At 44.3% G+C, this 57671-nt stretch carries 47 protein-coding genes and 1 tRNA gene (1 of these 48 running past the window's edge); 33 read left to right on the forward strand and 15 right to left on the reverse strand.

Features of this window, described 5'->3' with window-relative positions:
* Positions 1–4: 4 nt before the first annotated feature.
* The 4 genes from QQ041_RS11090 to nspC all read left to right on the forward strand — a co-directional run bounded on the left by QQ041_RS11090 (position 5) and on the right by nspC (position 6537).
* Positions 5–80 (forward strand) — tRNA-Gly (locus QQ041_RS11090).
* Between the two features lie 901 nt (positions 81–981).
* Entirely contained in the window at positions 982–3933 is a 2952-nt protein-coding gene (locus QQ041_RS11095; RefSeq protein ID WP_285953940.1) for a pyridoxal phosphate-dependent class III aminotransferase, read from the forward strand.
* Positions 3934–3941: 8 nt separating this feature from the next.
* Positions 3942–5192 (forward strand): carboxynorspermidine synthase, encoded by a 1251-nt coding sequence (locus tag QQ041_RS11100; protein WP_285953941.1) that lies wholly within the window; start codon positions 3942–3944, stop codon positions 5190–5192.
* A 211-nt stretch (positions 5193–5403) separates the two neighbouring features.
* Positions 5404–6537 (forward strand): carboxynorspermidine decarboxylase, encoded by a 1134-nt coding sequence (gene nspC / locus QQ041_RS11105; RefSeq protein WP_285953942.1) that lies wholly within the window; start codon positions 5404–5406, stop codon positions 6535–6537.
* Between the two features lie 77 nt (positions 6538–6614).
* Here the strand turns inward: nspC and QQ041_RS11110 are convergent, their stop codons facing one another.
* The 4 genes from QQ041_RS11110 to QQ041_RS11125 form a co-directional block, all read right to left on the reverse strand.
* Entirely contained in the window at positions 6615–7154 is a 540-nt protein-coding gene (locus QQ041_RS11110) for a DUF1566 domain-containing protein (protein WP_146489858.1), read from the reverse strand.
* Positions 7154–8794 (reverse strand): DUF1566 domain-containing protein, encoded by a 1641-nt coding sequence (locus tag QQ041_RS11115; RefSeq protein WP_285953943.1) that lies wholly within the window; start codon positions 8792–8794, stop codon positions 7154–7156. Before QQ041_RS11115 ends, QQ041_RS11110 begins: the two co-directional genes overlap by 1 nt.
* 191 nt (positions 8795–8985) lie before the next feature.
* The gene (locus tag QQ041_RS11120; RefSeq protein ID WP_050646057.1) at positions 8986–9498 is read right to left on the reverse strand and encodes an ACT domain-containing protein; all 513 of its coding nucleotides are present in this window, start codon (positions 9496–9498) and stop codon (positions 8986–8988) included.
* Positions 9499–9730: 232 nt separating this feature from the next.
* On the reverse strand, positions 9731–10639 hold the full coding sequence (locus QQ041_RS11125; RefSeq protein ID WP_146489860.1) for a DUF3943 domain-containing protein: 909 nt from the start codon (positions 10637–10639) through the stop codon (positions 9731–9733).
* Positions 10640–10849: 210 nt separating this feature from the next.
* Here QQ041_RS11125 and QQ041_RS11130 point away from each other — a divergent pair, with 210 nt between their 5' ends.
* Entirely contained in the window at positions 10850–12088 is a 1239-nt protein-coding gene (locus QQ041_RS11130) for a CinA family nicotinamide mononucleotide deamidase-related protein (RefSeq protein ID WP_285953944.1), read from the forward strand.
* A 160-nt stretch (positions 12089–12248) separates the two neighbouring features.
* Here the strand turns inward: QQ041_RS11130 and QQ041_RS11135 are convergent, their stop codons facing one another.
* The 3 genes from QQ041_RS11135 to QQ041_RS11145 are packed head-to-tail and all read right to left on the reverse strand — an operon-like array spanning position 12249 to position 16166.
* On the reverse strand, positions 12249–13094 hold the full coding sequence (locus tag QQ041_RS11135; protein ID WP_285953945.1) for a DmsC/YnfH family molybdoenzyme membrane anchor subunit: 846 nt from the start codon (positions 13092–13094) through the stop codon (positions 12249–12251).
* 1 nt (position 13095) lies between these two features.
* Positions 13096–13716: a DMSO/selenate family reductase complex B subunit gene (locus QQ041_RS11140; protein ID WP_285953946.1), complete on the reverse strand. Its 621-nt coding sequence runs from the start codon at positions 13714–13716 to the stop codon at positions 13096–13098.
* 11 nt (positions 13717–13727) lie between these two features.
* A complete protein-coding gene (locus tag QQ041_RS11145) occupies positions 13728–16166 on the reverse strand; it encodes a DmsA/YnfE/YnfF family dimethyl sulfoxide reductase (protein ID WP_285953947.1) in 2439 nt (812 codons plus the stop codon).
* Positions 16167–16364: 198 nt separating this feature from the next.
* Here QQ041_RS11145 and QQ041_RS11150 point away from each other — a divergent pair, with 198 nt between their 5' ends.
* Positions 16365–16931, forward strand: a complete 567-nt coding sequence (locus tag QQ041_RS11150) for a molecular chaperone (RefSeq protein ID WP_285953948.1) — start codon at positions 16365–16367, stop codon at positions 16929–16931.
* Positions 16931–17443 carry a ferredoxin-type protein NapF gene (gene napF, locus QQ041_RS11155; RefSeq protein WP_285953949.1) on the forward strand — a complete coding sequence of 171 codons (513 nt, stop codon included), beginning with the start codon at positions 16931–16933 and terminating at the stop codon, positions 17441–17443. Before QQ041_RS11150 ends, napF begins: the two co-directional genes overlap by 1 nt.
* A 190-nt stretch (positions 17444–17633) precedes the next feature.
* On the opposite strand, the gene yfaE is transcribed toward napF, so the two are convergent.
* The 4 genes from yfaE to ubiG form a co-directional block, all read right to left on the reverse strand.
* Entirely contained in the window at positions 17634–17912 is a 279-nt protein-coding gene (yfaE, locus tag QQ041_RS11160) for a class I ribonucleotide reductase maintenance protein YfaE (protein WP_285953950.1), read from the reverse strand.
* A complete protein-coding gene (gene nrdB / locus QQ041_RS11165) occupies positions 17912–19045 on the reverse strand; it encodes a class Ia ribonucleoside-diphosphate reductase subunit beta (RefSeq protein ID WP_060982424.1) in 1134 nt (377 codons plus the stop codon). Before nrdB ends, yfaE begins: the two co-directional genes overlap by 1 nt.
* A 103-nt stretch (positions 19046–19148) precedes the next feature.
* Positions 19149–21431 carry a class 1a ribonucleoside-diphosphate reductase subunit alpha gene (nrdA, locus tag QQ041_RS11170; RefSeq protein ID WP_146489867.1) on the reverse strand — a complete coding sequence of 761 codons (2283 nt, stop codon included), beginning with the start codon at positions 21429–21431 and terminating at the stop codon, positions 19149–19151.
* Positions 21432–21939: 508 nt separating this feature from the next.
* On the reverse strand, positions 21940–22683 hold the full coding sequence (ubiG, locus tag QQ041_RS11175) for a bifunctional 2-polyprenyl-6-hydroxyphenol methylase/3-demethylubiquinol 3-O-methyltransferase UbiG (RefSeq protein ID WP_186728010.1): 744 nt from the start codon (positions 22681–22683) through the stop codon (positions 21940–21942).
* Positions 22684–22941: 258 nt separating this feature from the next.
* Here ubiG and gyrA point away from each other — a divergent pair, with 258 nt between their 5' ends.
* Positions 22942–25602 (forward strand): DNA topoisomerase (ATP-hydrolyzing) subunit A, encoded by a 2661-nt coding sequence (gene gyrA, locus QQ041_RS11180; protein WP_060982425.1) that lies wholly within the window; start codon positions 22942–22944, stop codon positions 25600–25602.
* A gap of 172 nt (positions 25603–25774) precedes the next feature.
* Positions 25775–26404 (forward strand): tetratricopeptide repeat protein, encoded by a 630-nt coding sequence (locus QQ041_RS11185; protein WP_146489869.1) that lies wholly within the window; start codon positions 25775–25777, stop codon positions 26402–26404.
* Positions 26405–26524: 120 nt separating this feature from the next.
* Here QQ041_RS11185 and QQ041_RS11190 read toward each other — a convergent pair whose 3' ends face one another.
* Entirely contained in the window at positions 26525–26869 is a 345-nt protein-coding gene (locus QQ041_RS11190) for a rhodanese-like domain-containing protein (RefSeq protein WP_285953951.1), read from the reverse strand.
* A gap of 127 nt (positions 26870–26996) precedes the next feature.
* Complete coding sequence (gene nrfA / locus QQ041_RS11195) at positions 26997–28427, reverse strand: ammonia-forming nitrite reductase cytochrome c552 subunit (protein WP_179946910.1); 1431 nt, start codon at positions 28425–28427, stop codon at positions 26997–26999.
* Between the two features lie 481 nt (positions 28428–28908).
* Here nrfA and nrfB point away from each other — a divergent pair, with 481 nt between their 5' ends.
* The 15 genes from nrfB (at position 28909) to QQ041_RS11270 (ending at position 43638) form a co-directional block, all read left to right on the forward strand.
* Entirely contained in the window at positions 28909–29493 is a 585-nt protein-coding gene (gene nrfB, locus QQ041_RS11200; protein WP_146489871.1) for a cytochrome c nitrite reductase pentaheme subunit, read from the forward strand.
* A gap of 3 nt (positions 29494–29496) precedes the next feature.
* Positions 29497–30183: a cytochrome c nitrite reductase Fe-S protein gene (gene nrfC, locus QQ041_RS11205; RefSeq protein ID WP_060982429.1), complete on the forward strand. Its 687-nt coding sequence runs from the start codon at positions 29497–29499 to the stop codon at positions 30181–30183.
* Positions 30184–30185: 2 nt separating this feature from the next.
* The gene (gene nrfD, locus QQ041_RS11210; RefSeq protein ID WP_146489872.1) at positions 30186–31160 is read left to right on the forward strand and encodes a cytochrome c nitrite reductase subunit NrfD; all 975 of its coding nucleotides are present in this window, start codon (positions 30186–30188) and stop codon (positions 31158–31160) included.
* A gap of 128 nt (positions 31161–31288) precedes the next feature.
* On the forward strand, positions 31289–33205 hold the full coding sequence (locus QQ041_RS11215; protein ID WP_285953952.1) for a heme lyase CcmF/NrfE family subunit: 1917 nt from the start codon (positions 31289–31291) through the stop codon (positions 33203–33205).
* Positions 33186–33743, forward strand: coding sequence for a DsbE family thiol:disulfide interchange protein (locus QQ041_RS11220; protein ID WP_285953953.1), 558 nt, complete (start codon positions 33186–33188; stop codon positions 33741–33743). The genes QQ041_RS11215 and QQ041_RS11220 overlap by 20 nt, the downstream gene beginning before the upstream one ends.
* Entirely contained in the window at positions 33737–34177 is a 441-nt protein-coding gene (nrfF, locus tag QQ041_RS11225; protein ID WP_285953954.1) for a heme lyase NrfEFG subunit NrfF, read from the forward strand. Before QQ041_RS11220 ends, nrfF begins: the two co-directional genes overlap by 7 nt.
* A gap of 89 nt (positions 34178–34266) precedes the next feature.
* Positions 34267–34443, forward strand: coding sequence for a hypothetical protein (locus QQ041_RS11230; protein ID WP_285953955.1), 177 nt, complete (start codon positions 34267–34269; stop codon positions 34441–34443).
* A 249-nt stretch (positions 34444–34692) separates the two neighbouring features.
* Positions 34693–35289: a GTP cyclohydrolase II gene (gene ribA, locus QQ041_RS11235; RefSeq protein ID WP_004733379.1), complete on the forward strand. Its 597-nt coding sequence runs from the start codon at positions 34693–34695 to the stop codon at positions 35287–35289.
* A gap of 176 nt (positions 35290–35465) precedes the next feature.
* The gene (locus tag QQ041_RS11240) at positions 35466–36725 is read left to right on the forward strand and encodes an imelysin family protein (RefSeq protein ID WP_285953956.1); all 1260 of its coding nucleotides are present in this window, start codon (positions 35466–35468) and stop codon (positions 36723–36725) included.
* A 110-nt stretch (positions 36726–36835) separates the two neighbouring features.
* Positions 36836–38224, forward strand: coding sequence for a di-heme oxidoredictase family protein (locus QQ041_RS11245; protein ID WP_285953957.1), 1389 nt, complete (start codon positions 36836–36838; stop codon positions 38222–38224).
* Positions 38225–38382: 158 nt separating this feature from the next.
* Positions 38383–39444, forward strand: coding sequence for an imelysin family protein (locus QQ041_RS11250; protein WP_285953958.1), 1062 nt, complete (start codon positions 38383–38385; stop codon positions 39442–39444).
* Positions 39434–40519: a DUF1513 domain-containing protein gene (locus QQ041_RS11255; protein ID WP_285953959.1), complete on the forward strand. Its 1086-nt coding sequence runs from the start codon at positions 39434–39436 to the stop codon at positions 40517–40519. Before QQ041_RS11250 ends, QQ041_RS11255 begins: the two co-directional genes overlap by 11 nt.
* Before the next feature lie 80 nt (positions 40520–40599).
* The gene (locus QQ041_RS11260) at positions 40600–42138 is read left to right on the forward strand and encodes a murein L,D-transpeptidase (RefSeq protein ID WP_146489880.1); all 1539 of its coding nucleotides are present in this window, start codon (positions 40600–40602) and stop codon (positions 42136–42138) included.
* 198 nt (positions 42139–42336) lie between these two features.
* Positions 42337–42885: a YcbK family protein gene (locus QQ041_RS11265; RefSeq protein WP_048659567.1), complete on the forward strand. Its 549-nt coding sequence runs from the start codon at positions 42337–42339 to the stop codon at positions 42883–42885.
* 99 nt (positions 42886–42984) lie between these two features.
* Positions 42985–43638, forward strand: a complete 654-nt coding sequence (locus QQ041_RS11270) for an MBL fold metallo-hydrolase (protein WP_010438163.1) — start codon at positions 42985–42987, stop codon at positions 43636–43638.
* 112 nt (positions 43639–43750) lie between these two features.
* On the opposite strand, the gene QQ041_RS11275 is transcribed toward QQ041_RS11270, so the two are convergent.
* Entirely contained in the window at positions 43751–44551 is an 801-nt protein-coding gene (locus QQ041_RS11275; protein ID WP_048664740.1) for a DUF2982 domain-containing protein, read from the reverse strand.
* 220 nt (positions 44552–44771) lie between these two features.
* Between QQ041_RS11275 and QQ041_RS11280 the strand changes: the two genes are divergently transcribed.
* From QQ041_RS11280 to QQ041_RS11320, 9 genes are all read left to right on the forward strand, one after another.
* On the forward strand, positions 44772–45164 hold the full coding sequence (locus QQ041_RS11280) for a hypothetical protein (protein WP_004733388.1): 393 nt from the start codon (positions 44772–44774) through the stop codon (positions 45162–45164).
* 576 nt (positions 45165–45740) lie between these two features.
* Entirely contained in the window at positions 45741–46835 is a 1095-nt protein-coding gene (locus QQ041_RS11285; protein WP_123295016.1) for a TRAP transporter substrate-binding protein, read from the forward strand.
* Between the two features lie 209 nt (positions 46836–47044).
* Positions 47045–47605 (forward strand): TRAP transporter small permease subunit, encoded by a 561-nt coding sequence (locus QQ041_RS11290; RefSeq protein ID WP_285953960.1) that lies wholly within the window; start codon positions 47045–47047, stop codon positions 47603–47605.
* 9 nt (positions 47606–47614) lie between these two features.
* Positions 47615–48898, forward strand: coding sequence for a TRAP transporter large permease subunit (locus tag QQ041_RS11295; protein WP_123309824.1), 1284 nt, complete (start codon positions 47615–47617; stop codon positions 48896–48898).
* Positions 48899–49002: 104 nt separating this feature from the next.
* Positions 49003–50358: a cache domain-containing protein gene (locus tag QQ041_RS11300; protein WP_060982443.1), complete on the forward strand. Its 1356-nt coding sequence runs from the start codon at positions 49003–49005 to the stop codon at positions 50356–50358.
* A complete protein-coding gene (locus tag QQ041_RS11305) occupies positions 50351–50989 on the forward strand; it encodes a response regulator transcription factor (RefSeq protein ID WP_102480654.1) in 639 nt (212 codons plus the stop codon). Before QQ041_RS11300 ends, QQ041_RS11305 begins: the two co-directional genes overlap by 8 nt.
* Positions 50990–51158: 169 nt before the next feature.
* Positions 51159–52757, forward strand: a complete 1599-nt coding sequence (locus tag QQ041_RS11310) for a BCCT family transporter (protein WP_285953961.1) — start codon at positions 51159–51161, stop codon at positions 52755–52757.
* A gap of 271 nt (positions 52758–53028) precedes the next feature.
* A complete protein-coding gene (locus QQ041_RS11315) occupies positions 53029–54600 on the forward strand; it encodes a BCCT family transporter (RefSeq protein WP_048659559.1) in 1572 nt (523 codons plus the stop codon).
* A 296-nt stretch (positions 54601–54896) separates the two neighbouring features.
* A complete protein-coding gene (locus QQ041_RS11320) occupies positions 54897–56780 on the forward strand; it encodes a methyl-accepting chemotaxis protein (RefSeq protein ID WP_123283373.1) in 1884 nt (627 codons plus the stop codon).
* 132 nt (positions 56781–56912) lie between these two features.
* Here QQ041_RS11320 and QQ041_RS11325 read toward each other — a convergent pair whose 3' ends face one another.
* On the reverse strand, positions 56913–57671 hold the 3' portion of the coding sequence (locus QQ041_RS11325; protein ID WP_146489883.1) for a hypothetical protein. 651 nt of this gene lie beyond the right edge of the window; 759 of the gene's 1410 nt are visible here — the last part of the coding sequence; its start codon lies beyond the right edge, outside the window — the gene reads right to left on this strand; the stop codon is at positions 56913–56915.

The following is a 57671-nucleotide window of genomic DNA, read 5'->3' on the forward strand; positions in this document are numbered from 1 at the left end:
AAATGCGATACTAGCTCAGTTGGTAGAGCGCAACCTTGCCAAGGTTGAGGTCATCGGTTCGAACCCGATGTATCGCTCCAAATTAAAAAGCCCGAACAGAAATGTTCGGGCTTTTTGGTTTCTGTGGTTTAGCTTTTGCGTGTAAGTACTTTGCTTGCTCGAGCCCTCACTTAGAATTCATCTCTATCTCTATCTCTATCTCTATCTCTATCTCTATCTCAAAATTTCGCAATCAAGTTCGTTTAGATAAGTTAGTTTTTAAAAGCGAGATTCCCTATGAACTCGTTCCTCATACTAGGGAATGACGAAAAGATGCCACAGCCTCAAAGCTATCACTAACGCCGCCTGTATGCCTGCCTCGTCAGCCTCGGGCTCGAGGAACGAATGAACAGGGGAGCTCTTTCTTAAACGATAGTGTTGACGATATTTACAGCAATTGCTTAGCCACCACTGCTATTTATCAAGCTATTATTAAAAACTATTGATCGTTCATTTCACTTTATGTTACTTTTCCGCGCAATCTCGGAATGAACAATGTTCAAGAAGAGCAACAATTGCTTCTGGGGGATACGCGTAGTGACCATTCTTGCTGATTGGGACATTACGTAGGGTAGGTATTGGCTAGTCCTTTAGCTGATAGACGGGATACTTATGGCGCAGTTCGCCATGTTAATGGGAAACCCAACATTGAACACACTAATTACAACATTGCTAATCAGCTCTGCATTTCCAAAGGGACCAGCTCCTCATAGCTGCCCGATCCTGCAAAAATGTCCAATTCTTCAAAACAGTAGCATTACTGAACCTTGAGCTCACGCTAACAATTTATCGCTGTCTTAAGACGGCTTAATTTCGTATTTGTCATTTGACTTATGCGAGCGTACAGCTATATCTCATTTCTAGACAATACGCGTACTTAACTATGAACTCTCTCCAAATTTAAAGAGGGTTGGTGGATAGTTGCGTCTGATGGAGGTGAGTATGAATACATTCAAGGGGACTTTTATGACTACCGCCTTTGAAGTCGATATCAATACTATCGCAAATTCATTTTCAACTATGGTTCCTATCTTAGAGGGGACTTACGACCTAACACCTGACGCTATTTTGCTAGAGCAAGAACAGCATGAGTCGGATGTTCGCTCTTACCCAAGACGTCTGCCTATTGCTATTAAACGAGCATGTGGCGCTTTAGTTGAAGATACTCGTGGCCAACTCTTCCTCGATTGCTTAGCCGGTGCAGGTACACTTTCTTTGGGTTATAACCACCCGGAGATTAACCAAGCACTCAAAGACCAACTCGATTCTGGTTTGCCATACCAAACTCTGGATATCACGACTCAAGCAAAAGAGACGTTTATCAAGCGAGTTAAAGCTTTTCTTCCTCAAGACTTTTCAAATAACTCGGTTCTTCAATTCTGTGGCCCATCTGGTGCTGACGCTGTTGAAGCGGCAATCAAACTAGCGAAGCAAACCACTGGTCGTAACACCATGTTTGCTTTCCGTGGTGCTTACCATGGCATGACGAACGGCACCATGGGCATGATGGGTAACCTTGGCACTAAAGAGCGTCGTAGCGGCTTGATGTCTGACGTACATTTCATGCCTTTCCCATACAACCTCCGCTGCCCGTTTGGCATTGGTGGTGAAGCGGGTGCCAACGCGAGCATTCGTTACATCGAGCGTATGTTGAATGACGATGAATCCGGCATCATGAAACCCGCGGCGATGATCGTTGAGCCCGTGCAAGGTGAGGGTGGTGTAATTCCAGCTCCGGCATCTTGGCTACAAGGTTTACGTCGCATTTGTGATGAGCACGGTATACTACTGATTTTTGATGAAATTCAGTGTGGTGTCGGCAAAACAGGACATCGATTCGCGTTTGAAGAGTCAGGCGTTAACCCTGATATTTTATGTTTATCTAAAGCGATCGGTGGCGGACTGCCTATGTCGCTGCTTGTATTCGACAAGAGCATCGATACTTGGAAAGCGGGTGAACATACCGGTACATTCCGTGGTAACCAGTTAGCAATGGTGTCTGGTGCTAAAGCACTGGAAATCATCGAGCGAGATGGTTTGGTGGAGCACGCGAACATTGCAGGCCAATACCTACGTCATGGGTTAGAGAAGATTCAATCTCGCGTTAACTGTATTGCTGAAGTTCGTGGTAAAGGTTTAATGCTTGGCGCCGAGATCAAGCAACCAAACGGTGAACTCAATAAATTTGGTGAGCCGAAATCAGACGGTGACCTGACCCTAGCTATTCAACGCGCGGCATTAGAGCGTGGTTTGATGGTCGAGAAGGGCGGTCGTGATGGATCTGTGATTCGCTTCCTGCCACCAATGATTATCTCTTTCGAACAGATAGACTTTGCCCTGCGAGTGATGGAAGAAGCCATCATCGCTGCCGGCGGAGGTGTTCAAGAAGAGCAAGCTTCAGATAAGCAAGCAAATCAAGAGTGGAACAAGCACTTCATTCACACCGGCCTAGGCGGTAGCGACGAATTCGCTAACGTGATGAACCAAACCACTCAGGCAATGAAAGCGGTTTTCGAGCAGGTTGAAACTCCATACTCAGGTCTAGAACCAAAAGTGCTAGAGGCTTCTATCAAGGCTGTCGATCTAGACAACAACCAACACGCTTTGGTTGACGTTATAGATAGCACCGCTGACCTAGTTGCAGCAAACTCTATCTTTGTGCAGCACCCTGACTGTATCGCACACCTTCATACGCCTCCTCTTATGGCATCAGTAGCAGCGGAATCAATTATCGCGGCTCTGAATCAATCTATGGATTCATGGGACCAAGCATCTGCTGCGACTTATGTTGAGCAGCGCGTGGTTGATTGGATGTGTGACAAGTACCAACTAGGTGAACAAGCGGACGGTGTTTTCACTAGTGGTGGCACGCAAAGTAACCTAATGGGCTTATTGCTAGCGAGAGACTGGGTTGCGGATAAGCACGATGGTCACTCTATCCAAAAGCTGGGTTTACCGGATTACGCGAGTAAGCTTCGCATCTTGTGTTCAGATAAATCTCACTTCACGGTTCAAAAATCCGCTTCATTGCTCGGTTTAGGCGAGAGCGCGGTGTGCTGTGTTGAGACCAACGCAAACGGCACCATCAAACCGGATTACTTAGACGCAGAAGTAAAAGCGCTTAAAGCCCAAGGGTTGATTCCTTTTGCTGTAGTTGGTACGGCGGGTACAACCGATCATGGTGCTATCGACGACCTTGATGCGATTGCAGACATCGCAAACCAACAAGGCCTTTGGTTCCATGTCGACAGCGCTTACGGCGGCGCGCTTATCTTAAGTAGCCATAAAGCTCGTCTGAAAGGCATCGAGAAAGCGGACTCTGTCAGCGTTGATTTCCACAAGTTGTTCTTCCAAACAATCAGCTGTGGTGCTGTGCTGCTGAAAGACAAAGCGAACTTTAAGTACCTACTGCATCACGCAGACTACTTGAATCGCGAGCACGATGAGCTGCCAAATCTAGTCGATAAGTCTATTGCGACCACCAAGCGTTTCGATGCATTGAAAGTCTTCATGACGATGCAAAGCGTTGGGCCAAAGCAGCTGGGTGATATGTACGATCATCTCCTAGAGCAGACGCTTCAAGTTGCCGACCTGATTCAAAATCAAGCGGATTTAGAGCTATTAGCGGAGCCTTCACTATCGACGGTGTTGTTCCGTTCGGTGCTTAGCAATGAGCAATCAGCAAACAGTGCTATGGATTTAGACAAACTGAATCAAACGTTAAGATTGGAAGCGCTGACTCGTGGTGTTGCCGTACTTGGCGAAACGGTAGTGGATGGTAAAAGCGCGCTGAAATTCACTATCTTGAATCCGTGCTTAACGACATCAGATTTCACATCTCTAATTAACAAAATTCAAACTTTAGCTATTGAGCTAGCAGAACAACAAGGGTAATTAAAACTATGGCTATTCTACAAATTGGTGCAGGCGGCGTTGGTTGGGTTGTTGCACACAAAGCAGCACAAAATAACGAAGTACTGGGTGATATCACAATCGCTTCTCGTACCATCGCGAAGTGTGAAAAAATCATCGAATCTATCAAGGGCAAAAACAACCTTAAAGATTCAACTAAGAAACTAGAAGCACGTTCAGTAGACGCTGATGATGTTGATGCGCTTGTTGCTTTGATTAAAGAAGTTCAGCCAGATCTTGTTATCAACGCTGGTCCTCCTTGGGTAAACATGGCAATCATGGAAGCGTGTTACCAAACTAAAGTCTCTTACCTAGATACATCGGTAGCGGTTGACCTATGCTCTGAAGGCCAACAAGTACCACAAGCTTATGATTGGCAATGGGGTTATCGTGAGAAGTTCGCAGAAGCGGGCATCACAGGTATTCTTGGCGCTGGTTTCGATCCTGGTGTGGTATCAATCTTTGCTGCGTACGCGGTTAAGCACTTGTTCGATGAGATTGACTCAATTGATGTAATGGACGTGAATGCAGGTGACCACGGCAAGAAGTTTGCGACAAACTTTGACCCAGAAACCAACATGCTTGAGATCCAAGGCGACTCTTTCTACTGGGAAAATGAAGAGTGGAAACAAGTACCGTGTCACTCTCGTATGCTTGAGTTTGAATTCCCGAACTGTGGTTCTCACAAAGTTTACTCAATGGCACACGATGAAGTTCGTTCGATGAAAGAGTTCATCCCAGCTAAGCGTATCGAATTCTGGATGGGCTTTGGTGATGCATACCTGAACTACTTCAACTGCATGCGTGATATCGGCCTTCTTAGCCCTGAACCGCTAACACTGCACGATGGCACAGTGGTTCAGCCTCTGCATGTTCTTAAAGCACTATTACCAGATCCAACATCTCTAGCTCCGGGTTACACTGGTTTAACGTGTATCGGTACTTGGGTTCAAGGTAAGAAAGACGGTAAAGAGCGCAGCGTATTCATCTACAATAACGCAGACCACGAAGTGGCTTACGAAGACGTAGAGCACCAAGCGATCTCTTACACAACAGGTGTTCCAGCTATTACGGCTGCACTTCAGTTCTTCCGTGGCGAATGGGCTGATAAAGGCGTATTCAACATGGAACAGTTAAACCCAGACCCGTTCCTAGCAACCATGCCTGAAATCGGTCTAGATTGGCACGTTCAAGAGCTAGAGCCTATGGCTGGTTTACCTCTGATCCACACTTTGAAGTAATTTCTGGCTCTTTGCCCTCGTCGCGTTGTCCATCGTGCTCATTTACGTTCGTAAACTCCGCGCGATGTCCTAGCGACAAGGTCAAAGCTCTGCGAATTCCATTCAAAGTCATATGATTGACGAGAACGTATAATTACAAGCCGATGCTGTTGCGTCGGCTTTGTTCGATTATCATGTGCCTTCTTGAACTCGAGGGCCGCAAGGTATTAACATGCAAAACAACGAACTAAAAACGCCTTATTTCATGATCAACGAAGACAAGTTGATTGCGAACTTAGAGAAAGCCAAGCAGCTGAAAGAGATCTCAGGTGTGAAGTTGGTATTGGCACTCAAGTGCTTCTCTACATGGGGTGTGTTTGACATCATCAAACCGTATCTCGATGGCACGACAAGCTCTGGTCCATACGAAGTGAAGCTTGGCCACGAAACCTTTGGTGGTGAGACGCACGCTTACAGTGTGGGTTACAGCGAAGATGATGTGAGAGAAGTTGCGGATATTTGCGACAAGATGATCTTCAACTCGCAAAGCCAATTCGAAGCTTACCGTCATATTGTTGAAGGCAAAGCCTCGCTGGGTTTACGTCTAAATCCTGGCGTAAGCTACGCAGGACAAGACTTAGCAAACCCTGCACGTCAGTTCTCGCGTTTGGGCGTGCAAGCTGACCACATCAAGCCTGAAATCTTTGATGAGATTAATGGCGTGATGTTCCACATGAACTGTGAGAACAAAGACGTCGATGCATTTATCGGCCTACTTGATTCAATATCAGAACAGTTTGGTGGTCACTTAGATAAGTTGGATTGGGTGAGCATGGGCGGTGGTGTGTTCTTCACGTGGCCGGGCTACGACATTGAGAAACTTGGCCTTGCGCTAAAAGCTTTCTCTGAAAGACACGGCGTGCAAATGTACCTTGAACCGGGTGAAGCGATCATCACCAAAACAACCGACCTAGTTGTGACAGTAGTTGATATCGTTGAGAACGTGAAGAAAACGGCAATTGTCGATTCTGCAACCGAGGCACACCGTCTTGATACGCTTATCTATAATGAACCAGCATCGGTATTAGAAGCGTCCGAAAGTGGTAGCCATAGCTATGTGATTGGCTCATGTTCATGCTTGGCGGGGGATCAGTTCTGTGAAGCGAGCTTTGATGAGCCACTAAAGATTGGTCAAAAACTTCACTTGTTGGACAGCGCAGGCTATACCATGGTGAAACTGAACTGGTTCAATGGCCTTAAAATGCCCTCAATCTACTGCGAGCGCAGCAATGGCGACGTTCAAAAACTGAATGAGTTTGGCTATGAAGACTTCAAACGTTCATTGTCACAATGGTCAGTTAAATAACGGACTTTATTGTTCAGAAAAATAAAAAGAGCAGCGGATGAGCTGCTCTTTTTGATTATTTGTACCGTAAAAACTAATTAAAATGTTTTCACTAATCGAACAAGAGGATGTGGAATATCATCTGGGTCGGTAATGACTTCCAAAGCTTCTTCAAAATCAATAATTAAACCATCATAGTCACTGTTGATTTTATGAGCGTCAGGAGTATTAGTCCAATATGGTTCGTTGGTTGTTGTCGGGAAGAGTGTCAGGTTAATTGCTGGTCTAGTACAGCTATAGTCAACGATTGAACTTAACTCTTTGATATTAGGCAACCTAAAACCAACCTGACCTGCGATAGTGGTCAGATTCGAATCTTCAGTTGCGATGAGCGCATCCTGCCAATTTTGATATTTAATCGCGGTACCATCACATGTGTCATTGGATTGATTGTAGGTTTCGCCTAGGTTGCATTTTGACCAAAGCAAATTAGTCGTTACGTCGAGTAATGTACCATCTTTACGGTCAATAAATTGTCCGTCTTGGTGAGAAGGAGTTTGAGTTTGCACGCAGGTTTGCGCGATGGTATTTGCACTTAACAGAGAGGCAATTACACCTAAGCATAGTTTTAGTTTCATTACTCAATACCTCCACTTACAGCCACAATTCCTGTCGAGCCTGCGATGTTTTTATTACAAAGCTCAAGCTCTCCATTTTGAGAGTCGATACATCTAGCACTACCATCTTGTTTAACAGAGCTAGAATGCGTGAAGAGTCGGTCTCCAAGATTAGGAAAGAAATTAATGGCTCCTGCTGGTGCAGTGCCGACATTGAAGTTGATAAATGAACGGGCTTCAACAGGTGAAGGTAAGCGCCAATCTGTAATGCCGCAAATAGAGCGACTGTTTAGGCTACTAATATAACTACTTGTATTACAGTAGTTACCTCCCGAACCATCATTAATGTACGCACATTGAGAAGATATCGGGCCGGCGCTATACAAGAGATCATTGGGTGCTCCGGCATAGCCACCATTGGTTGTATTGTCAGAGTCGTACCAAGTATATGTGTATGAGGCGCTTCTCCATGAGCTTGATTGACTGCCCCAAGGGTAAGGGTTGGCGTCAGGGGCGTCTTTATGGTTCTTAACCCAAGTATCGACCTCGGACTGGCTGGGCATTGCTATCGGATCTTGTTTTGCTTCAATATACAATCCAGTATGCTCATCTTTAACACAGCGCCAATCAGTAGCGCTAGGTATTAGAGGGTTTCCGTGAGCATCTAGCTTGGTGTAGCGAAAGCCATATTCCCCATCTGAATGTTCACTTCCATTGGTGACATCTAAACCGAAATCGGCATCTTGATTTGGATGTGATGCTGGAGGAGTGACGCTGTCGTAGTCTGTTCCATCAAAATAAGTGACATACCCAGTATCATTGAAACTTTTCTGCCCAGGAATATAGAACGCGAGAGTGTTTTTACTCGAATCGATAGTCGCGTTACCAACGGAAGCTATCGTGTAGATTACCGATTCGCCACCTTCATCGAAGCTATCATCACGAGCAGAAAATGTGATATTTGTTGATAGGGTTTCTGCTGGCAATTTAAGAGTTAACCCTGCTATATCAACAGTAAAGTCCTCAGGCGCGGCAATACCGGTTTGAGTCAGGGTAAGTGTTACATCTTGAGATGTGTAATGACTCAAAACAGCTTGTTGAATAATGCTGTCACCTTCTACAACGGTACTTAAGTCGTTACTAAAACTAACGGTTGGTTGAGTATCGCTATCATCAATAGTTACTACAGTTCGTTCGTTTGAAAGAGTGTAATTTGCACCGTTATCAGCACTAATAGAGTAATGAAGTGTTTTACTGCCCTCATACAGATTATTGTGCACAAGGTTTAGTGGTAGAGCTGCGCTGGTTGCACCTGCCGCAATTTTGACGTTTTGGCTTGAGATAGCATCGTAGTTTTTGAAGGTGCCATTAGAGCGAGTTGTCACGTCACTAGTTGAGATCGTTAAGGTGAGTTCTTGAGCTAATGCTTCGGAAAGAGAAACGGTAATGGATTCTGTTTTCGACCCTGATTGTGGTTCAGAAAATGAGACACTATTTGGGATGCTAAGCGTAATAGGGGAAGATGACGTACTTGAAGTTGTTCCCGTAGTAGTTGTTCCACTATCGTTATTTTCATGACCACTTTTACAACCGCTAAAAAGTGTCGTAAGAAGGATTGCTGAGATGACATTGAGTTGCCAGCTCGACCTTTTTCTTTCCATGTATGAACCTAAGCTACTAAATTATATAAGATATCTATCGTATCAAAAAAATTATATAAATGCTTAATTTCATATGCTATGGCTATGTGTTTTGGGTGTTTTGATGCGTTTTTTTTGTAAGTAATGTAAGAGAGGTCTTATTTATGAGGTGGCCTCCCAACGATTAAGGTATCGTCAGGAGGTAAGTTAAATTAGCTTTCAATCATTACTCGAGTGTCTTCACTGAGTGTTTCGAGTTCATTAACTACATCATCGATTTGAACTTCGATTGGTAGCTTAACGGCGATTTTTGAAGTGAATAAGCTTGAACTAACACCACCACCACCAGCGATAAAGACTCGGTGGCAATCCATATCTAGAATGCTGATCCCTTGTCTATCCAATACATGTGTCACTTCGTTGACGATACCTGCTCGGTCGTTAGAGTCGAGCCTTAAGTGATGGATTGTGTCTTGAGCATTGTGCGTATGATCTGAATCGACAAACTGTACGATGAGATCCGGGTTGGCGCTGAAAGCTTCTTTTACAATCGATTCGTTGATGGCTGGAAGTTGAACCTTGAGTACGCCTGCGACTTGGTCTTCAATAAAGTTCACTTTACTGATGAGCCATTTGCCGTCGTTTTCGTGAGTAACCGCAGCAAGTTGTTTGATTGTTGCTGGTGATGCTTTTCCGATAAAGTTTACGATAAATGTACTGTTCATATCAGCCCCCAAAGTTTCAATTATTATTTGCTAATTAAATGTTTGATATCGCGCGATAAAGTTCTTTAATTTCAGTGTAGAAGGTTACATCGAACAATGTTTGACCTAGGTCAATTTTTGAAACTAAGCTGTGATGCAAAAAAAGAGAATGAAGAGTAGGGCACAAAAAAAGCGGCTAGAGAGCCGCTTTTTAGAAGAGTTTTGTTTTTACGAAAGTAATTAGGTTGCTGTATTAGAAGGTTACTTTAAAGTTCATACCAACAAACTGAGAATCGTATGGCGCACCAGCATCGTATGCGAATCTAGCTGCGTCTTGGTTATCCCACCAAGGGTTAGTATTCAGATTAACTTCTGCGTCACCGCCCCAAGCATCACTTACCCAGTAGTGGATGTGTCCAACAGGGTTTAGGAAAAATAGAGACACATCACCCATGGTTTGAGAGCCCATCACTTCGCCGCCTGAAGCAATGATGTCTTGCTCTGCTTCTAGCATCATTTCACCAACAACCGCACCAAAGAATGGAGTGATGAACAGATCTTGCCATGATGGTACTTCGGCAAACGCTTCTACACCGTATTCCCAGAAGAACGTAGACATGGTCCAAGAGTATAAGAAAGATTCAAACTCATCGTAACCTGCGTGTCGAGCTGCGGTGTAGTAAACACCACCAAAATAGGGGTGCATCACGTAGTTTAGGAAGTGTTCATCGCGGTCCCATACAGGGCCTTCAGATACGTTGTCTTTCCACTTTTTACCTAATGAGCTGATGTCACGTTGGTCATCATCCCACTTAGTGATACTTTCAGGGAGTAGAGTCATCAAACCTACTGTAGCGACACTTAAGCCCAAAATGGTGTAGGTTTGGCCCATAAGGTAGTCCCAATCCTTCTCTTGGCTCACCAACATGTGTTTTGGTTGTTGGATTGAGAAGTCGTACTCATCACTTGATTCGCTCAGTGCGTAATTGGTATTAGGCTTGTAGGTGTACAAGCTATCATTAACACAGTAATCTTGAGCACATTCATCCGAATAAGAAAGGTTGATTGGCTGGTCGAAGTCGTATTGGCTTGCAACCGAGTTAACTGACATTAGCATTGTAAATGCAGCAGTAACCTTTGCTAGTAACGGTGATTTGGCCACAAGGGTCTCCATGAGAAAGTTTGGAATTGATCAGGGTCACAATTATCTATTAAATGCCTGATTTAGGGAACTAATAATTTATAGCTTTTCCTAAGAAAACCTTAGGTTTAACATTATTAATATTAGTGAAAAGGCGAATTGCTCCAAATTCAACCATAGACCAGTTTGTAAATAATGCAGTGTCTTTTTATGACAACAAGGGATAGAAATATGACGAAAATCGCAATGTTAAGTACAGGTGAAGAAGTTCTTCATGGAGACATTGTAGATACGAACGCAGCTTGGATGTCTGCTGAGTTTTATCAGCATGGTTTTGCTCTTGTTAAGCGCTCAACTGTGGGTGATCAAATGAATGCTCTTGTTGAAGAACTGCTGATGCTGAGCTTTAACTATGATGTGGTTATCGTTAATGGTGGTTTAGGCCCGACAACCGATGATATGAGTGCAGCTGCTGCGGCTGCTGCCTCAGAGCAGAAACTCATTATGTTCCCTGAATGGCTGGCGCGTATGGAAGAGATGTTTTCCGGGCGTGGTATGCCGATGCCGGATAGCAACCTAAAGCAGGCTTTGCTGCCAGTAAACTCGGAAATCGTCGATAACCCTGTCGGCACTGCATGTGGTTTCAAACTTAAGATTAACGATGCGACTTTCTATTTCACTCCGGGAGTGCCCAGTGAGTTTAAGCGCATGGTGAGCTTTGAAATTATCCCTGACCTCGCTCGTACTTATCCTCAAGTGGTCGCTTCTGAATGCAGCAGGTTGTTTACCTTTGGTTTGTCCGAATCTGGCATATCAGACGTGTTAGACCAGCTGAAATTGCCTCAAGGCTATGAATTGGGTTACCGCTCTTATCTGCCGTTTATTGAAGTGAAACTATTTGGACCTAAGTCGGATTTAGAAACTCGCGTTAAGCTGCTGCAAATGGTGTACAAGCTATTAGAGAGCAACGTTGTCAGTGTTGATGAGCCGATGATCGATCATATCGGCCACATTATGGCTGAGAGAAAGAAGACGCTGTCGGTATCGGAAGTGTCAACTAAAGGTGCGCTATCGGCTTGGCTGCAATCGAATGAGCAAGTTGAAGATTGCTTCGGCCACTCTTGGGTTATGGCGGAGCCAAAAGAGAGTGAGCTTGAAAAGAGCGATCCACTAGCGGCGACGTTTGCATTGGCTGGTGCAACAAGAGAAAAGTGCGGCACAGAGTTAGCCTTAGTAACGGGTAAGTTAGAGGGTAATACTTTTAGTATTGCGTTATCGAGCGAAGCAGGCGAGTGGGGGCAAGTGCTGGAGTTCTACCGTCAATACAAGCGTGAAGATGCACGTACCATCATCAAAACCGTAGCAGCCGATATGCTGAGAAGGCACCTAGACAACAAACCGATGTTTGGCACTTACTCTTCGGCTAAGCGATTGAAAGACATGTTTATTCCAGCAGCTATCATTAAGTAAGTATGTAAGCGAACTCGTTAAGTCTGTACTAAAAACGTTAGAAAAATGAAATAAAAAGGCCCAACATCTAAATAGGTGTTGGGCCTTTTGTTTATCTAGCCTTCTAGATAACCAAACAAGCAGTGATGTTTACACGTAGCTCATGTCTGTAAGAACTTGATTACAAACCGCTTGTCATATGTAGACTGTAGAACAAACCACGGCCGATTAACTCTGAAGCCAAGAACAGTACTAGTGCTAAGCCAAGGTTAACTGGGTTCACTTTTGCTTTGTTCAGCATAGGTAGAATCCAAATCAACAAGCTTGCCATCAGCAGTGCCACTTGAAGAATCACATAGCTCCCTAAACCATCGACTAACTCAGAGGCTTTTGCTGCTGAAGTTTGGATGTCACCGATTAGGTTCAGTTTTCCTACTGTCACAAGCAAGCTGATCGCAACAGCAATCACAGCCAGCATGGTGATGTTACGGTCAACCGCAAAGCGACTGTCGTTAGCAAATACAATCACGAATTGAGACAGCAATAAACCGCCCACAACCATCGTCATGATGAAGCTCAGTGGTGTGTAGATGTTGTCCCACGTAGGTACTGTGTTGATCATGTATACGTTGATCATCGCGTACATGAAGATTGCACCCAACACCATCGCGCCAACCATCAGTGCTTTCTGGATAGCTACGCCACCTTTCTTAACCACAGACAGTAACCATTGAATGCCACCTACTGCGAAGAATGCCGCACCGAAAAATACTTCGTTAGACAGCCAAGCAGAGCCTAGTTGGTTAAAAGCGTTAAACGCGCGCAGCGGAGAGCCAAGGTGCGTTGTCGAGAACATGAAGCCAAGCCCCATCAGTGCCCATAGAATGAACATTGGAACCTTGTAGCTGTTTAGCTTCTCTTGGTCATGACCAAGTACCAGTGCGCGAGCACCAATAAGTAAGTAACCACCAACTGCAGTTTGCGCCAGCACCGTAAAGAAGATTAAAGACCACTCATGAAAAATCATCTTACACCTCCTTCGGGTTTGCTAGGTGACCACTGGTATCGCCAGTCGGCTTCGCGTTTTTGTTCAGCTTAATCACGATGTTCGGTAGCGTTTCTGTTGAAGATGGCAGTGGAGCCACATCCGCACCAGAGCCGTACTTCTCGCGAAGTGTATTGATTTCACCAAACTCCAATGCACGAAGTGGGCAAGACTCAACACAGATAGGCTGTTTGCCTTCAGAAACACGTTGGTAACAACCATCGCATTTCGTCATGTGACCTTTCTTAGCATTGTATTGTGGTGCGCCGTAAGGACACGCATTGCTGCAGTGCTGACAACCAATACAAACGCTCTCATCAACCACAACCAAACCGTCTTCATTACGTTTGTGCATCGCGCCCGAAGGACACACTTTCACACACGCTGGGTTAGTACAGTGGTTACAAGCGATAGACAGGTAGTAAGAAAAGACATCTTTCTGAACCCAGGTATCACCATTTTGAGTGAAGCCACCACCTGCGTATTCGTATACGCGACGGTAGTTCGTTTTGATGTCTAGATCGTTATAATCTTTACAAGCAAGCTGACAGGTTTTACAACCCGTGCATTTACTTGAATCAATGTAAAAGCCGTATTGTTTCATTCCAACCTACCTTATGCTTTCTTTAGCGCTTTGATTTGAACTAGGTTTGTATGCTGAGGGTTACCCTTAGCAAGTGGGCTCGGGCGCTGAGTCGTCAACACGTTGATAGAGCCTGCATGGTCGATCTTCTGACCATCCGGTGCGTACCATGCACCTTCGCCTAGTGCGACAACTCGAGGAAGAATCCTTGGTGTCACTTTCGCTGGAATGTGTACTTCGCCACGGTCGTTGAAAATACTCACCATGTCGCCGCTTTCAATACCACGTTCTTTCGCATCAATTGGGTTGATCCACAACTCTTGCGGTGCCGCAGCTTTGATCTCTGCAACGTTGCCGTAAGTTGAATGCGTACGAGCCTTGTAGTGGAAACCGGTCAGCTGAAGCGGGTACTTCTCTGCTAGTGGATCGTTATGGCCTTCAAAAGAATCCGCGTAAATAGGAAGTGGGTGAATCACTTCGTCTTCTTTCAGCTTCCAAGTCTTCGCGATATCAGCCAGTTGCTCTGAGTAGATCTCGATCTTGCCACTTGGTGTGGTCAGTGGGTTCGCTTCTGGATCTTTACGGAAGTCTTCGTAAGCGATGTAGTGATGGTCGTAGCTACGTTTGTAGATACCCAGCTCTTTCATCTCTTCGAAGGTTGGCAGGGTTGGATCGTTCTTACGAGTTTCTGCGTACAGGTGCTCAATCCATTGCTCTTGAGTACGACCCTCCGTGAACTCTTTTTCAACGCCCATGCGTTTAGCAAGCTCAGTACACATCTCGTAGATAGATTTCGCTTCAAACTGAGGCTCAATCGCTTTCTGCGCGTAGATGAAGTAAGGCATGTTCGATGCTTTACCATCCATACACCAGTCGTCTTGCTCAGACGTTGTTAAGTCTGGCAGGATGATGTCAGCGTATTTTGCTGAAGACGTCATATGGTTATCAACCACGACAATCATTTCACACGCACTTTCATCTTGAAGAATCGCGTGTGTCTTGTTGATGTCTGAGTGCTGGTTGATGATGCAGTTACCTGCGTAGTTCCAGATCATCTTGATTGGGTTCTTAAGGCGCTCTGCACCGCGAACACCATCAGTGATGTCGGTCATTTCATGATGACGGTAAATTGCGTCTGTCCACATAAACATTGAAATAGACGTTTCAACTGGGTTTGGCACAGTAGGGAAGCGAACAAACGGAATGTTGATGTCACTTTCACGAGCACCTGTTGAACCGCCTGATACACCTACAGAACCGGTTAGTAGTGACAGCATCGCGATTGCACGACACGCTAGTTCACCGTTCGCAGTGCGTTGTAAGCCCCAACCTTGGTGGATAGCACATGGTTTTGCTGTACCCATTTCACGGCCAAGCTTGATGATGGTATCAACTGGAATGCCTGTGATCTTAGAAGCCCACTCTGATGTTTTTTCTACGCCATCTTCACCTAAACCTAGGATGTAAGATTTGTAGTCGCTGTTTTTAGGCGCTGATGCAGGCAGAGTTTTCTCGTCGTAACCGACACAGTATTTGTCTAGGAACGGTTGATCGACAAGGTCTTCAGTGATCATTACGTGTGCAAGACCCGCTACCAATGCAGCATCTGTAGAAGGACGAATTGGGATCCATTGATCTTCACGGCCACCGGCAGTATCGGTGTAGCGAGGGTCGATGATGATCGTTCTTGCGTTCGACTTGTTTTTGCTTTCTACATAGTGGTGGATCAGACCGCCGCCAGACATGCGTGTCTCGGCAGGGTTGTTACCAAACTGGATGTTAAGCTTGGTGTTCTCTAGGTCAGAGAAAGAGTTGTTGTTTGCCCAACCACCGTAGGTGTAACTCAAGCCTTTTGCGATTTGCGCTGTTGAGTAGTCACCGTAATGGTTTAGGTAACCACCACTTAGGTTCATTAGGCGAGCAATCAGCGTTTGAGCTGGTGGCCAAGACTTAGTTACTGTACCGCCAAGTGTACCTGTCCCGTAGTTTAGGTAGATAGTGTCGTTACCATAGTCTTTGATAAGGCGTTGCATGGTGCCAGCAACTTCATCGTAAGCTTCTTCCCAGCTAATACGTTTGAATTTACCTTCACCACGTTTGCCCACACGTTTCATCGGGTATTTCAGGCGATCTGGGTTGTAAACACGGCGGCGCATAGAGCGACCACGTAGACAAGCACGAACTTGGTGATGACCGTATTCGTCAGTACCAGTGTTGTCGGTTTCTACGTATTTGATTTCACCGTTTTGCACATGCATACGTAATGGGCAGCGAGAGCCACAGTTTACAGTACATGCACTCCATACGATTTTCTCATCCACACTCTCAGCAACCGCAGCCGCTACTGGTTTGGATTTGAAAGGTAAAGCGATACCGCCCGCGAGTGCGGCTGCGCTACCTACCGCAGAAGAAGCTTTCATGAAGCCTCTTCGAGTAAGATTCATTACCCCAGATTCTTTTTTATTCGTCATTCTAAGATGCCTTTTGCTATTGATGGCTAGCACTTTATAGGTAGTTTTGTTTTTGTCTTTTAATATTTAAATGTTGATTGATAGGCGTCAAATAAGTGTGGAGTTTAAAGTTTATTAATTGAATGTATAAAATGGATCAAAGAATAAAATGGATTAATTAATATAATTATCTTTAAACCTATAACGTTATAAATAATAATGATTATCGATACGCATAAATTGTTGGGTTCGCTATTTTATCAAGCGACAAGTAAAGAACAGTTAATCACCATTGTTGAAGCCTTGGTTGAGAGCGAAGTCCTCTCTCAAGAATACTTGCTGGCATTGAGAAGTGAAGACGAAGATGCACTCGCAGCAGAGTTCAGTCGCCTGTTTGAAGGCGTGGGAGACATGCCAGCGCCACCTTGGGGTTCAGTGTACCTAGATAAAGACCGTGTTGTGTTCGGCGCTTCTACTATAGAGTATCGCCAGTTTTTAGAATTGAATCAGATTGAATTAGACACTGGGTTAAGAGAGCCGGAAGATCAATTTGGTTTAATGTTATTCGCTCATGCATATTTGTTAGAAAATAATAATATTAATTCAGCTGGTGAATTACTTGAAGGTCACTTATTAACTTGGTCTTCTGTTTATTTAGAAAAACTAAATAAAGCATCAGAGCTATCTTTTTATAAAAAGCTATCGGTTGATGTAATAGGTTGGTTTAAGTACTTAACATCTGAATATAATTTAAACGTTGCTACTAAAAAGTTATATATCGACTAATGTCTGAACAAATAAATTCAAATAGACGCGGTTTCTTAACTCGACTTTCTAAACCGGTTAAAGCAGCCGCGAATTATGAAGAGATATCACAGCGCTTGCACGCCAGGCCGCCAAGAGCAGTTGATGAAGTGCTGTTTGAGCGTCTTTGCGACGGTTGTGGTTTGTGTGAGCAAGCGTGTCCAAATAGCGTTATTGAGATGCTAGAGGGCAGTGCGCTGCTGAATTTGGATTACAACAGTTGTTCGCTGTGTGATAAGTGCAGTGAAGTGTGCCCGACTGGCGCACTCCATCCAACGGTCACGCCTTATATTGATCTCAAGCCTAGCTTTGCAGATAGCTGCAACAACTACATGCAAATGGATTGTAATGCGTGCCAAGCCGCTTGTTCAGTAAGTGCAATTCAAATCGAAGTAGGGGAATTACCTACCTTAGACAAAGATAAGTGTAATGGTTGTGGAGAGTGCCGAAGCGCTTGTTATATTGGCTCTGTGACTCTTAACCTGACTCAGTAATAAACGTTTGGTTTGGTTGTGAACGCCAGTAAGACTCAGGTTTTGTTATCGGTGAGTTGGTCTCCTATACCTAAAGACACCAATAGAAAAAGGGTCCGCATTCCAATTGGAGGCGGACCCTTTTTAATACTTATCATCTCTGATTAAATGGTCATTCTAAATAAAGCCAAGCGAACTTGAGCCGAATGGATCAGGCGCGCTTCTGTTTACTTCGATGAATCACATTACTCAGCGATAAATCGGTTTTTGCTTTACAGATACAAGGCAAGATTTCGTTGCCTTGCGTGTAAGCCATAGCAAAACCAACGTACTCGACTTCACCAGAATCCAACGTACAGCGGCATGCACCACAGTGGCCATCTCGGCAGTTGTACTCTGGCTCTAATCCCGCTTGTTCCATTGTTTCCAACAGAGTGTTTGAAGGGTTAGATTCAATTGAAATCAGCTTGTTGATTTTGATTGTTGGCATTACAGCTCAAATCCTTCAAAGTCGTCAGCTTTTACTTCGTTGTCGATTTGGCCAACTAGGTAAGAACTGATTTCTGCTTCTTGTGGAGCAACTTGAACGTTATCTGAAGACAACCAAGCGTTGATCCATGGAATTGGGTTTGATGTTGCTTCTGGGTAAGCGGTACCTAGGCCAACAGCCTGCATACGAATATTGGTAATGTACTCAACGTATTGGCAAAGAATGTCTTTGTTTAGACCAATCATAGAGCCATCTTTGAATAGGTATTCTGCCCACTCTTTCTCTTGCTCTGCTGCTTCTTTAAATAGGTCGAAACACTCTTGCTTGCACTCTTCAGCGATTTGCATGAATGCGAAGTCGTCTTGACCGTTACGTAGCAAGTTGATCATGTGCTGAGTACCAGTAAGGTGAAGTGCTTCATCACGAGCGATTAGCTTGATGATTTTAGCGTTACCTTCCATTAGCTCACGCTCAGCGAATGCGAATGAACAAGCAAAACTAACGTAGAAACGGATTGCTTCTAGCGCGTTTACCGACATTAGACATAGGTAAAGTTTCTTCTTCAGGTCGTGAAGTGAAATCTTAACGTCTTCGCCGTTGATGCTGTGGTTGCCTTCACCGTAGCGGTGGTAGTCAGCCGTTAGCTTGATTAGGTCGTCGTAATAGAAAGCGATGTCTTTAGCACGCTTAAGGATCTCTTCGTTTTCAACGATGTCATCAAATACTACACCTGGATCGTTCACGATGTTACGGATGATGTGCGTGTATGAGCGAGAGTGAATCGTTTCAGAGAAAGACCATGTCTCAATCCAAGTTTCCACTTCTGGTAGAGATACCAATGGAAGTAGGGCAACGTTAGGGCTGCGACCTTGGATAGAATCTAGAAGCGTTTGATACTTCAAGTTAGAGATGAAGATGTGTTTTTCATGCTCAGGAAGTTTGTTGTAGTCGATACGATCGCTCGACACGTCTACTTCTTCTGGGCGCCAGAAGAAAGAAAGCTGCTTCTCGATAAGCTTTTCGAAAATTTCGAATTTTTGTTGGTCGTAACGTGCAACGTTAACTGACTGACCCAAGAACATTGGTTCTTTTAGTTGGTCATTTTTAGTCTGAGAAAAAGTACTGTAAGCCATAAATGCCTCAAATCCTTTAAAGACCCGTAATAAAACGGACCCTGTTAATGCTTTAAACCCAGAGAAGATAACTCTTCTCTGGGGTCTTAATGTTTATTGCGGTTTAGATCTTACAACCGCCGCCTTCACAATCTTCTTCCGGCACTTGAACTGCATCGCCTTGGTCGTCTTTAGCACCATCACGAGTGTTATGGTAGTAAAGCGTCTTCACACCGTACTTGTACGCTGTTAGTAGGTCTTGAAGCAGCTTCTTCATTGGTACTTTACCGCTGTCGTAAACACTTGGATCATAGTTAGTGTTTGCAGAGATAGCTTGGTCAACGAATTTTTGCATGATACCCACTAGGTGTAAGTAACCGTCGTTAGAACCAATGTTCCAAAGTAGCTCGTAGTTCTCTTTAAGGTTTAGGAAATCTGGAACAACTTGCTTAAGGATGCCGTCTTTCGATGCTTTGACTGATACGTAACCACGTGGTGGCTCGATACCGTTAGTCGCATTCGAGATTTGAGACGATGTCTCAGAAGGCATCAGCGCAGTTAGCGTAGAGTTACGCAGACCGTGCTCCATGATCTCTTCACGTAGAGTATCCCAATCGTAGTGCAGTGGCTCTTCACATACTAAGTCGATATCTTTTTTGTAAGTATCGATTGGCAGTAGGCCTTTCGCGTAGTTGGTCTCGTGGAAAGATGGGCAACGACCTTGCTCTTTCGCTAGTTCAACAGACGCTTTTAGCAAGTGATATTGAATTGCTTCAAAAGTACGGTGAGTCAGGCCATTCGCGCTGCCATCAGAGTACTTAACACCATTCTTCGCTAGGTAGTATGCGTAGTTGATTACACCCACACCTAAAGTACGACGGTTCATTGTCGACTTGTATGCTGCTGGAAGCGGGTAGTCTTGGTAATCAAGAAGTGCATCTAGAGCACGAACAACCAGCTCAGAAAGCTCAGCTAAGTCGTCTAGTTCATTGATTGCGCCAAGGTTGAACGCTGAAAGTGTACATAGTGCGATTTCGCCTTCGTCATCTTCTACGTTAGAAAGTGGCTTAGTAGGAAGCGCGATTTCTAGACATAGGTTCGATTGACGAACAGGGGCTACTTCAGAATCAAATGGGCTGTGTGTATTACAGTGGTCAACGTTCTGAATGTATATACGACCAGTAGAAGCACGCTCTTGCATTAGCAGAGAGAAAAGCTCAACCGCTTTTACTGTTTCACGCTTCACTGAAGGATCGTTTTCGTACTTAACGTATAGCTCTTCAAAACGGTCTTGGTTTTCGAAGAACGCATCGTAAAGGCCAGGTACGTCAGAAGGTGAGAACAGGCTGATGTTGCCACCTTGAACTAGGCGAGAGTACATAAGCTTGTTCAGCTGTACGCCGTAATCCATGTGACGAACACGGTTCTCTTCAACACCGCGGTTGTTTTTCAGTACTAATAGAGACTGAACTTCACCGTGCCACAATGGGTAGAACACTGTTGCTGCGCCACCACGAACACCACCTTGAGAACAACATTTTACTGCTGTTTGGAAGTATTTGTAGAAAGGGATACAGCCAGTGTGGAACGCCTCACCATTACGGATTTCAGAACCAAGCGCACGGATACGACCTGCGTTGATACCAATACCAGCACGTTGAGATACGTAACGAACAATTGAGCTTGCTGTTGCGTTGATTGAATCAAGGCTGTCACCACACTCGATCAGTACACAAGAACTGAATTGACGAGTAGGCGTACGTACACCAGACATGATCGGTGTAGGTAGAGAAATCTTAAACGTAGACGATGCGTCGTAAAAACGTTTGATGTAGTCAAGACGAGTCGATTTCGGGTATTTAGCGAATAAACACGCAGCAACTAAAATGTAAAGGAACTGAGCACTCTCGTAGATTTCTTTCGTTACACGGTTTTGAACGAAGTATTTACCTTCGAGCTGCTTAACCGCTGCGTAAGAGAAGTCTAAGTCACGTTTGTGGTCGATGTACTCGTCAAGCTCTTCGAATTCAGCTTTCGTGTAGTCTTCCATAAGGTGGCTATCGTATTTACCCATATCAACCAGTTTTGCAACGTGGTCATATAGTGCTGGCGGCTCGTATTCGCCGTACGCTTTTTTACGTAGGTGGAATACAGACAGACGTGCTGCTAGATATTGGTAATCAGGAGTCTCTTCAGAGATTAAATCCGCTGCTGACTTGATGATAGTTTCATGAATGTCAGTAGTGGTGATGCCATCGTAAAACTGAATGTGAGCTTTCAATTCTACTTGTGATACAGAAACATTGTGCAAGCCTTCAGCTGCCCATGTAATCACGCGATGGATCTTCTCTAGATCGATCGTTTCTTTGCGCCCGTTACGCTTGGTAACAGTAAGTTGTTGGTTCATTCTGCTTAATTTCCCTAACAAAACTGAACAAGGCCGTGTTTTTGTGTATTTCTGTGTAATTTTTGTAAATTACGTTTCGGCTTTGTGATCTTGGTCTACCCATATATTGTAGTTCAAACACAACATATAGGGGTCATTTGTTTGTTGGGTTACAAGATAGTGCTACAACTGATATTTTTCAAGGTAAAGAAATGGGGTTGCTTGTGGATAAGTGGTGGATTGAAAAAAAACTGTAAGTGACCACTAACTGATGAGGTTAGATGTGACTTGATTGTATAAAAGTCGGCTTTTGATGATGCTTTAATTTTGCTCGCCAATAAAAAAAAATCCCTTGATCTTTGAGCAAAATGGGCGATGGATTTTGGGCGATTAAATTTAAATCGAGGTGGTCAAAATGGAAGCTGGCGCACGAAATTTAGACTGAAAAAAGTCGCAAAGTTATGGTAATTGCAACTCTTTTCATTCGTCTTTTTCACAAAAGGTTTTACGGTAGACCTACCGATATTTTTTAGCCAAAGTTTTGTGTGTGAACGATGTAGTTCACATCGACTTTTTGGCCTAAACGGTAAGTGTCCGTAAGAGGGTTATAGTGCAGTCCCGTAATCCCTAACTCTTGCAGCGGAGTGTTATCAACCATCTTGATAAGTTCAGCAGGGCGAATGAACTTCTCGTGCTCATGAGTGCCTTCTGGAACAATCTTCAATAGCTTCTCTGCACCGACAATCGCAAACAAGTAAGATTTGAAATTACGGTTCAATGTAGAGAAGAATACATGGCCGCCCGGTTTCACTAATTTCGAACAGGCAGTGATAACAGATTGTGGGTCAGGAACGTGTTCAAGCATTTCCATGCACGTTACCACATCGTAAGTGTGTGGGTTCTGCTCTGCGTGGTCTTCGATAGTGCTCTGGATGTAATCGAGCTTTGTGCCAGTTTCCAGTGCATGAAGGCGTGCTACTTCAAGCGGCTCTTTACCCATGTCTAGACCAGTCACGACTGCACCTTCAACAGCCATGCTTTCCGCTAAAATACCGCCGCCGCAGCCAACATCGAGGACTTTCTTGCCAAACAGGCCTTCAGTCTTCTCTAACACGTAGTTTAGGCGCAGTGGGTTGATTTGATGTAGCGGCTTAAATTCGCCTTCTAGATCCCACCAGCGTGACGCCATGTCTTCGAATTTCTTGATTTCTGCTGGGTCTACGTTCTGTGATTTAGTCATAATCGGCATTTCCAAGTTAAATAATGCATCCATGAAATTGCAGGCATTATAACTTGCCTTTTCGCGCTGACCAGAAGATCTACAATTTTGCTAGTTTATTGGATGTAAAGTGACCATGTTTCAGCAAGATATGATGCGGAGGTGCAATTTCTCATCAATTGATTGGCTACAAGGGTCACAAGATGGTAAAAGGAGAGGGAAAGTGATGCCTCCGTAGGTAAATTTGTGTTATATTTTTCGGTCTTATACGTATTCAAAAATACGATCTGACTATAGAGGGAAAATGGCTCTATGAGCGATCTAGCGAAAGAGATCACGCCCGTAAATATTGAAGATGAGCTTAGAGGTTCATACCTAGACTACGCGATGTCCGTCATCGTTGGTCGTGCCCTTCCAGATGTGCGTGATGGCCTAAAACCAGTACACCGCCGCGTTTTGTTCGCGATGAATGTATTAGGTAATGATTGGAACAAACCATATAAAAAGTCTGCTCGTGTAGTAGGCGATGTAATCGGTAAATATCACCCGCATGGTGATAGCGCTGTATACGATACAATTGTTCGTATGGCTCAACCGTTCTCGCTGCGTTACATGCTAGTTGATGGCCAAGGTAACTTTGGTTCTATCGATGGCGACTCCGCGGCTGCAATGCGTTATACCGAAGTTCGTATGGCGAAAATTGCGCACGAGCTACTGGCTGACCTTGATAAGGAAACTGTGGATTACGTACCGAACTACGATGGTACAGAACAAATTCCAGCAGTACTTCCTACAAAAATTCCTAACCTATTGGTAAACGGTGCTTCTGGTATCGCAGTAGGTATGGCTACCAACATTCCACCACATAACCTTGGTGAAGTTGTTGATGGCTGTTTGGCTTACATCAATAATGAAGAGATCACTATTGATGAGCTAATGGACTACATTCCTGGTCCTGACTTCCCAACAGCAGCACTTATCAGTGGTCGTAAAGGCATCGTTGATGCTTATAAGACTGGCCGCGGTAAGGTTTACATGCGTTCAAAAGCGGATATCGAAGTAGAGAAGAATGGTAAAGAAACCATTATCGTTACTGAGATCCCTTACCAAGTAAACAAAGCTCGTTTGATCGAGAAGATTGCTGAACTGGTTAAAGATAAGAAAGTAGAAGGCATCAGTGCACTGCGTGACGAATCTGATAAAGATGGTATGCGTATTGTTATTGAATGTAAGCGTGATGCAGTAGGCGAAGTGGTTCTAAACAACCTATACGCTCAAACTCAACTGCAAACGACTTTCGGTATCAACATGGTTGCGTTGAATAACGGTCAACCTCAGTTGTTCAACATCAAAGACATGCTTAAGTGCTTCGTAGACCACCGTCGCGAAGTTGTTACACGTCGTACTATCTTCGAACTGAAGAAAGCGCGCGATCGTGCACACATCCTTGAAGCGTTGTCTCTAGCTCTTGCTAACATCGACGAAATCATTGAGCTTATCCGTAACGCTCCAACACCAGCTGAAGCAAAAGCTGGCCTAGTTGCACGCGGTTGGGATCTTGGTAACGTTGCTTCAATGCTTGAGCGCGCTGGTACTGATGCAGCTCGTCCTGATTGGTTGGAAGACCAATACGGTATCCGTGATGGCCAATATTTCCTAACGGAAACGCAAGCACAAGCTATTCTAGAACTTCGTCTTCACCGCCTAACAGGCCTTGAGCATGAGAAGATTCTAGACGAGTACAAAGCACTTCTAGAAGAAATCGCTGAGCTAATGCACATTCTTGCAAGCACTGAGCGTTTGATGGAAGTTATCCGTGAAGAACTTGAAGCGGTACGTGAAATCTATGGCGACGAGCGTCGTACAGAAATCACAGCGGCAGTTCATGACATCGACATGGAAGAGCTGATTGCTCAAGAAGACGTTGTAGTAACGCTTTCTAACGCAGGTTACGTTAAGTACCAAATCCTAAGCGACTACGAATCTCAACGTCGTGGTGGTAAAGGTAAGAGTGCAACTAAGATGAAAGATGAGGATTACATTGAGCGTCTGCTTGTTGCTAATACTCACGATAACATCCTATGTTTCTCTACTCGTGGTAAGACATACCGTCTGAAAGTTTACCAACTACCATTAGCAAGTCGTACTGCTCGTGGTAAGCCTATCGTTAACATTCTTCCTCTAGAAGAAGGTGAACGTATTACGGCTATCCTGCCTGTTTCTGAGTTCTCTAACGAGAAATTCATCTTCATGGCTACGGGTGACGGTACAGTTAAGAAGACATCACTGGATCAATTCGCAAACGTACGTGCTAACGGCCTAATCGCAGTTAACCTACGTGACGACGATTCACTGATTGGCGTTGATATCACTAACGGTGATAGCGACATCATGCTGTTCTCTAAATCGGGCAAAGTTGTTCGCTTTAACGAGGACAAAGTACGTGCAATGGGCCGTACTGCCTCTGGTGTTCGTGGTATGAAGCTTCCAGAAGACGATCAAGTGGTTTCACTGATTGTTCCTTCTAACGAAGGCGATATCCTAACTGTGACTCAAAACGGTTACGGTAAACGTACTGAGCTAGCAGAGTACCCAACGAAAGGCCGTGCAACGCAAGGTGTAGTATCTATCAAAGTCTCTGAACGTAATGGCCCAGTTGTTGGCGCTGTTCAAGTTGAAGAAGGCGATGAGATGATGATGATCACCGACGCAGGTACACTAGTACGTACTCGCGTAGCGGAAGTAAGCCAAGTTGGTCGTAACACTCAAGGTGTAACACTGATTCGTACTGCTGATGACGAGAATGTTGTAGGTCTACAACGTATCGACGAAGTAGAAGAAGCTGAGATTGTAGAAGGCGAAGCTGAAGAAGCAAATGCTGAAACTATCAACACTGAAGTTTCTGAATCAAGTGAAGAGCAAGCATCAGATGCTTCTGACTCTGAAAGTGATAACGAGCAAGATACTGAGTAATCTCGATTACGTTAAGTAATTAAGCTTACCATTGAAAAAACCGAGCCTAAGTGCTCGGTTTTTTATTGTCTGCTCGTTTATTCTGATCGCGTAAATCCTAATAGCTAAGTCTCGATCAATATTGCCTGACTGGGAAAGTGGTAAACTTAAAGGGTTGATAAAGGAGTGTGGAATGGACATCTGGTTGTTGGTTGCGTTAGTACTAATGAGCCTGTTTTTGATCGTGGTCGTTATTGCCGCGAGCAACAATGGCAGTCATCTAAAAGGCAATGTGGTGATTTCCCTTACTGCAGTGGCTCTGAGTGTGCTTGTTTGGTCTCAACTGAAACAGGAGACACCTCAACTTCCTTTAGATGAGAGCAATAGTTACACGGCAACAGATTTCGAAGGTGAGCTTCAACAAAGCCTCAAACAAGACCCGAATCAATCTGACTTGTGGTTTAAGCTTGGTGGTGTGTATATGCAGAAAGGGGAGTTTGATGCAGCGTATACTTGTTATGACTACGCGATTCGATTAGATCCTCAAGCACCATCGGGCCTTTATGCTGCCAAAGCAACCGCACTTTACTATCTTAGCTCCCAAGCGATGAGCGATGACGTGAATGCGTTGTTGGATCACTCAATACAGCTTGATCCCAACGATCGTACGGCATTGATGCTGATTGCGACCGATCACTTCATCAGCATGCGCTATCAACAAGCGATTGATGCCTGGACTCAAATCCTCGATTCCAATCAAAAAGGGATTGATCGTGTTTCGATTATTCATTCGATCAACCAAGCCAAACAGATGATCCGCTAGGATTGGTTAATAGGCTGTTCTTCCTGATTAGCTTTTGAAGCTATTTGTCTTTGAAGCGATTTGCTTTTGAAACGACTTACCTTTGAAGCGATTAGCCTCTAAAGCCATTAATCTCTCAAGTTATTGGCTTTCTTGCATTTCGATTAACCCACCAGCGTTATGGATTTGAGTAAACCCTTGAGCTCGTAAGAATTGATAGGCTTGTCCTGAACGGTTACCACTGCGGCAATACAAAACGATCGGTTGATCTTTATCTATCTTAGCGAAGTGAGTAGCGACTTCAGAAAGAGGGTAGTTGATGGCGTTGTCCAGATGCTCCTGTTTGAACTCTGCAGGTGTTCTGACATCAACCAATAATGCGCCTTTCTCTATTAATTCCCACCCTGTCTCAGCACGCTCAGAGGCGTGAACACCTGAACTGAGTAGTGTGATACATAATGCTGAAAGTGAAAGTAAGGTCTTCATTGTTTATTCCTTGAATTGGCGAGTGGATGGGGGAGGAGATATGGATGTGTATTGCCCCAAAATCTAAAAAAACCAGCCACACAATATTAGTGTGACTGGTTTTTACGTAATGGTCTAATTGAAGAAACTAGTATTCGTAGTTGGCTTCACGTTTTTCAGCTTGCTCTTCCCACTTAGGAACAACCGTGTCTAAGAAGTGTTGTTTCTCAGCATTCATCTTATCCATGTCCATTCCAAGCGCTTTTTGAGCCGCTTCTTTTGTCGAGATGTCTGGAATCTCGATTGGATCAGTGATGCCTTTCTTCGCCAGTAGACGAACAATCTTGGTACGAGCATCTGCTGCGCGGTCAACGGCAGTACCTAGCACTTCTAGAGCGATTTCAGGTGCATGCATATGAACGCCGTGAGACGCAATAGCGTAGTCCCAACGCCATTGAGCGTGACGGATATCCAGTAGGATAGGCTCCATCTCTTGCTCTGTCGCACCTGCTTCCCATGCCGCGCCGGCTTCAAAGTGAGCGGCAACGATTTGTTTCTCAGCGGTCAGCTTCATGTTTAGCACTTGCGCTTTACGGCTTGAAACGATGTTACGCATAGTTTCTTTAGACTGAGTATGACAGTTTGCACACGTATCTTCGAAGCGGTCGAATGGGTTACCCACTTTATGGTCGGTATAAACGGTGCCGTCTTCTTTGGTCACTTTCGGCATATGACAATCAACACAAGCCACTTTGTTTTTGCCGTGAATACCTTCACGCCATGTTTCATAGCCAGGGTGCTGTGCTTTTAGCATTGGAGCTTTAGATACTTTGTGCGTCCAATCTTTAAAGCCAATGTCATCGTAATACTCTTCCATTTGTTCAACACGAGTCCCTTTATCCCAAGGGAACTTCACGCCTTTTGTTGGCCCTGTGAAGTAGTATTCCACGTGACATTGAGCACAAACGGAAGCTTGTTGATCTAAACGACCTTGGTCTTCAAACTTCTTACCAATCGCTTCGAATGCACGCTCTACATAAGGACGAGTCACTTTCAGCGCAGGCTCACCGTTTTTAAAGCCTTCACTTTGTGTGTCATGACAGTCGGCACAGCCAATAGGGTTAGTGATTTCACTACCAAGACGCGCCCATTTACCTTCGAAGTAACCATCTTCGCCACGCTCTTCGATAACACGTGCTACATCAGGGCTCTTACAGCTCCAACATGCCATTGGCATTGGACCAGAGTTTTCGTCAGTTGGGCCACCTGTACGAAGTGTTTGTCGTACATCATCAAGGGCATAAAAGTGCCCACGGGCTTTGTTGTAATCTTTTGCAAACCCATAGCCAGCCCATAGGATGACCATATTTGGATCTTCTTTTAGTGCATCTTCAATGGCTTCGCTTTCTGAAGTCTGTCTCCATGAATGATATTGATCTGGGTGGTTTTGCTCGAACTGGTCGTTACGAGGATCGCCAATTTCTTTTTGTTCAGACGCAGCAAAACTGGTCGCGCTTGCTAGTGATGCGCTAACCATTAATAGTGCTGTGACCGAATTACGTATCCAATGCTTTTTCACAGTGATATCTCCAATATACTGATTTTTATACCAAGCGTTGTGAGTTTGCTATTCAAATTAAGAACTGGAGAATTCCTGTTTATATTAATTCATAAACAAACACATTTTGTTACGTGTTGAGTATTGCTTGTTTTAGATCAATTAATGGTAGTGACTTCAATCACGTTGAAGTTTATATAACCCTAAAGTGGTATTGGTGGTTGCATTTGTTAGAGATTAATTGAGAATTATTATCATATATAACAAGCAATTACCTGAATTGGCTATGATATAAATAGGGTGATTGTCTTCACAGATTAACCCATTCAAATTTCGTATTACCCAATTAGAGGTATATTCTAACTGTAGAAAGCGTTGTGGCTTATCCAAAATAAGAATTGATATCATTTAAACGATAATAATATCGTTTAAGGGTACTTTTGTTTAACCGGAATATTATTTAGTTGAGAGTTAAATAATGCCGGTATAAGGAAAGGATAAAATGGGCAATATTAAATTGGCCATAGTCATAATGCTTAAATCCCTTCTAGCATTCTGCCTCTATGGTTATTCCATTCATGCTGTTGCTGAGCCTGCTGTTACGCAAGTAGGAGAGTCAACAAGACATGAAGTCGAATTAATACGTGACAAAGACTACAAGTGTGTTCAATGCCATAAAGATTCAAAAGAAACGGTATTGGGTTCACATGGTGAAAGTGCACACGCTTTACTTGGTCGTGAAGTGAATTGTACCGACTGTCATAGTTCTATTAGCCCCGATCACCGTGAAGGTGCGCCTGAAGTGGTGAAGTATCGCGCGGCTCAATCACAACCGGGAACCGAAAAGGTATTCCTAGACCCTAGCTTAATTTTAGATGCCAATAGCCAATGTATAGATTGTCACAAACCGGATGATCTGCGCGAAGCGAGTTGGACCCACGATGTTCACGCGCAAAACTTAACGTGTTCAAACTGCCATGATGTTCATGCGACTGAAGCAAAGGTGTTGGGCTTAGATAAAAAGCAAACCATCAAGCTGTGTGTGGATTGCCATTCAGACTTCAACCAGAAGAAAGAAGAGGAGTAATCTATGAGCTGCTCAAGAAGAAACTTTTTAGCAGGCGCTGGTGCCGTTATCTTCACCACTGGTGTTGCAGGAACGGCGGCAGTAACAAGTCGTAAAACATTGGCTAATGTTCAAGAAGATGGTGCCAAGCGTTATGGAATGATTCATGACGAGACCGCTTGTATTGGTTGTACTGCTTGTACAGAAGCGTGCCGCGAAGTGAACAAAGTGCCTGAAGGTGTATCGCGCTTAGAAATTATTAAGAGCGAGCCTCAAGGCGAATATCCGAATGTTGATTACCGTTTTACTCGTAACTCTTGCCAACATTGTGATAACGCGCCTTGTGTGATGGTATGCCCAACAGGCGCGGCCTATAAAGATGAAAAAACTGGCATTGTTGATGTGCATAAAGAGAAGTGTGTCGGTTGTGGTTACTGTTTGTTAGCGTGCCCGTATCAAGTGCGTTTCTTCCACCCAGAGAACAAATCGGCTGATAAATGTAACTTCTGTCGTGATACCAATCTTGCACAAGGGAAGTTGCCTGCTTGTGTCGAATCTTGCCCGACCAAGGCACTAGTATTTGGCGATCTAAATGACCCTAAGAGTGAGATAAACCAGGTGCTTAAATCTGAAGTGGTTTACAGGGATAAAGCTTATCTAGGCACTCAGCCAAAACTCTACAAAGTGCCACACCAAAAAGGGGAGATTTGATTATGAGTGCATGGGACACAGCTTTTCAGTCTGGTACCGTGGTATGGGACTGGATTATAGCTATCTATCTATTTCTCGCGGGGATGTCGGCAGGTGCCGTAATGATCTCCATTTACCTAAAACGTAAGGTCATTGAAGGTGATCCTGCTCATAATGGTGTGCTAAAGGCCACGGCTTTTCTTGCGCCATTTGGGATCATTTCAGGTCTGTTGATCTTGGTCTTCCACCTGACAAAACCGTTATCATTTTGGAAGATCATGATCTTCTATAATCCAACGTCTGTGATGTCGATGGGTGTGATTTTATTTCAAGTATATATGGTGATCTTGTTCCTTTGGATAGGCATTATCTTTCGAGATCAAATAGTCACATTCTTAAACGACCAAGCATGGTTAAAAGGGCGACTCGATTTCGTAGGTAACTGGATTGGCAAATTAGAAGTGTTTGAAAATGCTTTGGAAATCTTCTTAGCTGTTCTTGCTCTGATGCTTGCCGCTTATACCGGATTCTTGTTGTCAGCTTTGAATACCTTCCCACTATTGAATAACCCAGTACTGCCGATTTTGTTCTTGTTCTCGAGTTTATCTTCGGGTGCGGCGGCGTGTATTTTATTTGGTGTGTTGGTCTTTAAAGAATCACCTCATAGCCCGAGTATTTCATGGATCCACGGATTTGAACGCCCGGTAGTAATGTTTGAGTTGTTTGTTCTTATTACTTTCTTTACTGGGCTGGTCTTCGCTGGTGGTCAAAGTGAACAAGCAGTATGGAACGCAATTGGCAGTGGTTTCTGGGCGAGTTGGTTCTGGTACGGCGTCATCGGTGTCGGCATGGTTTTACCGTTGTTGCTGAATGCCGTTACACCAACCTCAATCCGCCATAGCTCGGTGTATATTTTCTCCGTGACTTCGCTAAGCCTAATGGGCGTATTAATGCTGCGAACTTTTGTCCTTTATGCAGGGCAGTTAACGATAGCTTAATTTCGCGCAAGTTTATTAGTGAGCAGATGTCGGATAATAAACATCTGCTTATTAATGAACATGTTTTTAGTAAACATGAGATGCGTGTTCAGATCGGCTCTGCTCTAGCGGAGCCTTATTGAGGTGATATGGTCGGTTCTTTGGGGCTGTTTAGTTTAGTGTTGGTTGCTGTACTCAGTAGCATTATTGGTGTGCATTCGTTTTATCAAATGCTAAACAAACGGACGCAAAATATAAGTTTAATCCGCAGTTTCTCTCTTTCAAGTGCATTGCTTTCTCTCACTTCTGTCGCATTGCTTGGCTATGCTTTTGTCAGTGATGACTTCTCTATTCTCTATGTCGCTGAGCACTCAAATACTCAATTACCCTCATTTTTTAAGCTCGCAGCCGTATGGGCTGGCCATGAAGGTTCCTTGTTATTTTGGGTGCTGACGATCAGCGTCTGGTCTGGCGTGATCGCCTTACAAAAACACTATTCGAATGAATATCAAAGCCGTGTGTTGTGGGTAATGAATCTACTGCTCGCGATATTTGCTTGGTTCACCTTATTCGCATCAAACCCATTTGAAATGAATTCGATTTTGCCGCTAGAAGGGCGTGACCTTAACCCAATGCTGCAAGATGTCGGTCTGATTTTTCACCCTCCATTACTTTATCTTGGCTATGTCGGTTTTTCTGTGGTGTTGGCGTTTGCCGTTGCAGCCTTACTGGTAGATCCAATTGAGTTTGATTGGGTTGCCCATTGTCGCAGTTGGTGTTTGGTTGCTTGGATCTTTTTAACCGCAGGGATCATTCTTGGTTCGTGGTGGGCTTATTACGAATTAGGTTGGGGCGGCTGGTGGTTCTGGGATCCTGTTGAAAATGCCAGCTTGTTGCCGTGGCTTACTTCGACCGCTTTGCTGCACAGCCTAGGCGTTGCAAAGGGCAAACAACAACTACTGAAATGGTCTCTCAGTCTTGCTTTTATTACGTTTTGTTTGAGTATCTTAGGCACCTTTATTGTTCGTTCTGGCGTACTTACATCGGTACACGCTTTTGCTGTGGACCCAACCAAAGGTATCGCACTGCTGCTTATATTGGTTTTGGTACTGGTGAGCTCATTTTCTCTGCTTATCGTTAGAGGGGAGTCTTTTGAATCAAGCCCTATTACCAGCTTCGCCAGTAAGAGCTTTTTGAGTTTAGTCGCGGTACTCATTTTTGTTCTCGCAACAGCCGTGGTCGTTTTCGGCACATTTTATCCAATGGTATTTGAACTGCTTGGACTGGGTAACATATCGGTAGGTGCGCCTTACTTTAATCTATTGATTGCACCTTTGGCGTTGCTTGCGTTGGCCGTCGTAGGCTTAGCCCCTTTGTTGAGTATTAAGCCTCAAGCGTCGAAAGGCGTTATTATGTTGATAGCTCTAGCATCTATTTGTCTCGGGTCCGCCTGTTACGTTTTGCAAGTAGACAAGATTCAAGTGATGGCTCTGATGACATGGTCACTCGCATTTTGGGTTTTACTCACTCACGTTTATGGCTTGGCAGTAACGCACAGTTCCAAGTTCCAACGCAAAGTCTGGGTGATGACCTTTGCCCATGTCGGGGTTGCGGTATTAGCGGTAGGTGCTGCCATGAATAGCTACCACTCGTCTGAGCGCAGTTATAAGTTAAGCCCAGGAGCGGAAGTCGAGTTCATGGATTGGACGCTTGCTCATCGTGATACTGAGCTGTATGTCGCTTCAAATTTTACCGCAGAGAAGGCGATACTCAATCTAGAGTCTGGCGAGCAGAGCTTTCCTATTTCGCCGGAAAGAAGACACTACCAAGTTCGAGTCATGAACATGAGTGAGCCCGCAATGAAGTGGTTCTGGCATGGCGATGTTTATATCACCATGGGAGAGAAAGTAGACTCAACAGGTTATGCATTCCGTGTTCAGTACAAGGCGTATGCACGCTGGATTTGGTTTGGTGGGTTGTTCTCCATTCTCGGCGCTTTACTCTCATTAACTCATCGTAAAAAGAAAACCGTTAAGGCGTCACAGTATGCATACCAGCGTTCGTAACAAGCTCATCACGTTAATTGTCTTGGCATTAGTTATGGTGTTGGGGTTTGCCTTTGCGCTCAATAATAAACAGCAATCGACGATTGTGTCGGAGCAAAAAAGGGCATTTCCAGAATTCATATCTACTGCGTTAGCGAATAGTGAAGGCATCAGTAGTAAACAGGAAATTACGTTGGCTGATGTCACTCAACATCCTTACCAACTGGTCAATGTATGGGCGTCATGGTGCGGTATCTGCAAAACCGAACATGCTTTTTTGCTCAAACTTCATGACAAAGGCATTCCAATTGTTGGGCTCAATTATCGAGATAACTCTGCGGCAGCAATTAATGTGCTATCGAACGACGGCAATCCGTATTCAACGGTGATCAGTGATCCTCAAGGTAAGCTAGCGTTAGAGTTGGGCGTAATTGGCACCCCTGAAACGTATCTGGTCGACGCTGATGGCCAAATCATTAAGAAGTTACTGGGCGTGGTCAATGAATCTGTATGGCAAGAAGAACTTGCGATGTATTTTGATGGTGTGAATCTATGGTGAAGTCTTTAATACAAACACTCGTTATGCTGTCTACGCTTATGGTTATTAGTTTTCCGACTTTGGCGGAAGACTTGTTTACAGCCAGTAATAAGGACACGAGTATTCAAGTTGAACTGTTTGAGTTTGAAAACCCAGAACAGCAGCAGCGCGCTATTACATTGGCAAAAACCCTACGTTGCCCGCAATGTCAGAATCAAAACCTGATTGAGTCGAACTCTCCAATTGCAAAAGACTTACGCCTCGTTGTATTCAATATGGTGAAAGCAGGGAAGAGTAATAATGAAATTACTCAATATATGACGGAAAGGTTCGGTGAATTTGTGCTCTATAAACCAGCAATGAGTGTTTCAAACTTATTACTTTGGCTACTTCCGAGCGTATTATTTCTCGTATTTATATATCTATCAGTAAAAAGTGTTAGAAAGAGCTCATAAAAATTATGTATTACTGTTTACCAATTGACCTGTATTTTGTAACATTAAAGGATTATAAAGGCTAAGCACTGTTATATAAGGATGTATCTGTGGATAACGTAATCTCAAATTTAAAGAAAGAGTTCCATACTCATGTCCGATCTGACAAATGGGCAGAAAAATACAGTGCAAAGTCGAGCATTTCTACGCTTACTCAAGAAGAGTTAACCGAATTAGAGAACGCTTGGGTTCAGCTTGTCATCTGGAAGCAAACTCAAGCAAGTTGATCGTTCTGTAAAAAATCGTAGCCTTAGCCGCAACTGATTAATTTATAACCCCATGTTGGTCATTCCAATGTGGGGTTTTTTGTTACCTGAAAAATTATTGTTATAATATAACAATTAGTGCATGGTCGACCTTGAAAAAAATTGTTAACAGCCTCATAGTGTCTATCATTAGATAGTTAGCTACAAAATATTGCCTAGACATATAATGTAGTGTTGTTAAATACATCGAATTTTCAAGTGAGTATAGCTATGGCGGAAGTGCGTGCCAGAATAGATTTCAAAGTAGGGGTAACAAGCAGTATTGATGCTGAACTTCTGTCTTTTCATGGATTGAAAACAGATAAAGAGCATGTTGCTGTGATATTTAAATCAGCAGACAAGACACAAGACATACCTCTTGTTCGTATGCACTCTGAGTGCCTGACTGGTGATGTTTTCCATTCCTCTCGCTGTGACTGTGGCGAGCAGCTAGACGAAACCATTAGAATTATGGGTGAGACGGGTGGAGTGATTCTTTACTTACGCCAAGAAGGTCGTGGTATTGGTTTATACAATAAAATCGATGCATACCGCCTGCAAAGTGAAGGTATGAACACTTACGAAGCCAATAACCATCTAGGTTTCGGTGATGATTTGCGTGATTTTACTGAAGCGGCAGAAATGCTTCGTGCTTTAGGAACCACAAAAATTCGCCTAGTCACTAACAACCCCAAGAAAATTAATGAGCTGAAATCTTTTGGTATTGAGATTGAAGAAGTGGTGAACACCTCTGCTCATGTTAAGTCGGGTAATGAAAGCTACCTGAAGGCAAAAGTCTCACACGGTAAGCATAATCTGGATATCTGATTAGCCTCTTTGTTGCGCTTAACATAAAAATGTTTAAAGACCTCACATATGTGAGGTTTTTTTGTATTTATCTTGCAATAAAATTGTAAGTTTGTATTATTCCAATCCGTAGTGCAAATGATAATGGTTTGCACTATTACTACGAATAATAATTTAAAGCTCAACAAGGACGCTTCATGACTATTAAATCTTTAGTGACAAAAGCCGTAACTTCGTCACTCCTTTTTGCCTCTGCTTCTTCTTTCGCAGCAGTAACTCAAGATCAAGTTGTAGAACATTACGCAGATATTGCTCATGCCGTGTTTGCAGATTCAGTAATTACAGCAAAAGCGTTGAACTCTTCTATTGATACCTTCTTAGCTTCTCCTTCTGCTGGCAACTTCGAACAAGTAAAACAAGCTTGGCTTGAGTCTCGCGTACCTTACCAACAGTCTGAAGTATTCCGCTTTGGTAACGTTGTTGTTGATGATTGGGAAGGCCAATTAAACGCATGGCCACTAGATGAAGGCCTTATCGATTACGTTTCTTCTGATTACCAATATGAGCTTGGTAACGAAGGCGCAAGCGCAAACATCGTTGCGAACAAAACGTTCCAAATTGGTCAGACAACGGTAGACGCAACCAACATTACTCCAGAACTAATTGCAGATCTCAACGAGATCGGTGGCTCTGAAGCAAACGTAGCATCTGGTTACCATGCGATTGAATTCCTACTTTGGGGCCAAGATTTAAACGGCACAAACAGCGGTGCAGGTGAGCGTGCTTACACTGATTTCGTTGTTGGTGCTGAGTGTACTAACGGCAACTGTGACCGTCGTGGCGCATACCTAAAAGCATCAGCTGAACTACTTATCCAAGATCTAGAGTGGATGGAAAAACAGTGGGCTGAAGGCGAGAAAGGCAACTACCGTCAAGAACTGCTTTCTGAATCTAGCGAAAACGGCCTACGTAAAATGTTATTCGGCATGGGTTCACTGTCTCTTGGTGAGCTTGCTGGTGAGCGTATGAAAGTGGCTTTAGAAGCTAACTCTACTGAAGATGAGCACGATTGCTTCTCTGATAACACGCACAACTCTCACTACTACAACGAGCAAGGTATCTACAACGTTTATACGGGTCTATACAAGCGTGAAGACGGTACTCTGCTTTCAGGTCCTAGCCTGTTTGACCTAGTAGAGCAAAAAGATGAGCAAGCTGCGAAAGAGATCCAAAAGCAGTTTGACTTAGCACGTGCACAAGTTGGCCAGCTTGTTGTTTCTGCAGAGAAAAACAACCAGCATTTCGATCAGCTAATTGCTGCTGACAACGCTTCGGGTAACGCACTAGTAAACAAAACAATTGTTGCGCTAGTGTCTCAAACGGCTGCGATTGAGCGTGCTGCTGGTGTGATTGGCATTGATAGCCTTAACCCAGACACGGCTGATCACGAGTTCTAAGAACCCGAGACGAAAATCATAAAGGGCTCTCATTGAGCCCTTAATTGTTTGTTACTCATGAAAGTTACTCCCACATAAAAACTAAAATCAAAAACACAGCAAGGCAATGTATGAAGTCGTATCTCTCAGCCTCACTATTAACCGCACTGTTTTTCTTAGCTCCATTACATGCCCATGAAACCTACTCAGGTGGCAAAACAACCGTGAAGAAAGAGGGAGCAAACGCTTTTTCTCTTCCTGCTGCCAACCTACCAATGAGCAAACGCTTAGATTTCAGCGTAGGTAACAGCTTCTTTAGAAACCCTTGGGTTCCTGCACCATCATCAACCGATGCACGTGATGGATTGGGCCCATTGTTCAACACCAACGGTTGTCAAAACTGTCACATCAAAGATGGTCGTGGCCACGCGCCAGAAAAAGGCGATGAGAACGCGGTATCCATGCTGGTTCGCTTGAGTATTCTTGCTGAAACACCAGAGCAGAGACAAGCCTTTATTCGCGATGGTGGCATTCCAGAACCGACTTACGGTGGACAGCTACAAGATTTCGCGCTTCAAGGTGTGAAACCAGAGGGTAAAGTGAACATCAGCTACACCGATGTTCCTGTTGAATTCAAAGACGGCACGGTTGTTACTCTGCGTAAACCAACATTAAAAATCACTGAACTCGCGTTTGGTAAAATGCACCCTAAAACAGAATTTTCGGCTCGTGTTGCGCCACCAATGATCGGCCTAGGTCTACTTGAGAGCATCCCACAAGAAACGATTCTTGGCTTCGCGAAGCAACAAGCTGCGGACAGCCAAGGCGTAACAGGCAAAGCCAATTACGTTCTTGATGTTCAAACTAACGAAATGGCGTTGGGTCGATTTGGTTGGAAAGCCGGACAGCCAAACCTAATGCAACAAAATGCAGCAGCATTTAACGGCGATTTGGGCTTAACAAGCAGCTTGTTCCCGAACGAAAACTGCACATCAGCTCAATCAACCTGTGATGATTTTCCAAATGGTGGTGAACCTGAAGTCAGCGATAACATCCTAGATTTTGTTGAGTTCTATTCGCAGCATTTGGCGGTTCCAATTCGTCGTAACGTTGATAAGCCTGCGGTTGTTCAAGGTAAAAAACTGTTTAAAGCTATTGGTTGCCAAAGTTGCCACCAAGCTGAAATTCGCACAGCAGAACGTGAAGGCTTACCTGCGTTGTCTAAACAGCTAATCAGCCCATATACCGATATGTTACTGCACGATATGGGAGAAGGCTTAGCCGACAATCGCCCAGAGTATCTAGCAAACGGTCAAGAGTGGCGCACAACACCTTTATGGGGATTAGGCTATACCAAAGAAGTGAATGGTCACACGTTCTTGCTTCATGATGGTCGTGCGAGAAATGTTATGGAAGCTGTGCTTTGGCATGGCGGTGAAGCAGAAATGGCGAAACAAAACGTTTTAGATCTTAGTAGCAGCGAGCGTGAAGCGCTATTGGCGTTCTTAAACTCGTTATAAGCTGAGTTGAATTCAGTTTAGTTAACGGCTAATGACTTAAGAAAGCCGCTATTCAACCACTTAGCACCGCTGAACTTGTAGCAATACGAGGCCAGCGGTCGTTTCGCATTTAATGAACTCATATAATTAAAAGAAAAATTAGGAAGTAAGGTAACAGCATGACACATAAATTTTTGTTAATGCCTTTGTCGGCATTAATTATGGCAGGCTGCCAATCATCGGGTGAGCAAGCCGCTTCATTTGAGATTAACGGTGTGTCTTATCAAGCAGACACTACAGCCCATATTAGTCGCAGTGTTTATCGACAAGAGTTTGATTCTGCGGTGCTATTCGCGAAGCAATCGAGCGAATTAGAAGCTCTGATGCAAGGTTACTGTGAAACGGATAACGTTGAGTTAGACGCTTTGAAAGATCAATGGCAGATCACAATGAACAGCTGGATGGCACTACAAGGCCAAGAAAGAGGCCCAACAGCAGCGCTTGAAGAGAGCTGGAATGTTCAATTCTGGCCAGACAAAAAGAACACGACGGGTCTTAAGATGCGTCAGTTAACTCAGCAGAACAAAGCTTGGACTCAAGACGAAATCGCGCAGCAGAGTGTGACCGTTCAAGGGCTAGGTGCGTTGGAGTGGTCTCTGTACGACGAGCAATCTCCATTACTGCAAGACAAAGCGTCTGGTTGTCTATCTTCACAAGCGATCGCACAAAACTTGGCAATGAAATCTGCCTCTATTGCTGATGCCTGGCAGGTTAACCCTTGGTTAGCGCTAGACGAGACTCGCTGGGAGTCTGAATACATCGCTTTATTGACCAACCAACTTGATTACAGCATGAAAAAGCTGAGTCGCCCGATGGCGAAAATTGGTCATCCGCGTCCTTACTTCTCAGAATCATGGCGTGCACAAACCTCGATGACTCAACTAAAAGCCAATGTAGCAGCACTTCAGAATTTGTACCTTGCCGGTGGCAATGGCCTAGACGGCTTGTTGAGAGAGAAGGGCTTAAACGACCTAGCTGATCGCGTTGCTGACCAGTTCACATTGACGCTAGATACTTGGCCTACAGACTCAAGCTTGTTTGAGTTATTGCAGAGCAAAGAGGGCTACCGCGAGGTGCTGACTCAATACAACAAACTAGAACGTTTGAAGTACCTGATTCATGAAGAAGTGGCGATAGAGCTGGGCGTGGTAATAGGATTTAATGCTACCGATGGTGACTGATACTACACGAAGAACCTTACTGAAAGCAGCACTTGGGTGTGCTGCTGTGCCTGTGCTGCCGTTCGGATGTGCTAGCCGTTCAGGTGAAAGCGCATCGAATAAACCTCAGTTGATTGGTTGTGCGCTTAATGGTCGAGGCCAGTATTCCGCGGTTGTGGCTGATGAGTATGGCATGCCACTGAGCCAGCTACCTATCCCTGAGCGTGGCCATGGCGTCGCAATCTGCCCAACCTCATCACATGCGGTGGTTTTTGCTCGTCGTCCTGGTGACTATTTTATGGTGTTTGACTACAAAAACGGTCAGCAGATCAAAATGGTGGTGAAAGGTAACAACCGCCACTTCTATGGTCATGGCGTTTACTCATTAGACGGCACACTATTGTATGCCACTGAAGGGAAAACCGACACCAGTCAAGGCGTGATTGGCGTCTACGATGTCGCACAAGGGTATCGTAAGGTCGAAGAATTTACCGGTTTTGGTATTGGCCCTCACGAGGTGATTATCATGCCTGATGGTAATCTTGCTATCGGCGTTGGTGGTGTTCATACTGATGGCAGAACACCGAAAAACTTGGATTCCATGCAGCCTAGTTTGAGCTATGTTTCATCGCAAGGTGAGCTGCTTGATCAGGTTGAATTGTTGGATAAGAAGTTAAGCATTCGACACTTAGCGCATGATGGGGCAGAGACTGTACTTTGTGGCCAGCAATATCGCGGCGAACCGGATGAATATCCTTCACTTTTGGCGATGCACATCAAAGGTGGGCAGTTTGAATCACTGAATGCGGAGCCGGAGCAATGGGCAAGGTTCAATCATTATATTGCGAGTATCGCAGCCTCAGATGATTGGATTATCGCGACCTCGCCAAGAGGGAATTGCTACGGTATTTGGTCTAAAGAAACCAAAGAGTTAGTTGAGCTTTCTGCGCTATCTGATGCCTCTGGTGCCGTGTTACTTGATGGAGAGTTTCGATTAAGCTCTGGGGCGGGAAGTGTGGTTAGTCAGCGCAAGCCTTATGAGAAATCAACTCAGCAATCATCGATCCAATGGGATAACCATTGGAGCTCAATCTGATTCATAAAGCCTCTTAAAAATAACATGCTTACTCCCATTTCTTTGCCATACTTATGGGATGGTTGGTGATGGAGTTAAGCATGTTCGCGAAATACTTCTGTGGGTTATTAGTTTTAGTTTCTGTGCACACATGGAGCTATACGAGTTCTGATGAAGGTCGTTTCTTTCCGGCTGATTCAGAGCTATCTTTCATGCTGATTTATCCCGAACTAACCCAGAGCATTTATCAAGACTCATCTCTCCCTATTCTTTGGGATTCGCCTGAACTTGTTAAGGCATTCGAATTTCAATTGTCGTTGCTCGAACAAGCACAAATGGCACCACTCTTTGAACGACAACTCAAGCAAATCCGTCACTATCAATCCCATGCACAATGGCAAGAGTTGGACATCTTACTCACCGACACCTTTATCTACTATTTAAGCTATGTTGAAAACGCACCATTTGCCGGTAAGGAGTGGTATTTCTCAGGTAAGCTGCATTCCAAATTACCTCCACCGTCCCCCCATATTTTGATGAGACTAAAAAGCAGTGTCGCCAATGATTACTTATTGGAGATGGTGTTGTCTTACGCACCGCCAGTAGGGGATTTTGACCAATTCAAAGCAACCTATTCCGTGTTAGAAACCGCGTCTGAACTCGATATTGAGCGGTACAGACAAAAAGGCTTAAAACGCTTGGGGGATAAGCTTTCAGACAAAGCGATTCTTGTTGAGCGCATTGCGTTGGTCGGCGTGGATACCTCTATGATTGCTGTCGATTTCCCTGTGTTTGATCGAGATCTGCAAGCGGCGATTCAGTCCTTCCAGCGCATGCACGGCCTAACAGCGGATGGGATTATTGGGCCAGACACGATCAAGTGGATCAACATGAGCTTCGATGATCGATTGAGCTCTTTGGCTTTGAATGCAGAGCGTGTTCGCTTGTGGCCAAGGAATAGAGACTCTCTTATAGTAGTCAACGTGCCTAGCTTTGATATGAAGTATTGGGAAGACGGCGAAGAGGTATTTGAGTCTAAGGTCGTCGTGGGAAGAAAATCGCGAAAAACCCCGCTTTTAGAGATAAACCTCGATTCTGTCATTCTAAACCCGACTTGGAATGTGCCATGGAAAATCATGGTCAAAGATATCCTGCCCAAAGTAAAAGCGGACGAAAGCTATTTAGAGACACACAACTTCCAAGTCATTGATGGCTGGCGTACCATGGAAACGGTCGATACCACCGAGATAGATTGGCAGACCATCAATTTCAATTCATTCCCATATCGAATGCGTCAACAGGCGGGTTCGAGTAATGCATTAGGTTTGTACAAGTTCAACACACCTAACAAAAGAGCGATTTATCTGCACGATACGCCAAGTAAAGGCCTGTTTAATGATGACTTCCGTGCTTATAGCTCAGGTTGTATACGTGTCGAACATGCAGAAGAACTTGCTGAGTTATTGTTTGCCACTAAGGTAAGGAAAGTACCGAACCAAAATGATGACCTTGCTCCGAACACTAAGGTTCGCCTCAAAAAGCGAATTCCTGTGCATATCATCTATCAAACCGTGTTGTTTGAAGAAGGGGGCATACAGTACCGTGGCGATATCTACCAATATGATAAAGAGGGTGGTTGATTGAAATGTGTTCAATAAAGGTGATCTTGACTAAAAAATGACAACTAAGCTTCTATTGATAAAATTATAATGTGGATCAATAACTAACCGCGTAAAGGTTACAAATACTAACCTTTTGAGCGCTTTTAGTACGTTGACGCAGCAATTTCCATTATGTATCGTGCATTTTTCGTTCGATCTAATTGGTTTTTTTGCTGTATGTCTCAAAGTTTATTTTCTCGCCGTCAGTTTCTGACTTACGCTGGTGGTACCGCTGTTATCGCCTCAATTACACCTTCTATCGCTTTTGCTTCATACCCGGATCAACCAAGAACGATTAGCATGAATAACCTTCACACCGGTGAAAGATTAGAGACCTGTTATTTCGATGGTACTAACTATGTTGGTGACGAGATGGCACGCCTTAGCAAGCTATGTCGCGATTTCCGCCGCAATGAAATTCATCCAATGGATAAAAACCTGTTTGATCAGATCACTCAGATTCAAAACGTGTTAGGTATTCAAAAAGAAGTCCAGATCATCTCTGGTTACCGTTCTCCAGCGACCAATGAAGCATTGCGCTCAAAGTCGAGTGGCGTGGCGAAGAAGAGTTATCACATGCTTGGTAAAGCGATCGATTTTCGTATCGATGGTGTCGATCTGAAAGAGCTAAGAGACGTAGCCAAAAGCCTGAATGCCGGTGGTGTTGGTTATTATGCACGTAGCAACTTTATCCATATCGATACTGGCCCAGTACGTAGCTGGTAGAGTTAGGTTGAGTTTGCGAGCGAATGCTAGGTACTTGTCAAAGTAGACATCCAATGTCATAGTTTGCCCAAATTTCAGTTTGCCCTCTAAGGTTTGTATATGTCTCTTAAGTATCAAGTTGTACCTGTTACCTCTTTCTCTCAAAACTGCTCAATTGTGTGGTGTGATGAGACAATGGAAGGCATCGTTGTCGATCCGGGCGGTGATGTTCAACAACTAGCTGCGATCATTGAAGAGCTAGGTGTTAAAGTGGTGAACTTGGTACTGACGCACGGTCACTTAGATCATGTTGGTGGTACGGTACCACTTGCTGAGATCTTAAAGGTGAATATTGTTGGTCCACATAAGGCCGATAACTTCTGGCTTCAAGGTCTAGAGAATCAAAGCCAAATGTTTGGATTTCCACTGTGTAAAGCCTTTGAACCAAACACTTGGTTAGAAGAGGGTGACAAAGTCACGTTTGGTAATCAAGTGATCGACGTGATTCACACGCCGGGCCACACTCCAGGCCATGTTGTACTGTTCAGCGAGCAAGCACGTCTAGCGTTTGTGGGTGATGTATTGTTTAACGGCGCAATTGGTCGTACTGACTTCCCACAAGGTGATTTCAATACACTTATCGCTTCAATTAAGACAAAGCTTTGGCCACTAGGCAGTGACGTAACATTCGTTCCGGGTCATGGTCCTGAATCGACATTCGGTCGCGAGCGCGCATCAAACCCGTTCGTAGCAGATGAAATGCCTCTGTACTAATTAAGCCTTTGATTAAAAGACCAGTTGTTCGTGTCGATTGATTGAAAAATGAAGCTTAGCTTTTGTTGTGAAAGCTAAGCTTTTTTATTGCGCGCGAATTTACTGGCAACCCTTAGTCAGAAAGGCGTTCAGCAGCAGCCAAGTAGCGTCGAGCCAGTCCAACAAACTCTTCTCCACTCATATTTAAATCTTGAGTTGATATGAAAATATCATAACCGTGGAAGCCCCTTTGATACTTCATCCTGTTGGCAAGCATCGCCTGTAATCCAGAATAGTCTTTAATCACCGTGCTTTGATTGTTCGTTTCATCAGATGATTCTGAGGTCGTCTGTGTTTGGCTATCGTTGAAGCTTACCTCTTCAGTATTTTTTAACTCTTTATATCGGCTCAGTTCCACACAACCGTTCTCAGTGCAGCGCGTATGGTAATGCGATGAGTCGAGAACCATATCTTCAAAGTTTGACTCTTTACCCGCTTGTTTGGCTCCTAGATACAAAAGTGCTCGTTGGCTGAGTAATAACTCACAGGTGATTTTAGGGCAGATCGAATCGAGGTAGGGCGAGTAATCTTTAACCTTGATACCAATCCAAGGCAAAGGTTGGTGCCAGCCATCTTGTTCATAGGTGCAAAGCCCAATTTTTTGGATGTTGTTCCACTTTAAGACCCAGCCCCCTTTATAAAAATGCTGCTGAAAATGAGTCGGGGTGAGTGTGAACATCACTCGGCTGCGCAGCATCAAATAGTAGCCGGTTCCCAGAAGGGCAATACTGCAAAAAGCACCCACGATCAGTAACTTTGGGTTGTCACTGTAGAGCGCAACGATCAAGCAAATGAAGCCTAAAATAACGGCGAGGATACGGTACGAGCGAGTGAATGAAGGCAAAGAGAAATTAGTAAGGTGACGAGTGTCCATAGGCAACACCAAGTTTTCATATTTTTGTCTGGATGGATAACCAGTGTATATGACCCTGAATTGATAAGTCGATGTTTAAATAATAGACGCTAGTAGACAATATCGGTATTTTTCGTCGACTTTCGACGCTTCACTCTACAAATAGCTCCTGTTTTTTGGTATAAATCGCGCTTCAAATTTTCACCACTGCGAAAAGAGCAGTGAACTGGAGAAATATTCAATGAGACTTGCTCATAAGCGTAAGGTGCAGGCTAAACTGCAGAAACGCACTAAAGCGGCTGTAGTTAAAGCAGTGGCAACGCCGAAAAAAGCGAAGCCTGTCGCAGAGAAAGTTGTAGCAGAAAAAACTGTAGCAGCAAAACCAGCGGTAGAAAAAGCAGTAGCAGCAACTAAAGAAGTTGCAGTAGCACTGACTCCTAAGCAACAACAAGTTCTAGACATCGTTGTTAGCAATGCTGAAGGCATTAACCCTAAAGGTATCGGCCTAGCAGCTGGTCAAGAAGACGCGAAAGCAGCTTCATGGGCAACAGGCGCATTGAAAAAACTTCTTGAAGAAAACCTAGTAGCGAAAGAGCAGCTAGCAGGTAACAAGGTTATCTACAAAGCTATCTAATCCTTTGGGATTCTATTCGCTTCGTTAAGTTTTTAAGCCTCGATTTTCGAGGCTTTTTTGTATTTGTCGGATTATCCTAATCCTAATCCCATATTCACATTCAAACCCAAATTAAAATCAACCCCAGAAGCCTTATTTCCAATTGACTGACCCCTTACGTTTTTAGTCTGTCTTTCGCGAGTCCTATGTTTTAAATCAATAAGCATCAAAGTTGGTTTTCTGATTCTCTGAAATTATGGTTTTCTCGGATTGAGTGCATTTAGGTGCGTATTTGAGGTGTGGTGAGAATAGAGCCTCATCACGAAATGGCAATCAATTGTTAACGGTATTTAATTATTAATACTTAGGTATTTATCAATAAACATTCCTCTAGTGAATAAGGTGATTCCTTTAAAATCGACATCACTTAATCATCTCCTACGTAGTTCTACGTAATCCTTTGGTCTAATACGCAGTTTGTGTACGCCTGTCGTGCGTGCTCTCCCTGATATCTTGTTACCTCATCACGGTGCACTCTTATGTTGAATCATAAAAAATGCTCATAGAAAGAGTGTTAACCCAACAAAGGACGTGAACATGAGTCTCATTTCTAACTCCCTCACACGAGTTTTTAAAAACGTTGCAGTAACCGCTGCGGCTTGTTTAGCTTTGGTCGCTACTGGTGCTACAGCCGCTGATAAGGTTTACCGTTTAAAGCTTGCAGAAACGTGGGGACCAAACTTCCCAGTTTTCGGTGATGCAACTAAGAACATGGCAGCGATGGCTGAGAAGATGTCGAATGGTCGACTTCAAATCAGAATCGATTCAGCAAACAAACACAAAGCCCCTCTTGGCGTTTTTGACATGGTCAAGTCTGGTCAATACGACATGGGTCACTCAGGCTCTTACTACTGGAAAGGTAAAGTTCCAAACACTCTTTACTTCACTTCTATGCCTTTCGGTATGACGCCAGCAGAACAATACGCGTGGTTCTATCACGGTGGTGGTATGGAGTTGATGGAGCAAGTTTACTCTCCACACAACTTGATGTCGTTCCCAGGTGGTAACACAGATATTCAGATGGGTGGTTGGTTTCAAAAAGAGATCAACAGCGTTGAAGATCTACAAGGTCTGAAAATGCGAATCCCAGGCTTTGCCGGCGAGATTCTTGCTGAGCTAGGTGCTAAACCGACGAATATTGCCCCAGGTGAACTTTACACGTCTCTAGAACGTCGCACGATTGATGCACTAGAGTGGGTAGGTCCATCACTTGATCTGCGTATGGGTTTCCACAAAATCGCGCCGTACTACTACACAGGTTGGCATGAGCCGGGCTCAGAGCTTCAATTCCTAGTGAACAAGCGCACTTGGAACAAGCTGCCTGAAGATCTACAAGAAATCTTACGTGTTGCAATGCGTACCGCGGCTTACGACATGTACACACAAGCTACGCACGAAAGTGGTAAGAACTGGGTTTCAATGAAGACTGAGTACCCAGATGTACAAGTGAAAGACTTCCCGCCAGCGGTTATGTCTGCACTGAAAGAAGCGAACGATCGCCTACTTGCTGCACATGCTGAGAAAGATGAATTGGCGAAAGAGATCCAAGCTTCACAAGCAAGTTACCTAGAGCAAGTGCGCTCATGGACGGATATTTCACATAGAGCTTACCTAAATAGCCAAGCGAAATAATCGCCCCTTGTTGAACTGAATCTAAATGAACCCGACGCTTTTCTTATTGAGTATTTAAGAGCGAATAAGCCGAGGGTTCATTTTAAACATAATAATTAAATGCCCAAGAACCCTTTCTACGTCGTGCCTATTGCTAGCTATAAACTGAATCGTTTTTAGTTGGGTTAGCTGTACTGCGCGATGTCTTTTCAAATTCCATGGAGTCGGGAATGCGAAGTCTAATTTATATTGAACGCCTGTTTAATCGTATCGGTGATGCACTGGGATGGCTTTCCAGTATGTTGTTTATTTTACTGATCGCCAACGTCGTGTATGACGTTGTCATGAGATATGCATTCAACGATGTCTCTATCGCCTTCCAAGAGATGGAATGGCATCTGTTCTCTGCCGTTTTCCTATTAGGTGTGCCATATGCCATCAAAGCGGGTGGTCATGTTCGAGTCGACGTCTTCTATGAGCAGTTGAGCTTTAAAGCGCAAGCCATTATTGATCTGTTAGGTACGCTTATCTTCCTACTGCCGTTTTGTTTGTTGGTAGCTTGGTTTGGTATTGATGTGGCCAAAGAGAGCTATGAACTTGGTGAAACCTCAGGCGATCCGGGTGGCCTGCCGTATCGCTGGATCATCAAAGCCATGATCCCGTTGTCATTCTTCTTAATGGCACTCAGTGGCGTAGGTTTGATCCTGCATTCACTGAACAAGATTTTTAATCCGCACCTTATCCATGCAACTAACACGCATGTAAACAATACTCATACAAAGAACAAGTAGAGGCTGAACATGATTGGAATAGTAATGTTTTTCGTAGCCTTGTTTGCACTTTTACTTGGCTTCCCAGTAGCGTTTACCTTTGGTGGTATCGCGTTAATCTTTGGTGTTTGGGCTGAGGGCATCGAAATGTTTGCCTTCATGCCATATCGAATTCAATCAATCATGGAAAACACGGTGCTGATGGCCGTTCCATTGTTTGTTTTCATGGGGCTTGTTCTGCAAAAGACCAAGCTTGCTGAGCAGTTGCTTGAGTCTATGGGGCGATTGTTTGGTGGTGTTCGTGGTGGTATCGCGATTTCAACCGTACTAGTAGGATCACTGCTTGCGGCTTCTACTGGCGTCGTTGGTGCTTCTGTTGTTGCAATGGGACTTATCTCATTGCCGGTAATGCTCAAATACAATTACGATAAAGGCTTAGCCTGCGGCACTATTTGTGCGTCTGGTACGTTAGGGCAAATCATCCCGCCATCTATCGTTTTGATTCTATTAGGCGATGTTCTTGGCGTGCCTGTTGGTGACTTGTTCCAAGCCGCAATTTGGCCGGGCGTGATGTTAGTTGGCGCGTACATCCTTTATATCTTGATATACGCCAAGCTCCACCCTGAAGCGGCTCAACCGATTGAGCGAGATGATTCAATCAGCCGTAAGCAAGAAGTGTTAGATGCACTTAAAGCGATTCTTCCACCTCTCGCGTTAATCATAGTGGTACTGGGTTCAATCTTTGCGGGTGTTGCTACGCCAACAGAGTCTGCTGCTCTCGGTGGTGCAGGTGCGATGGTACTTGCTTTGCTATACGGTCAATTTAGTTGGTCGATGGTGTATGACGCGTCTAAAGAGACGGTGAAAGTCACGGCGATGGTATTCGCTATCTTGTTGGGTGCAACAGCGTTCTCGATGGCGTTTACCTACACGGGTGGTGACTATCTGGTTGAAGAGTGGATGCTACAACTGCCAGGTGAGAAATGGGGCTTCCTGATCATTACTATGTTGGTGATTTTGATTTTGGGTTTCTTTATCGACTTCGTAGAGATCTGTTTCATCATCGTGCCGATCATTGCGCCAGTTGCTGAACTGATGGGCATCAACATGACATGGTTCGCTATCCTTATCGCGATGAACCTACAAACCTCTTTCTTAACGCCGCCATTTGGTTTTAGTCTGTTCTATTTAAAAGGGGTAGCACCAAAAGGCGTGACGACGAAGGACATCTATCGTGGCGTGATGCCGTTCATTCTGATTCAAATCCTCGTACTTGGATCACTTCTCGCTTTCCCTTCTTTCTATGGAATGTGAGTGAAGCCTAGAATGTGAATGATATGTTTCAACGACTATCTATAAATTGATAAAGTAAAACGGCTTATTGATGTTCAGTAAGCCGTTTTTTGTGAGGGAAAGGAATGCCTCTAAAAGCCAAGCTGATTTTGCTGACGCTGCTCCCGTTGCTGCTCGTAACGGCGAGTATCAGCTGGATCTCGTTACATCAAACCAAGACATTGGGTGATAAAGAAGTTGAGATCTTTAGAGATAGCCTAATCAAGTCGCGCGAAAACGCCCTCAAAGACACGGTTGACCTTGCGTTCGATGCCATAGAACACATTTATAACGATCCAAATATCCAAGAAGCTCAAGCCAAAAAAGAAGTTCGAACCATATTGTCTAAACTTAGATATGGCTCTGATGGGTATTTCTTCGCCTATGATCGCCACGGGACCAACTTGGTTCATCCAATACAGCCAGAGTTGATAGGTCAAAACCTACTGCAACTGCAAGATGAGGATGGCGACTTTCTGATAGAAGCTCTGTTAAGAGAGGCGCAAACCGGAGGTGGTTTTCACCAATATTTGTGGCAAAAGCCTTCGACGGGTGAGGTGGTGTCTAAGTTGAGCTACGCCGCTTGGCTAGAGCGTTGGGACTGGATGATTGGCACCGGTTTGTATATCGAAGATGTGCATCAAGAAGTGGCTTCGATGCAGGCTGCAATAAACAAGAACATTGAAACCACGTTCTTTTCGATTGTGGTGATTTTGAGCGTGACGGTCGCCGTTATTATCGTGCTTACCTTAGCCATCAACATGCATGAACATCGCATTGCCGATAACAATTTGAAGGAACTGGCACATAAAACGGTGATGTTTCAAGAGGACGAGAAGAAGCACTTAGCGCGTGAGTTACATGATGGTATTAATCAATTATTAGTGTCGAGTCGTTGCCACTTAGAGCTACTCGGTAATAAGTTACAAAGTGAAGACCTTAAAGCACATTTGAATAAGTCACAGCACTCACTGATGCGAGCGATTGAAGAGGTGAGGCACATTTCACATCAACTTCGCCCAAGTTCACTGGATGACATAGGCTTAGAAGCGGCATTGTCTTCGTTGTTATTAGATTTTCAGGCGCACTCCGGCATTGAGGTGGAAACTTTATTTAGCACTCAACCGGGTAAGTTAAAATCAGAAGCCGCAACGACCTTGTATCGAGTGGTACAAGAGTCCCTGAATAACATAGAGAAACACGCACAAGCGACCAAAGTAACGGTTATCGCCCAGCAAATTGGTAACGTGTTGCAACTGCTTATCCAAGATAATGGTGTCGGTTTCAATACCTATAAAGCGATGGAAAAGCGAGGGATCGGGCTGCGTAACATGAGAGAGCGAGTGGAGTTCATTGGCGGTGATTTTGAGTTGATGAGTGAGATTGGTTTCGGAACGGAAATTACGGTGTTACTGACACTAGAAGGATTAGTGAATGAGTGAAGTTATTCGAGTTGTGATTGCTGACGATCACCAAGTCGTACTGGATGGCTTTATGGCGAGATTAGAACTCGAGCCTGATATTAGCGTGATAGGCACAGCCAGTAATGGATTAGAAGCGGTTGAGACAGTGAAAACGCTGCGCCCTGATGTGGTGTTGATGGATATCAGCATGCCCATCATGAATGGTATTGATGCGACCCACCTGATTAAAGAAGAAGACCCTGAAGCCAAGGTGTTGATGCTGACCATGCATAACAACCGTGAATACATTATGAAGGTGATGCAGTCGGGTGCGGTCGGCTATATGTTGAAAGAGATTTCGGCTGAAAAAATGGTGCAGGCAATCAAAACGGTCAATCAAGGCTCAACCTATTTCTGTGAAAAAGTAACGCAGAATTTGTTTACTCAGCCGATTACTCCGACGCCATCTGTGAAGAATCCATTGAGCAGACGTGAAGAGGCTGTGCTGAAATTAGTCGCAAAAGGGGAGAGCAGTAAAGAGGTCGCGAAGGCACTGAATATCAGCTATCGAACGGTCGAAACCCATAGACAGAATATTAAGCATAAGCTGGACATTCACTCTACAGCAGAGCTTGCTAAATACGCAGTCAGCTCCGGGCTTGTGGACTAATCTTACGCTAAATTACATTAAATGTGTAATTTAATTACTAAATGTGCAATTTAGGCCTCCTTTATGGAGGTTTTTTTAGTATTTTTGCGACAGGTTGATATTCTTCATTTCGAAATTTAAGCGCCGAATGCAATGTTGCAAACAGTGCGCTGCAAATTAGAGAGGAAGCATGGAGCCTGTAAAAGATAGGTATAGTATTGAAAATACCGATTATACAGTAGGACAAGATAACGTTCAGAAATGGGGTTTTGATGTTCATAACCCAGTATTTGGAATCAGTGCAGGGGCGATCATTATCTTCCTGTTGGCACTTCTAGTCTCAGACCCTGAAACCGCAAAAGCGGCGCTTGATGGAATCAAATGGAAAGTCATCGGTAACTTCGATGGTTTCTTCATGTGGGCAGCAAACATCTTCGTTATCTTCTGTTTTGCCCTCATTGTCTCCCCGTATGGCAAGATACGTATTGGTGGCAATGATGCCAAAGCAGAGCACTCAAACCTATCTTGGATGTCGATGTTATTCGCCGCGGGAATGGGTATTGGCCTAATGTTCTGGGGTGTTGCTGAACCAGTGGCTTACTTCACTGGCTGGTATGAAACGCCATTAGGTGTTGAAGCTTACTCTCCTGAAGCGGCGAAGTTAGCGCTCGGCGCGACCATCTACAACTGGGGTCTTCACGGTTGGGCGATTTACGCTGTTGTTGCTTTGGCGCTTGCTTTCTTCACCTTCAATAAAGGTTTACCTCTATCAATCCGCTCTATTTTCTACCCTATCTTAGGTGATAGAACTTGGGGTTGGTTTGGTCATATTGTTGATATCGTTGCTGTGCTTGCAACACTGTTTGGTCTTGCAACTTCATTGGGTTTAGGTGCTCAACAAGCAACAAGTGGTATTAACCATGTATTTGGTACCGATGGCGGTATTGGCATGCAACTGGGTGTTATCGCAGTGGTCACTTTCTTAGCAACAATGTCCGTTGTTCGTGGCATCAATGGTGGCGTAAAAGTACTAAGTAACGTCAACATGCTGGTTGCTTTGGGCTTGCTTATCTTCGTAACCATCGCTGGTGGCATGGCGGGTATTAAAGCTATCCCAACCGCTCTAATGGGCTACATTGAAAACTTCATTCCTTTAAGTAATCCTCATGGTCGTGATGATGAAACGTGGATGCAAGGTTGGACGGTATTCTACTGGGCGTGGTGGATGTCTTGGTCTCCATTCGTAGGCATGTTCATCGCTCGTATCTCTAAAGGTCGTACGATTCGTGAATTCATCGTTGCTGTATTGTTCATCCCAACGACAGTAATCATCATCTGGATGGCTATTTTTGGTGGTATCGCGATTGATCAAGTGGCGAACAAGGTGGGTGAGATTGGTGTGAATGGTCTGCAAGATATTACACTTTCTCTTTTCCATACTTACGATGCACTGCCAATGAGCTCTGTGCTTTCAGTGGTATCGATTGGGTTGATTATGGTGTTCTTTATCACCTCGTCTGATTCAGGTTCATTGGTTATCGATAGTATTACCTCTGGCGGTAAAGTCGATGCCCCTGTTCCACAACGCGTATTTTGGGCGTTGATGGGCGGTGCGATTGCAGCGGTTCTATTGTGGGTTGGTGGTACGGAATCTATTCAAGCATTACAAGCTGGAACGGTATCAATGGCGCTACCATTTGCCTTCATATTATTGCTTATGTGCCTAAGCTTATTGTTAGGTTTACGAACTGAAAATCAATTGGTTAAGCATCAAAATGCTTTGAGTTAAAAGTATTTTTGATAAAAAGGTCGGCATAGTCGGCCTTTTTTTCGTCATAAACTTGAGTAATTACGTGAATTTTGTTTGTAATTTCATCGAACCGATTCTGGTTTACTGAAAACAACAAGTTAACCTGCTAAACTTCAGACATCCAAGTATTTGAATTATTGTGACAACAACTTGTACTACTTGGATTGTATGTTCGAGTTTGTAATTAAGTCGCAGGTAAGTAAGGGATACGAGGTCAATAGACCCTATTAGTATTCCGTAGAGAGGGATAATGACTAAAGGTATAGATAAATACAGTATCGACAGTACGGATTACACTGTTGGTCAAGATAACGTCCAAAAATGGGGTTTTGATGTTCATAACCCAGTATTTGGTATCAGTGCGGGACTTATCGCCTTATTCTTGATCGGTGTTCTACTTACAGATACCGCTTCAGCAAAGGCAGCACTAGATGGTGTTAAATGGCAAATTATCAATTCATTTGATTGGCTGTTCATCTGGTCCGGTAACATTTTCGTTATTTTTTGCTTGGGCTTGATTGTTTCTCCATTTGGTAAAATCCGCCTAGGTGGCGTTGATGCAACCGCTGATTACTCATTCATGTCTTGGTTGTCCATGCTGTTCGCTGCAGGTATGGGTATCGGTTTGATGTTCTGGAGTGTGGCGGAGCCAGCTGCTTACTACACAGGTTGGTATGAAACGCCGTTAGGTGTTGAAGCGAATACACCAGAAGCGGCTAAGCTAGCACTAGGTGCAACCATGTATCACTGGGGACTGCACCCTTGGGCGATTTATGGTGTAGTGGCATTGTCACTTGCTTTCTTCTCTTACAACAAGGGATTACCTCTTTCAATTCGTTCTATCTTTTACCCAATCTTAGGTGATAGAGCTTGGGGCTGGGCAGGTCACATTGTTGATATTCTTGCAGTTCTTGCAACCCTATTCGGTTTGGCGACATCGCTTGGCCTAGGTGCACAACAAGCGGCAAGTGGTATTCAGCATGTATTCGGTATTGAAGCGGGCTTAGGGCTGCAAGTCATTGTCATTACAGTGGTGACTTTATTAGCGGTTGTCTCCGTACTTCGTGGTATTGATGGTGGCGTTAAAGTTATCAGTAATATCAATATGCTAGTAGCTTTCTTACTGCTGATCTTAGTTGCGCTAATCGGTTATGCAGTGACGCTGGGTTCAATCCCAACAACATTGATGGCATATATCGAAAACATCATTCCGCTGAGTAACCCTCACGGCCGTGAAGATGAAGCTTGGCTACACGGTTGGACGGTATTCTACTGGGCTTGGTGGATCTCATGGTCACCATTCGTAGGTATGTTTATCGCTCGTGTTTCTAAAGGTCGTACGGTTCGTGAGTTCATCACAGCAGTACTGATTGTACCGACTACCGTGACTATCATTTGGATGTCAGTGTTTGGTGGTATGGCGATTGACCAAATCGTGAATAACATTGGTATTCTTGGTCAAGAAGGTTTAACCGATGTATCGCTAGCGATGTTCCAAATGTTTGATGTATTACCATTTGGTACTCTGCTTTCAATCATTGCGGTTGTATTGGTTTTAGTCTTCTTCATTACATCGTCTGACTCAGGCTCTCTAGTAATCGATAGCATCACCGCGGGTGGTAAAGTTGATACGCCTGTGCCTCAACGTGTGTTCTGGGCGTTCCTTGAAGGTGCGATTGCTGTCGCTCTATTGTGGGTTGGTGGTACTGAAGCAGTACAAGCTCTGCAAGCGGGTGCAATCTCGACGGCATTGCCATTCACCATCATTCTATTACTGATGTGTGTGAGCTTGCTAATGGGTATGCGTACAGAAAAACGCTAGGCTTTCTAAGCTAAAATCTACTGCAATTTATACGCAGTAGAGCGGTAAATAATATGAAGGCAGAAGAGGAAACTCTTCTGCCTTTTTGTTTTTTTACCGTACTAAATCTGACATTATTTCTAATAATCACATAGTAAATAGCGCCTTAAATTTGGCGACAAGCCAAGGAATTGACATTAGGTAAGCTTATGGTTTGCTTAAAATTATATTCCGATATTAAATTGTGAAATCGCTCGAATTTAATACTGATATTGGGTAGTATGCGCGGGATTTCCCACCACTCGTGAAACTTTGACATGAAACTAACACTAAAGCAGAAGTTGATAGGTGCTAGCCTATCTGCTGTTGTCGTTATGGCTACAGCGTTGACTTGGTTGTCAGCAAACCAATTATTTGAACAGACTCGTAATGGCGTATACCTACGAGCTGAAAGCGTATCTGAAGCAGCATCTGAAGGTATTAAGAACTGGATTGATATCCGTACCGATATCGCATCAGCATTTAATGAGTTTTCACGAGAAAGTGATGTTGTTCCTTTCCTCAAGCAAGCTCGTGTAGCGGGTGGCTTTGACGATATCTTTTTAGGTACTCCAGAAGGCGGGATGTACCGTTCACACCCTGAACGTAATCGTGCAGATTACGATCCTCGTCAACGTCCTTGGTACCAAGAAGCAAACGCTGCAGGTAAGCAAATCATCACCACTGCTTACCAAGATGCGATTACTAAAGCGCTTCTAGTAACGATTGCAGAACCGGTTCGCCACAACGGCCAACTTGTTGGTGTTGTTGGTGCAGACGTACTTATTGACCAATTGGTTAACGATGTAATCAGTCTTGATGTTGGTGACAATGCATACGCAATGCTAATTGATGCCTCTGACGGCACATTCCTAGCTCACCCAGATTCAGCATTAAGCTTGAAGCCGGTAAGCCAACTTTCTAATGACATCTCTATGCCTATTATCGAGAACGCAGTGCGTACGGGTAGTATCGAGATCATCAAAGAGCGCGGTGCTGAGAAGCTGCTTTACTTCACGAAGGTACCTAACAGTAACTGGATCTTCGCGGTTCAGATGGACAAAGCAACAGAAGAAGCGAACCACTCAACGCTACTTACTCAGCTGATCATCACTGCTGTAATTATCACGCTAATTGTAATCGTACTTGTGTCTTGGTTAGTGAGCTTCCTATTCCGCGACCTAAACCGTGTTTCAGCTGCTCTTGAAGAAATTGCTTCAGGTGAGGGCGACCTTACTCAACGTCTTGAGCCTAAGAGCGACGACGAAATTGGTCAGCTTGCTGCAAACTTCAACCGTTTTGTGGGCAATATGCACACCATGGTGATCAAGCTAAGCGAAGTATCTGCTGCGCTGGGCAACCAAGCACGTCAAACGGCTTCTCAAGCTGAAGAACGTAGTGCTCGTATCCAAATGCAACAAGACGAGATCAACATGGTAGCAACAGCCGTTAACGAAATGGCTGCAGCAACACAAGAAATCGCAGGTAACGCAGACCACACAGCTCAGAACTCATCTGAAGCGGTTGGTGCGTGTGAGCACGGTACTGGTCAGGTGACACAGACGCAAAGCTCTATCCAAAACCTTGCTCAAGAAGTTCAAATTGCAACGAACGTGATTCTAGAACTTGAAGAGCACGGCAACAGCATCAACGCTATCCTGTCTAACATTCAAGGTATCGCTGAACAAACGAACCTACTTGCACTTAACGCCGCTATTGAAGCAGCGCGTGCCGGTGAGCAAGGTCGTGGTTTCGCGGTAGTAGCGGATGAAGTTCGTGTTCTGAGCCAACGTACACACGGTTCAACGCAAGAAATTCAACAAACGATTGAGTTGCTGCAAGGTACAACAGGCAAAGCGGTTAACATCATGAACGATAGCCGTACTCTTGCTGAAACCAGTGTTGATGACGCGAACTCAGCGGCTGCAAGCCTGACGCAAATCCATGCTGCTGTTGAACGCATCAGCGACATGGCAACACAGATTGCTTCAGCTGCAGAAGAGCAAGCGTCAGTAACGTCTGAGATCACTCGTAACACTGAGGGAATCCGTGACGTATCTAACGAGCTAGCGGACGAAGCACACCAAGCTGCAGAGCAAGCTGCGCAGCTTTCTGAACTGTCTCACGAGCTAGAAAGCGAAATCAGCCGCTTCAAGCTGTAAGCGCTTAGCGAACAGTGATTAATTTGGTCCCTAAAACGTACTAAGTTAATCCGCGAGAACGTTATTTAAAAGCCGAATGTGAATACCACATTCGGCTTTTTTGTGCGTGCTAGTCAGAGTTATGAACCCCAGCTAGTTGTTCGGGTAACCTGGGAACTTAGCTTTAAGAGCCGCACGAGTAGGGAAGTACTGCTCCATAAATGTAACCATCGCAGGGTCATTAGCTTGTAGCTCTGTGAAAGTTGCAGAACTTAATTCTTGGGCGCTGTAACCCTTATAGTTCAGGTCGTAGTAGGCATAAAGAGAGTAGGCTAGGTACTCTTGGTCGTATGACTCAGCGTCTAAATCAGCTTCGACAATCGTTGAGTCTTTACCGTTAGGAAAGTAAGAGCCTGCAAGAATCGCTTTTTCATTGAGCTCATCGAGTTCTTTTTGCATTATTCCCCATTTCGATGAAGATGATTGTACCGCTAAGTTCATCACACCGTAATCGTGAACAAAGTGAATAATCTCTTCGAACGCAGCGTCTCTTTGAGTCACTAAGTCAGGCTTGTTTTCGCCAGTCGATGTGTCAGTTGTTTCTGTCGCAAACAGATCTTGGAAACGGTAATGTTCATCTAAGAAGTCACCTCCATCTCTGTCAGACCACTCATCATCGTAAAAGAATCCCATGGTAGCTTTACTGTCGTAAATAGCCTTAGTTACTTCTGCTGGGAAGCTATCTAGGTAGTACTGCATGATGTTCTTAACGTGAGCGACTTTTGCTGCACCGTTATTTTTTGACTGGTCTTCAATCAACAGTGGAATCTTATAACCGTGTGCTTCTACGCATGTGCGTTGCTTGATGCCATTGGCGAGCAAATCACCTGTGGTATTTGTGATAACAGAACA

The sequence above is a fragment of the Vibrio sp. TMPB1044 genome, from assembly GCF_030442075.1.
Classification (GTDB): Bacteria; Pseudomonadota; Gammaproteobacteria; order Enterobacterales; family Vibrionaceae; genus Vibrio; species Vibrio satsumensis.

Bases quoted from the DNA above. Each gene is read 5' to 3' on its own strand.
- nrdA (WP_146489867.1), bottom strand. From the start codon at position 21,431: ATGAACCAACAACTTACTGTTACCAAGCGTAACGGGCGCAAAGAAACG.
- QQ041_RS11305 (WP_102480654.1), top strand. From the start codon at position 50,351: ATGAGTGAAGTTATTCGAGTTGTGATTGCTGACGATCACCAAGTCGTA.
- QQ041_RS11145 (WP_285953947.1), bottom strand. From the start codon at position 16,166: ATGACGAATAAAAAAGAATCTGGGGTAATGAATCTTACTCGAAGAGGC.
- QQ041_RS11240 (WP_285953956.1), top strand. From the start codon at position 35,466: ATGACTATTAAATCTTTAGTGACAAAAGCCGTAACTTCGTCACTCCTT.
- QQ041_RS11185 (WP_146489869.1), top strand. From the start codon at position 25,775: ATGGACATCTGGTTGTTGGTTGCGTTAGTACTAATGAGCCTGTTTTTG.
- QQ041_RS11120 (WP_050646057.1), bottom strand. From the start codon at position 9,498: ATGAACAGTACATTTATCGTAAACTTTATCGGAAAAGCATCACCAGCA.
- yfaE (WP_285953950.1), bottom strand. From the start codon at position 17,912: ATGCCAACAATCAAAATCAACAAGCTGATTTCAATTGAATCTAACCCT.
- napF (WP_285953949.1), top strand. From the start codon at position 16,931: ATGTCTGAACAAATAAATTCAAATAGACGCGGTTTCTTAACTCGACTT.
- QQ041_RS11320 (WP_123283373.1), top strand. From the start codon at position 54,897: ATGAAACTAACACTAAAGCAGAAGTTGATAGGTGCTAGCCTATCTGCT.
- nrfD (WP_146489872.1), top strand. From the start codon at position 30,186: ATGAGTGCATGGGACACAGCTTTTCAGTCTGGTACCGTGGTATGGGAC.
- QQ041_RS11135 (WP_285953945.1), bottom strand. From the start codon at position 13,094: ATGATTTTTCATGAGTGGTCTTTAATCTTCTTTACGGTGCTGGCGCAA.
- QQ041_RS11190 (WP_285953951.1), bottom strand. From the start codon at position 26,869: ATGAAGACCTTACTTTCACTTTCAGCATTATGTATCACACTACTCAGT.
- QQ041_RS11270 (WP_010438163.1), top strand. From the start codon at position 42,985: ATGTCTCTTAAGTATCAAGTTGTACCTGTTACCTCTTTCTCTCAAAAC.
- QQ041_RS11110 (WP_146489858.1), bottom strand. From the start codon at position 7,154: ATGAAACTAAAACTATGCTTAGGTGTAATTGCCTCTCTGTTAAGTGCA.
- QQ041_RS11265 (WP_048659567.1), top strand. From the start codon at position 42,337: ATGTCTCAAAGTTTATTTTCTCGCCGTCAGTTTCTGACTTACGCTGGT.
- nrfB (WP_146489871.1), top strand. From the start codon at position 28,909: ATGGGCAATATTAAATTGGCCATAGTCATAATGCTTAAATCCCTTCTA.
- QQ041_RS11255 (WP_285953959.1), top strand. From the start codon at position 39,434: ATGGTGACTGATACTACACGAAGAACCTTACTGAAAGCAGCACTTGGG.
- QQ041_RS11220 (WP_285953953.1), top strand. From the start codon at position 33,186: ATGCATACCAGCGTTCGTAACAAGCTCATCACGTTAATTGTCTTGGCA.
- QQ041_RS11295 (WP_123309824.1), top strand. From the start codon at position 47,615: ATGATTGGAATAGTAATGTTTTTCGTAGCCTTGTTTGCACTTTTACTT.
- nspC (WP_285953942.1), top strand. From the start codon at position 5,404: ATGCAAAACAACGAACTAAAAACGCCTTATTTCATGATCAACGAAGAC.
- QQ041_RS11115 (WP_285953943.1), bottom strand. From the start codon at position 8,794: ATGGAAAGAAAAAGGTCGAGCTGGCAACTCAATGTCATCTCAGCAATC.
- QQ041_RS11275 (WP_048664740.1), bottom strand. From the start codon at position 44,551: ATGGACACTCGTCACCTTACTAATTTCTCTTTGCCTTCATTCACTCGC.
- QQ041_RS11300 (WP_060982443.1), top strand. From the start codon at position 49,003: ATGCCTCTAAAAGCCAAGCTGATTTTGCTGACGCTGCTCCCGTTGCTG.
- QQ041_RS11280 (WP_004733388.1), top strand. From the start codon at position 44,772: ATGAGACTTGCTCATAAGCGTAAGGTGCAGGCTAAACTGCAGAAACGC.
- QQ041_RS11310 (WP_285953961.1), top strand. From the start codon at position 51,159: ATGGAGCCTGTAAAAGATAGGTATAGTATTGAAAATACCGATTATACA.
- QQ041_RS11285 (WP_123295016.1), top strand. From the start codon at position 45,741: ATGAGTCTCATTTCTAACTCCCTCACACGAGTTTTTAAAAACGTTGCA.
- QQ041_RS11315 (WP_048659559.1), top strand. From the start codon at position 53,029: ATGACTAAAGGTATAGATAAATACAGTATCGACAGTACGGATTACACT.
- QQ041_RS11250 (WP_285953958.1), top strand. From the start codon at position 38,383: ATGACACATAAATTTTTGTTAATGCCTTTGTCGGCATTAATTATGGCA.
- ribA (WP_004733379.1), top strand. From the start codon at position 34,693: ATGGCGGAAGTGCGTGCCAGAATAGATTTCAAAGTAGGGGTAACAAGC.
- QQ041_RS11140 (WP_285953946.1), bottom strand. From the start codon at position 13,716: ATGAAACAATACGGCTTTTACATTGATTCAAGTAAATGCACGGGTTGT.
- nrfC (WP_060982429.1), top strand. From the start codon at position 29,497: ATGAGCTGCTCAAGAAGAAACTTTTTAGCAGGCGCTGGTGCCGTTATC.
- QQ041_RS11100 (WP_285953941.1), top strand. From the start codon at position 3,942: ATGGCTATTCTACAAATTGGTGCAGGCGGCGTTGGTTGGGTTGTTGCA.
- QQ041_RS11215 (WP_285953952.1), top strand. From the start codon at position 31,289: ATGGTCGGTTCTTTGGGGCTGTTTAGTTTAGTGTTGGTTGCTGTACTC.
- QQ041_RS11095 (WP_285953940.1), top strand. From the start codon at position 982: ATGAATACATTCAAGGGGACTTTTATGACTACCGCCTTTGAAGTCGAT.
- nrfF (WP_285953954.1), top strand. From the start codon at position 33,737: ATGGTGAAGTCTTTAATACAAACACTCGTTATGCTGTCTACGCTTATG.
- ubiG (WP_186728010.1), bottom strand. From the start codon at position 22,683: ATGGATGCATTATTTAACTTGGAAATGCCGATTATGACTAAATCACAG.
- QQ041_RS11260 (WP_146489880.1), top strand. From the start codon at position 40,600: ATGTTCGCGAAATACTTCTGTGGGTTATTAGTTTTAGTTTCTGTGCAC.
- gyrA (WP_060982425.1), top strand. From the start codon at position 22,942: ATGAGCGATCTAGCGAAAGAGATCACGCCCGTAAATATTGAAGATGAG.
- QQ041_RS11245 (WP_285953957.1), top strand. From the start codon at position 36,836: ATGAAGTCGTATCTCTCAGCCTCACTATTAACCGCACTGTTTTTCTTA.
- QQ041_RS11290 (WP_285953960.1), top strand. From the start codon at position 47,045: ATGCGAAGTCTAATTTATATTGAACGCCTGTTTAATCGTATCGGTGAT.
- nrdB (WP_060982424.1), bottom strand. From the start codon at position 19,045: ATGGCTTACAGTACTTTTTCTCAGACTAAAAATGACCAACTAAAAGAA.
- QQ041_RS11130 (WP_285953944.1), top strand. From the start codon at position 10,850: ATGACGAAAATCGCAATGTTAAGTACAGGTGAAGAAGTTCTTCATGGA.
- QQ041_RS11150 (WP_285953948.1), top strand. From the start codon at position 16,365: ATGATTATCGATACGCATAAATTGTTGGGTTCGCTATTTTATCAAGCG.